53 protein-coding genes and 4 pseudogenes (1 of these 57 running past the window's edge) are annotated in these 57,428 nt (G+C 58.7%); 37 read left to right on the top strand and 20 right to left on the bottom strand.

All coding sequences use genetic code 11. The features are described 5' to 3' along the window. Positions 1–280, top strand: a pseudogene (locus GVK95_RS19115) (DNA-binding protein); the annotation flags it as partial. A gap of 772 nt (positions 281–1,052) precedes the next feature. Here the strand turns inward: GVK95_RS19115 and GVK95_RS19120 are convergent. The 4 genes from GVK95_RS19120 to GVK95_RS19135 all read right to left on the bottom strand — a co-directional run bounded on the left by GVK95_RS19120 (position 1,053) and on the right by GVK95_RS19135 (position 4,236). Next, on the bottom strand, positions 1,053–1,709 hold the full coding sequence (locus GVK95_RS19120) for a DUF542 domain-containing protein (RefSeq protein ID WP_159952297.1): 657 nt from the start codon (positions 1,707–1,709) through the stop codon (positions 1,053–1,055). Between the two features lie 182 nt (positions 1,710–1,891). Continuing rightward, on the bottom strand, positions 1,892–2,815 hold the full coding sequence (locus GVK95_RS19125) for a U32 family peptidase (protein WP_159952298.1): 924 nt from the start codon (positions 2,813–2,815) through the stop codon (positions 1,892–1,894). Then, positions 2,812–3,789 carry a peptidase U32 family protein gene (locus tag GVK95_RS19130; RefSeq protein WP_159952299.1) on the bottom strand — a complete coding sequence of 326 codons (978 nt, stop codon included), beginning with the start codon at positions 3,787–3,789 and terminating at the stop codon, positions 2,812–2,814. Before GVK95_RS19130 ends, GVK95_RS19125 begins: the two co-directional genes overlap by 4 nt. Next, complete coding sequence (locus tag GVK95_RS19135; RefSeq protein WP_244618833.1) at positions 3,790–4,236, bottom strand: SCP2 sterol-binding domain-containing protein; 447 nt, start codon at positions 4,234–4,236, stop codon at positions 3,790–3,792. Between the two features lie 155 nt (positions 4,237–4,391). Between GVK95_RS19135 and GVK95_RS19140 the strand changes: the two genes are divergently transcribed. Together GVK95_RS19140 and GVK95_RS19145 are read left to right on the top strand one after the other, a co-directional pair. Next, positions 4,392–5,897 (top strand): UbiD family decarboxylase, encoded by a 1,506-nt coding sequence (locus tag GVK95_RS19140; RefSeq protein WP_159952301.1) that lies wholly within the window; start codon positions 4,392–4,394, stop codon positions 5,895–5,897. Then, a complete protein-coding gene (locus tag GVK95_RS19145) occupies positions 5,894–6,463 on the top strand; it encodes a UbiX family flavin prenyltransferase (RefSeq protein ID WP_159952302.1) in 570 nt (189 codons plus the stop codon). The genes GVK95_RS19140 and GVK95_RS19145 overlap by 4 nt, the downstream gene beginning before the upstream one ends. Positions 6,464–6,478: 15 nt before the next feature. On the opposite strand, the gene GVK95_RS19150 is transcribed toward GVK95_RS19145, so the two are convergent. The 8 genes from GVK95_RS19150 to GVK95_RS25075 form a co-directional block, all read right to left on the bottom strand. Next, entirely contained in the window at positions 6,479–7,669 is a 1,191-nt protein-coding gene (locus tag GVK95_RS19150; RefSeq protein ID WP_159952303.1) for an NnrS family protein, read from the bottom strand. A gap of 1 nt (position 7,670) precedes the next feature. Next, the gene (locus GVK95_RS19155) at positions 7,671–8,891 is read right to left on the bottom strand and encodes an NnrS family protein (protein ID WP_159952304.1); all 1,221 of its coding nucleotides are present in this window, start codon (positions 8,889–8,891) and stop codon (positions 7,671–7,673) included. Beyond that, on the bottom strand, positions 8,888–9,637 hold the full coding sequence (locus GVK95_RS19160; RefSeq protein WP_159952305.1) for an ATP-binding cassette domain-containing protein: 750 nt from the start codon (positions 9,635–9,637) through the stop codon (positions 8,888–8,890). Before GVK95_RS19160 ends, GVK95_RS19155 begins: the two co-directional genes overlap by 4 nt. Further along, positions 9,634–10,443: an ABC transporter permease subunit gene (locus GVK95_RS19165; RefSeq protein WP_159952306.1), complete on the bottom strand. Its 810-nt coding sequence runs from the start codon at positions 10,441–10,443 to the stop codon at positions 9,634–9,636. Before GVK95_RS19165 ends, GVK95_RS19160 begins: the two co-directional genes overlap by 4 nt. Before the next feature lie 10 nt (positions 10,444–10,453). Then, positions 10,454–11,494, bottom strand: coding sequence for an ABC transporter substrate-binding protein (locus GVK95_RS19170; protein WP_200844329.1), 1,041 nt, complete (start codon positions 11,492–11,494; stop codon positions 10,454–10,456). A gap of 159 nt (positions 11,495–11,653) precedes the next feature. Next, positions 11,654–12,385 (bottom strand): NnrU family protein, encoded by a 732-nt coding sequence (locus GVK95_RS19175; RefSeq protein WP_159952307.1) that lies wholly within the window; start codon positions 12,383–12,385, stop codon positions 11,654–11,656. Continuing rightward, positions 12,382–12,858: a hemerythrin domain-containing protein gene (locus GVK95_RS19180; protein ID WP_159952308.1), complete on the bottom strand. Its 477-nt coding sequence runs from the start codon at positions 12,856–12,858 to the stop codon at positions 12,382–12,384. Before GVK95_RS19180 ends, GVK95_RS19175 begins: the two co-directional genes overlap by 4 nt. Before the next feature lie 9 nt (positions 12,859–12,867). After that, positions 12,868–13,023 (bottom strand): hypothetical protein, encoded by a 156-nt coding sequence (locus GVK95_RS25075; protein ID WP_200844330.1) that lies wholly within the window; start codon positions 13,021–13,023, stop codon positions 12,868–12,870. A gap of 124 nt (positions 13,024–13,147) precedes the next feature. Between GVK95_RS25075 and GVK95_RS19185 the strand changes: the two genes are divergently transcribed. The 6 genes from GVK95_RS19185 (at position 13,148) to GVK95_RS19210 (ending at position 18,738) form a co-directional block, all read left to right on the top strand. Continuing rightward, positions 13,148–13,693, top strand: coding sequence for a cytochrome c oxidase subunit 3 (locus tag GVK95_RS19185; protein WP_244618821.1), 546 nt, complete (start codon positions 13,148–13,150; stop codon positions 13,691–13,693). A gap of 8 nt (positions 13,694–13,701) precedes the next feature. Beyond that, positions 13,702–13,974, top strand: a complete 273-nt coding sequence (locus tag GVK95_RS19190) for a cytochrome C oxidase subunit IV family protein (RefSeq protein WP_159952310.1) — start codon at positions 13,702–13,704, stop codon at positions 13,972–13,974. Between the two features lie 156 nt (positions 13,975–14,130). After that, positions 14,131–14,583 carry a cytochrome c gene (locus tag GVK95_RS19195; protein WP_159952311.1) on the top strand — a complete coding sequence of 151 codons (453 nt, stop codon included), beginning with the start codon at positions 14,131–14,133 and terminating at the stop codon, positions 14,581–14,583. A 28-nt stretch (positions 14,584–14,611) separates the two neighbouring features. Further along, positions 14,612–15,958, top strand: a complete 1,347-nt coding sequence (locus tag GVK95_RS19200) for a nitric-oxide reductase large subunit (protein WP_159952312.1) — start codon at positions 14,612–14,614, stop codon at positions 15,956–15,958. A gap of 64 nt (positions 15,959–16,022) precedes the next feature. Then, entirely contained in the window at positions 16,023–16,826 is an 804-nt protein-coding gene (locus GVK95_RS19205) for a CbbQ/NirQ/NorQ/GpvN family protein (RefSeq protein WP_159952313.1), read from the top strand. A 13-nt stretch (positions 16,827–16,839) separates the two neighbouring features. Beyond that, positions 16,840–18,738 (top strand): nitric oxide reductase activation protein NorD, encoded by a 1,899-nt coding sequence (locus GVK95_RS19210; RefSeq protein ID WP_159952314.1) that lies wholly within the window; start codon positions 16,840–16,842, stop codon positions 18,736–18,738. 71 nt (positions 18,739–18,809) lie between these two features. On the opposite strand, the gene hemN is transcribed toward GVK95_RS19210, so the two are convergent. Continuing rightward, entirely contained in the window at positions 18,810–20,177 is a 1,368-nt protein-coding gene (hemN, locus tag GVK95_RS19215) for an oxygen-independent coproporphyrinogen III oxidase (protein ID WP_159952315.1), read from the bottom strand. A gap of 204 nt (positions 20,178–20,381) precedes the next feature. Between hemN and GVK95_RS19220 the strand changes: the two genes are divergently transcribed. Beyond that, a complete protein-coding gene (locus tag GVK95_RS19220; RefSeq protein WP_159952316.1) occupies positions 20,382–20,663 on the top strand; it encodes a DUF2249 domain-containing protein in 282 nt (93 codons plus the stop codon). A 93-nt stretch (positions 20,664–20,756) separates the two neighbouring features. Beyond that, positions 20,757–21,275, top strand: coding sequence for a DUF2249 domain-containing protein (locus tag GVK95_RS19225; RefSeq protein ID WP_159952317.1), 519 nt, complete (start codon positions 20,757–20,759; stop codon positions 21,273–21,275). Here GVK95_RS19225 and GVK95_RS19230 read toward each other — a convergent pair. Beyond that, entirely contained in the window at positions 21,239–22,513 is a 1,275-nt protein-coding gene (locus GVK95_RS19230; protein ID WP_159952318.1) for an NnrS family protein, read from the bottom strand. The genes GVK95_RS19225 and GVK95_RS19230 overlap by 37 nt on opposite strands. Before the next feature lie 204 nt (positions 22,514–22,717). Between GVK95_RS19230 and nirK the strand changes: the two genes are divergently transcribed. From nirK to GVK95_RS19280, 10 genes and pseudogenes are all read left to right on the top strand, one after another. Further along, on the top strand, positions 22,718–23,857 hold the full coding sequence (nirK, locus tag GVK95_RS19235; protein WP_159952319.1) for a copper-containing nitrite reductase: 1,140 nt from the start codon (positions 22,718–22,720) through the stop codon (positions 23,855–23,857). A 70-nt stretch (positions 23,858–23,927) separates the two neighbouring features. Next, on the top strand, positions 23,928–24,821 hold the full coding sequence (locus GVK95_RS19240; protein WP_159952320.1) for a formylglycine-generating enzyme family protein: 894 nt from the start codon (positions 23,928–23,930) through the stop codon (positions 24,819–24,821). Positions 24,822–24,895: 74 nt separating this feature from the next. Beyond that, positions 24,896–25,597 (top strand): Crp/Fnr family transcriptional regulator, encoded by a 702-nt coding sequence (locus tag GVK95_RS19245; protein ID WP_159952321.1) that lies wholly within the window; start codon positions 24,896–24,898, stop codon positions 25,595–25,597. 122 nt (positions 25,598–25,719) lie between these two features. Then, positions 25,720–26,163 (top strand): pseudoazurin, encoded by a 444-nt coding sequence (locus GVK95_RS19250; RefSeq protein ID WP_159952445.1) that lies wholly within the window; start codon positions 25,720–25,722, stop codon positions 26,161–26,163. A gap of 356 nt (positions 26,164–26,519) precedes the next feature. After that, positions 26,520–26,711 carry a periplasmic nitrate reductase, NapE protein gene (gene napE / locus GVK95_RS19255; protein ID WP_159952322.1) on the top strand — a complete coding sequence of 64 codons (192 nt, stop codon included), beginning with the start codon at positions 26,520–26,522 and terminating at the stop codon, positions 26,709–26,711. 10 nt (positions 26,712–26,721) lie between these two features. Beyond that, positions 26,722–27,219 (top strand): ferredoxin-type protein NapF, encoded by a 498-nt coding sequence (locus GVK95_RS19260; RefSeq protein ID WP_159952323.1) that lies wholly within the window; start codon positions 26,722–26,724, stop codon positions 27,217–27,219. After that, positions 27,212–27,500, top strand: a pseudogene (locus GVK95_RS19265) (chaperone NapD). Before GVK95_RS19260 ends, GVK95_RS19265 begins: the two are co-directional and overlap by 8 nt. Further along, entirely contained in the window at positions 27,475–29,979 is a 2,505-nt protein-coding gene (gene napA / locus GVK95_RS19270; protein WP_159952325.1) for a periplasmic nitrate reductase subunit alpha, read from the top strand. The pseudogene GVK95_RS19265 and the gene napA overlap by 26 nt, the downstream one beginning before the upstream one ends. Next, positions 29,949–30,440 carry a nitrate reductase cytochrome c-type subunit gene (locus GVK95_RS19275; RefSeq protein ID WP_159952326.1) on the top strand — a complete coding sequence of 164 codons (492 nt, stop codon included), beginning with the start codon at positions 29,949–29,951 and terminating at the stop codon, positions 30,438–30,440. Before napA ends, GVK95_RS19275 begins: the two co-directional genes overlap by 31 nt. A 3-nt stretch (positions 30,441–30,443) precedes the next feature. Next, positions 30,444–31,148, top strand: coding sequence for a NapC/NirT family cytochrome c (locus GVK95_RS19280; protein WP_159952327.1), 705 nt, complete (start codon positions 30,444–30,446; stop codon positions 31,146–31,148). A gap of 34 nt (positions 31,149–31,182) precedes the next feature. Here GVK95_RS19280 and mog read toward each other — a convergent pair whose 3' ends face one another. Both mog and GVK95_RS19290 read right to left on the bottom strand, forming a co-directional pair. Next, complete coding sequence (gene mog, locus GVK95_RS19285) at positions 31,183–31,698, bottom strand: molybdopterin adenylyltransferase (RefSeq protein WP_159952328.1); 516 nt, start codon at positions 31,696–31,698, stop codon at positions 31,183–31,185. 17 nt (positions 31,699–31,715) lie between these two features. Then, positions 31,716–34,046 (bottom strand): methyl-accepting chemotaxis protein, encoded by a 2,331-nt coding sequence (locus GVK95_RS19290; protein WP_159952329.1) that lies wholly within the window; start codon positions 34,044–34,046, stop codon positions 31,716–31,718. A 40-nt stretch (positions 34,047–34,086) separates the two neighbouring features. Here GVK95_RS19290 and GVK95_RS19295 point away from each other — a divergent pair, with 40 nt between their 5' ends. The 14 genes from GVK95_RS19295 (at position 34,087) to GVK95_RS19360 (ending at position 51,163) form a co-directional block, all read left to right on the top strand. Beyond that, complete coding sequence (locus GVK95_RS19295; protein WP_200844331.1) at positions 34,087–34,398, top strand: DUF6522 family protein; 312 nt, start codon at positions 34,087–34,089, stop codon at positions 34,396–34,398. Between the two features lie 1,025 nt (positions 34,399–35,423). Next, positions 35,424–36,530, top strand: coding sequence for an ABC transporter substrate-binding protein (locus GVK95_RS19300; protein WP_159952330.1), 1,107 nt, complete (start codon positions 35,424–35,426; stop codon positions 36,528–36,530). After that, complete coding sequence (locus tag GVK95_RS19305; protein WP_159952331.1) at positions 36,527–37,591, top strand: iron ABC transporter permease; 1,065 nt, start codon at positions 36,527–36,529, stop codon at positions 37,589–37,591. The genes GVK95_RS19300 and GVK95_RS19305 overlap by 4 nt, the downstream gene beginning before the upstream one ends. After that, entirely contained in the window at positions 37,588–38,406 is an 819-nt protein-coding gene (locus GVK95_RS19310; protein ID WP_159952332.1) for an ABC transporter ATP-binding protein, read from the top strand. Before GVK95_RS19305 ends, GVK95_RS19310 begins: the two co-directional genes overlap by 4 nt. A gap of 314 nt (positions 38,407–38,720) precedes the next feature. Beyond that, positions 38,721–40,925, top strand: coding sequence for a TonB-dependent receptor (locus tag GVK95_RS19315; RefSeq protein ID WP_159952333.1), 2,205 nt, complete (start codon positions 38,721–38,723; stop codon positions 40,923–40,925). 326 nt (positions 40,926–41,251) lie between these two features. After that, positions 41,252–41,728, top strand: a complete 477-nt coding sequence (locus tag GVK95_RS19320; protein WP_159952334.1) for a hemerythrin domain-containing protein — start codon at positions 41,252–41,254, stop codon at positions 41,726–41,728. A gap of 137 nt (positions 41,729–41,865) precedes the next feature. Further along, positions 41,866–42,159: a hypothetical protein gene (locus GVK95_RS19325; RefSeq protein ID WP_159952335.1), complete on the top strand. Its 294-nt coding sequence runs from the start codon at positions 41,866–41,868 to the stop codon at positions 42,157–42,159. A gap of 337 nt (positions 42,160–42,496) precedes the next feature. Beyond that, complete coding sequence (locus GVK95_RS19330; protein ID WP_159952336.1) at positions 42,497–44,653, top strand: NosR/NirI family protein; 2,157 nt, start codon at positions 42,497–42,499, stop codon at positions 44,651–44,653. A 19-nt stretch (positions 44,654–44,672) separates the two neighbouring features. Beyond that, entirely contained in the window at positions 44,673–46,601 is a 1,929-nt protein-coding gene (nosZ, locus tag GVK95_RS19335) for a TAT-dependent nitrous-oxide reductase (protein WP_200844333.1), read from the top strand. 3 nt (positions 46,602–46,604) lie between these two features. Continuing rightward, complete coding sequence (locus tag GVK95_RS19340; protein WP_159952337.1) at positions 46,605–47,933, top strand: nitrous oxide reductase family maturation protein NosD; 1,329 nt, start codon at positions 46,605–46,607, stop codon at positions 47,931–47,933. After that, the gene (locus tag GVK95_RS19345; RefSeq protein ID WP_159952338.1) at positions 47,899–48,798 is read left to right on the top strand and encodes an ABC transporter ATP-binding protein; all 900 of its coding nucleotides are present in this window, start codon (positions 47,899–47,901) and stop codon (positions 48,796–48,798) included. The genes GVK95_RS19340 and GVK95_RS19345 overlap by 35 nt, the downstream gene beginning before the upstream one ends. Then, a complete protein-coding gene (locus GVK95_RS19350) occupies positions 48,795–49,616 on the top strand; it encodes an ABC transporter permease subunit (protein WP_159952339.1) in 822 nt (273 codons plus the stop codon). The genes GVK95_RS19345 and GVK95_RS19350 overlap by 4 nt, the downstream gene beginning before the upstream one ends. Continuing rightward, the gene (locus GVK95_RS19355; RefSeq protein WP_200844334.1) at positions 49,613–50,230 is read left to right on the top strand and encodes a nitrous oxide reductase accessory protein NosL; all 618 of its coding nucleotides are present in this window, start codon (positions 49,613–49,615) and stop codon (positions 50,228–50,230) included. Before GVK95_RS19350 ends, GVK95_RS19355 begins: the two co-directional genes overlap by 4 nt. 3 nt (positions 50,231–50,233) lie before the next feature. After that, the gene (locus GVK95_RS19360) at positions 50,234–51,163 is read left to right on the top strand and encodes an FAD:protein FMN transferase (RefSeq protein WP_159952340.1); all 930 of its coding nucleotides are present in this window, start codon (positions 50,234–50,236) and stop codon (positions 51,161–51,163) included. A gap of 710 nt (positions 51,164–51,873) precedes the next feature. On the opposite strand, the pseudogene GVK95_RS19365 reads toward GVK95_RS19360, so the two are convergent. The 4 genes and pseudogenes from GVK95_RS19365 to rnk all read right to left on the bottom strand — a co-directional run. Beyond that, a pseudogene (locus GVK95_RS19365) lies at positions 51,874–52,892 on the bottom strand (class II aldolase/adducin family protein); the annotation flags it as partial. Between the two features lie 284 nt (positions 52,893–53,176). Next, positions 53,177–54,070, bottom strand: coding sequence for a DMT family transporter (locus GVK95_RS19370; protein WP_159952341.1), 894 nt, complete (start codon positions 54,068–54,070; stop codon positions 53,177–53,179). Between the two features lie 77 nt (positions 54,071–54,147). Beyond that, entirely contained in the window at positions 54,148–54,687 is a 540-nt protein-coding gene (locus GVK95_RS19375) for a nucleoside-diphosphate kinase (RefSeq protein ID WP_159952342.1), read from the bottom strand. A 146-nt stretch (positions 54,688–54,833) separates the two neighbouring features. Next, entirely contained in the window at positions 54,834–55,286 is a 453-nt protein-coding gene (rnk, locus tag GVK95_RS19380; protein ID WP_159952343.1) for a nucleoside diphosphate kinase regulator, read from the bottom strand. A gap of 410 nt (positions 55,287–55,696) precedes the next feature. Here rnk and GVK95_RS19385 point away from each other — a divergent pair. Both GVK95_RS19385 and GVK95_RS19390 read left to right on the top strand, forming a co-directional pair. After that, positions 55,697–56,496: pseudogene (locus GVK95_RS19385) on the top strand (glutamate dehydrogenase); the annotation flags it as partial. Positions 56,497–56,744: 248 nt separating this feature from the next. After that, positions 56,745–57,428, top strand: the 5' portion of a protein-coding gene (locus GVK95_RS19390; RefSeq protein ID WP_244618824.1) for a pseudouridine synthase. It continues 72 nt past the right edge of the window; the window shows 684 of its 756 coding nt (coding positions 1–684); its start codon is at positions 56,745–56,747; its stop codon lies beyond the right edge, outside the window.

Genomic DNA, 57,428 nt, shown 5'->3' on the forward strand with positions numbered 1-57,428 from the left:
GCGCGTCGTGCTTGGCGCCGGCATGATCGGCGTCTATGGCAAGATCCAGCGCGAGGGCGAGGTGGTGCACCTCGTTGCCCACCGGTTGACCGACCTGTCCGGTGAGCTAGCGAGCGTCGGATCGCGAGACGAGGCCTTTCCTCTGCCGCACGGGCGTGGCGATGAGTTTCATCACGGGTCGCCGATGCCCGACCCACGCGGACTGCCGATAGTTCGCGATATCGTCGATCCTTATGGCCACATCGATCAGATCAGGGTCAAGGCGCGGGACTTCAAATAGCTGGGGACGGGGTGATCGAAGGTTCTAGTCCGTTCAAAGCGTGCGACTGGATTGTTGTCGCTATACTAGATTCGCGAAATCAATATAGATCTGCCCCTCGGATCGTGATCGGTGTTAGACGAGGCATATGACCTCCTTGGCGGGACGCTGGCCTCCGGTTTTCGTTTCGTGAATGGCAGTCTGTCAGTCATAAGCAGAAAATAATACAGCCCGCTTATAGGGTGCGAACAACCACGGTTTTCTCACAGATCGTACTTATACTAGAATTGCGAAAATGATATAAAGGACCTATGGCCAAGCAAATTGATCTCATGTTCCGGACGATGGTCGCTGAACTTCAGCAACGGGCATTCGATGACTGTTGAATTTCAGCAGGATGTGATCCGTTTTTCCACGTTGCGCCGCCCCACCTAACCGGCAGAACCGGCTGCTTCTAAACAAATATTTAGAGTTGAGCCGGGTCACGGCGCAATGAAAAACTGGATCAATCTCACCCGGTAATCAACAACATAAGGCCTTATTTCTCGCACGATTCGATTGTTGTTAAAAACCTGTCCATCACGTACCCGACAAGCTCGACGGCGCAGGCTCCAGACAGGCATTCAAACGTATCACAAGCCCGGTCCCAACGAAAAGAAGCCGAAATCGCGTCGTAGTGCTTCGCACAAGCCGGATGAGATCTCACCGCTGCCCTCCGAGGCATCGCTGCATCAGAAATGTTCGCCTCGGTGATATTTGTTGCTTCCATTGCTTAATCCATCGGTCAGAGGTGTCAGGTCGTGTAACGGGGAAACAGAACTTCATTTTCCAGATGCATGTGCTGAACGAGATCTTCCACGAATTTTTTCAAACCAGCATACAGTACGTTCCAAGAGTTGCAGGCGCCAACCGGCGGAGCGAAGCCGTTGGTCAGATGTTCCAGGTTCACGACGTATAGAGCCTCGACTGCGTGCTCACGCTGCATCTGTGCGACCATGTGAACAATCGATACAGTGTCGCTGCGCGTCATCATCGGGAACAGCACAAGTTCTTCTTTTCGCATGTGCTCCTCCAGATCGCCTTGGATCCGTTGCAACAGGATCGCCAGACCGATCGGCGCTTCCGTATGCCCACCGTGGACCCGCTCAACCTTCTGCGCCAGTGGAATGAGCCATTCCAACTCACTACGGTGAACTGCGTGATATCTTGTCAGAAGGCATTCTATTAGGTCCACGGTGTTTTCCGGCACGTCGCGCCGGGCTAAACATAGAAGTGTTTCCAGATCTCCTACCAGCGCGCCGGCGTCAATCCTCGCCTCTCCCGCTGCAGACTCGATCGTAGAGCCGCCACCACAACAAAAATTGATCCCGTGACGTCGAAAAAGATCGGCCGCGCCAGGAACCTCTGTTGCTACGCTTGCGACGGTTCGGCTAAGCTCGATCTGCGTCATGGTCTCTTCCCCTATTGATGGTCGAAGACTGTCCCCAGCCTGAGTACCTCATGCCCGGCACCGCCGATTTGATCGTTGTTCCGGCGCAAACAATATCTGTGCAATTGGTTCACATGGTTGTCGCGCGCTGTAGAAATGCAATTTGTGCATCGACGGCGGCTTTGCCATGCTGGTCAGGTCACTCAGCGGGCGAAGGATGCGCTTTTTGCTTTGGCAATCCAGGCGGCCCCTTCTTTGGCGTGATGGAAACCGTTTGAGAACGGCGCCGTCGGATAGATGGCTCTAAGCCGATCAAGAGCAGACTGGGAACCGAGACGCCGGTCCAGAGCTTCGCGGAAGGTTTTCGCAACCTCGACCATGTCGCAGTCCTGCGGAGACAGGCGCAGCGATCTGATTCCGGCATCCTGCATTTCCTCCAACTCATGCACCAGGGCCTGACAGGTGTGCGACATAGTCTGCACCCCGTTCAGGACGAGAAAGGATTGTCGATCAAGCGTCTTCAGTGACAGGCCATCAGGTTCCTCACCACAGACGAACTGACAATTGTCCTTTATCTTGCCCTTTGACCGTGCATGGGCGCACCGGGCGGAGATCGCCAAGGGAATGCGTCCGAAGACGAAGACCTCGATCGTCGCGCCGGTCTCGGCTGCTGCAATCTGCGAGACAGAGGCGAATGGCAGTTCCGGCGGCAGGCAGATGCGCTCTGCCCCCCTTTCAGCGAGGAGCCGCGCGGTTGCGCTGTTGTAGACATTGACCAGCGGGCCGACAAGGTGCCGGCGTCCCTTGATGAGGCCGATCGCCGAAAGATCGTTGACCTCAATTGGGTAATCCGAGGTCTCGATTAGTTCGCGGACGAAACGGCTTTCGCGTTCCAGTGTCACCAGCGCGAGAGACGAGAAGACCACGGTCTTTCCGGCACGTTCCAGCCGCTCCACCACTTCGACCAGATGCGGTTCGATGAAATGCTGTCGTTTGGAGCATACGGTTTCGCCAATCACGACACGGTCGACTGGTGCTTCTTCGGCCACACGTAAATAGAAGTCACGCCACTTCGGGCCATCCCAAAGATAGTAGACAGGCCCCATCGTCAGTTCGGTCATCGTCATCTCCAGCGCTTCTCATAGGCGCCTACAGTCGTCTTCTGTCCTTCACTCATGGCCCTAAGGCGCGACAGAAGCGGTCCACGCGCCGCCGGTTCGGTGGACAGGGCCTGCCGGAGCGTCGACACGACCTCCGCGACATAGGCCTTGCCGCGCTGGCGTCCCTCGATCTTCAAGGCTGAGACACCGGCGGCTTTCAAAGCTTCGATCTCCCCCATCACATCGAGCGAGACGGGGTCTTCGAAGGCGTAGCCTTCAGCGTCTCCTATGTTGAAGCGGCCCTTGCACAGCGTGGGATAGCCGGCGGCCTCGGCCGGACCGAACCGGTTGATGGTGAAGGGCCCGAGTTCGGAGATCATCTGCGGGCCTTCCTTGCGGTAACGGACATGGCTCGCGGGCGAGCAGATGCCGTTCATGTTGGGTGACTTGCCGGTGGCGTAAGACGACAGCGAGCAACGCCCTTCGGCCATCACGCAGAGGCCGCCGAAGACAAAGACCTCGATCTCGCACGCCACTTTCCTGCCGATCCGGGCGATGTCGGCGATGGTCAACGTGCGGGGTAGAACGACCCGTCTGGCGTTGAATGCCTCGACGAGGAAATTGATCGCTTCAGGATTGGAAGCGGAGGCCTGAACCGAGACATGCAGCCTCTGCTCGGGATAGTGCTCCCGGACATGCGCCATCAGTCCGAAATCTGCCAGGATCAGGGCATCAGCCCCGAGCTTCACCGCGTCGGATGCTGCCCTGTACCAGATGTCTTCATCGCCGGCCCGCATGAAGGTGTTAAGCGCGACGAAGGTTTGGCAGTTTTTCCTGCGTGCATATGCGATCGCGTCCCGCAATTCCTCGGGACTGAAGTTGAGGCCCGGAAAGTTGCGGGCGTTCGTCTCATCCTGAAAGCCGCAATAGACTGCATCAGCGCCGGCATCGACGGCTTCGCGAAACGCGGCCGGCGTACCGGCAGGACATATCAGTTCCATTCAAGCCATTTCCTTCAGTGCCCGGCGGCGGATTACCGTCGCCAGCTGTTCAAAGAGGGGAGCTGCCAGGCCGCCGATCCGTGAAAGGTCCTTGGGCAGGTCAATGTCGCAGTCATCGAGTGCATTGCGCAGAGCAAGCACCGCCTCCATGTCGCCGCTCACTTGCACATCGCGGGAAAAGAACAGGGCATCCGCATCGCAGCGACCTTCGAGAAGTGCCAGTAGCATGAAGAGCGGTGCCTCAACCCCGGCATCCGCAGTGAATGGGGCGCCCTTGCGCACGAGCGAGAGGCTGGGGTCCGCTGGCTTGACGAGGAAGACCAGCGGCAGATCCGCCGGCGTGAACGAGAAGCTGCAGTTCCGGTACGCGCCCATGCGGTCGAACAGGTCGGGATGTGCGTCGAACAAGTGCCCGAACAGCTTCCGGGCCATGTATTCAACCGGCATGATGGGCAGGACGTCGATCGGCATGGCGAACAGGGGCATGAGGTGCATTCTGGTCGATTTCATTTGTGTCGGGAGGCGCAGACTAGTCGGCCCGACAGCCAGGCAGATTGAGCCAGCGCAAAGACGCCAGCGATTTCACGGGCCATATGCAAACCATGACTTACACCGCCCCCCGCCGTCGCTATGACGGGCTTCAAGCCTTTCTCGAAGAACTCGAACTGCGAGGCCTACTCGTCCGCATCACTCCGCCGGTCAGTCTGATGCACGAGGTGACCGAGATTCACCGCCGGGTGATCAGAGAGGATGGGCCAGCGCTGTTGTTCGAAAATCCTGTTGGCGCTGATGGCTCTCCGGCTTGCATGCCGCTTGTCGCCAATCTCTTCGGCACGCGCGAGCGTATTGAACTGGGCTTCGGCATTGGTGCGGGTGAAATTGGCAGCCTTGCCGCGTTGCTGGCTGATCTGCGCGAGCCGAGACCGCCGACCTCGCTGCGGGATGCCATCAGGAAACTGCCCCTGCTACAGTCGGCCTTGTCGTTGGGATGCCGCCGAGTATCGCGGGCACCGTGCCAGGAGGTCGTGCGGCGAGGAACAGAGATCGATCTTTCTCGACTGCCGATCCAGTGGTGCTGGCCGGGCGAGCCGGCGCCGCTCGTCACCTGGCCGCTCGTCATCACCTCGTCGCCGACCGATCCGACAGATGTGAATGTCGGCGTCTATCGGCTGCAGGTGCTCGGCCGCGATCGCCTGATCACCCGCTGGCTGGCGCATCGAGGTGCTGCTCGGCATCATAGGCAATGGCAGTTGCTGGGGAAAGACATGCCGGTTGCGGTTGTGATCGGCGCAGATCCGCAGACCATTCTGTCTGCGGTCATGCCGCTACCGGAATCGATGAGCGAACTTGCCTTTGCGGGCGTCTTGCGGCGTAGGCGTAGCCGTGTGGTGCGTGCGATCACCCAGCCTCTCGACATTCCGGCCACAGCTGAGATCGTGCTTGAGGGCAGCGTGTCGGTCTCCGAAACTGCCCTTGAAGGCCCCTACGGGGACCACACCGGATACTACAACTCCGTGGAGAGTTTCCCGGTCATGTCACTGAGTGCCATAACCATGCGCAGAGACCCGATCTATCTGTCGACCTTCACCGGCCGGCCGGCCGACGAACCTTCTGTTCTGGGAGAGGCGATGAACGACTTGTTCGTGCCGCTGGTGAAGCGGCAGTTTCCCGAGATTATCGATCTGTGGCTGCCGCCAGAAGCCTGTTCCTATCGTGCAATCGTGGTTTCGCTCGACAAGCGGTATCCCGGCCAGGCCCGTCGCGTCATGCTGGGACTGTGGTCGATGCTGCCACAGTTCAGCTACACCAAACTGATCATCGCCGTCGATCCGGATATCGACGTGCGCAACTGGAGCGACATCGTATGGGCCTTGTCGACGCGTTTCGATGCGTCACGAGACATGGTTACGGTGTCCGACACACCCATTGACTACCTCGACTTCGCCTCGCCGAAAGCGGGGCTGGGCGGCAAGCTCGGTCTCGATGCGACGAACAAGTTTGGGGCCGAAACCGACCGGGAATGGGGGAGGGTGCTGCATATGAGCCCGGAAGTGTCTGCGAAAGTGGACCGTATCTGGACTGAACTCGGCATTGGAGAAGCGCGATGAAGAGGCGCGTCATTCTCGGGATCTCCGGGGCGTCCGGCGCTTCGATTGGCCTTCGGATCGCACAGATCCTGGGCGGGATGGTAGACGTGGAACTGCATCTTGTGTTGACATCGGCGTCTCGACGGACAATTGCCCATGAAGCCGGCCCCCAAGCGCTGGGACGCCTGATCGATATTGCCGATCATTTTCACTCCGACGGCGATATCGGTGCTACCATCGCCAGTGGTTCATTCCGCACAGCTGGCATGATCGTCGCGCCTTGCTCGATGCGCTCGCTCGCGGCCATCGCCTCGGGTTTCACCGATAATCTGCTGACAAGGGCCGCCGACGTCCAGCTTAAGGAGCGGCGGCGTCTGGTGCTTCTCGCCCGTGAAACGCCACTCCATCTCGGCCATCTGCGCAACATGGTCTCCGTGACGGAAATGGGGGCCATCGTCATGCCGCCGGTCGCTGCCTTCTATCGCAATCCGATGTCGGTCGATGAGCTCGTTTCCGATATCGCCGCGCGCGCAGTCGACTTGCTCGGACTTTGCGATACGCCGCTCATTGCCGAATGGCAGGGATAGGTCGGCGTAAGCGTTCTATCCTTTGCGCAGGATGAGTGGTCCATAGAACACCACATATCCGACAAAACCCATAATCCAGGCTAGCCCGGCAATTGGTAGCAAGGTCATTGTCTGGGCCGGCGCAAGTGCCGCCGCGATGCGGGCGAGGGCAGACAAGACGATCGGCGCATAGATCAGCCACGTTGTTGTCCAGGGGGCATGCAGGGCCTGGCCTGTATGGCCACGGGTTGCCCGCGTCATGACCGCGAGCGTCATGATTCCGACGGCCCCGGTGGTCCAGGCATGCACACCTGCGGAGCGCAGACCTGTGTTGTCGAGCAGCGTAGGGGCGCTTGCCAAGAAGAACCCGAGTGGCACGAAGAAATAGGCCAGATGCAGGATGGTAACCAAAGGCTCGCGAAATGTCCGTTGTGGACACCATCTCGCCTGCCGCACGATATGGCTGAGGCCCGTGATCAGCATCAGGACGGAGGCAGGCAATGCGAGCGTCTCCGGCGAAAAGGAGGCTGCGATCCAAGCCGTAAGGGCTACGCCTGTCAAAACCAGAACACCAAGGTCGTAACGCGAAAAGGGGGCGGGTAGAGGTCCCGGATTGGTTGCCTTCAGCCAGTTGCCGGTAAAGGCAGGAACAATGCGCCCGGCGACGATCGTGATCAGGAGAATGGTCGCGCTAAGCGCCAGGCGATCGGCCGTTTCAACTCGGCCATAGCGGTAGATCTCCAGATGGAACAGGACTTGGGCTGCGCTGAGGACGACGAGGACCGCGACGATCTTGTAGTTACGTCGATTGGCTGCGGCGACCAGTTCCCGCAAGATGATGACGGCGAGAACCGGAAGAAAGGCGAGCGTCAGCGCGGTTGGGACAAGTGGTCCGGTCAACTGCGAAATGCTGATGGTGATCCGGCCGACCAGCCACAGGGTAAAAAGAAGAAGCAGAGGCAGGCCGGAAACTCCTGGTCTTCCGGTCCAGTTCGGCACGGCCGTCAGGAGGAAGCCGGCGACCACGGCCGGGATGAAGCCGAAGAGCAATTCATGCTGGTGCCAGGCGACCGGTGGCAGGTGTGTTGGCATGTGCATGAAGCCGAGAAACCATGGCACCCAGACGGCAACGGTCAGCGCCGCGACCAGAGCACTGGCGGGGAAGAACAGGCGGAAACCGCCCGACAGCAGTCGTCGGGACACGGAGAGGTCGAGGAGATTGTTCATGTCAGCACCTTTCCTGGTCGACTGTCGCCGGCGACCAGAGCAGAGGAAGATAGTCCGATGCCCACATCAGGAAGGCGAGGGCGAAGAGCGTCGCCGACAGCCCGTGAGGGCCGAGTGGCAGTGACAGCGCGGGGAAGAATTCCGGCAGGCAGCGCAGGAGAACGGCAATGACGAGTGTCACGATGGCGAGCCGGGTCGTGGTTGAAAACCGCAGAGGCCGCCCGGTGTGAAGAAGTCCGGCGACTGATAGGACCTGCATGACGCCAAGGCCCAGTCCTCCCATCAGAGCGAGATGCAGCCCTCCGAGCCAGGGGAGGGGCAGGCCGGTCAGCGCAAGACCGCAGACCAGCAGACCGCCACCGGCGAAGGCACTCGACAGCCAAAACCCTGCCAGTTCGAATGTCAGGCCCTCGCGACCGACGAAACCTTCCGCGACGCGGTCGAGGAAGGCCGCGCCTGCCGCAATCATCAGATAGCCGCGAACCGGCTCCGAGGTACCCAGGAATTCCGCGAGAATGACCAGCATGGTTAGGCCAGAAGAGAGATTGGCGCGGCCGGGATGCGGGCGATAGGGCGAGGTCTGTTCACTCGGATCAAGCACCAGATTGGTCACGGGCACCGTTATACGAGCAAGAGCAAGGCCGAGAAGACCGAGGAGCGCTAAGCCCGCCGTCCTGATCGCTGCTTCCGCCATGGCAGGGTGTTCAGCCGCCATGGCAATGCGCAGCACTGCCGCCGCTGCGGCGAGGGCCGCAAGAAACAAGATAAAACCGAGGAGATAGGTGGTCCGCACGGCAATCGCCAAGCGTAACGCGTAAACCAGCAAGAAGATGATCCAGCTCTGGTCCAGTAACAGTCCGACGAGCCATGCCTCTTCCGCGCCGAAGAGGCCGATGACGCGCGCCAACGCCCAGAGGCTCGCCAGGAGGAAGAGAGGCCGGCCATGCAGACGGGGGGTGTCTGTCCATTCCGCCAGAGCGGAGGTCAGGAACCCGAGAAGGGCGCCTCCGAAGGACCCGATGAGCATTTCCTGGGCGTGCCAATGGCCGGGCAGGGAGCCTGCCGCGAAGGGCAACTCGAAAGACCAGAGGATAACCCAGAGGAACGGCCAGAGCCCGGCATGTAGGGCTGCAAACGGAAAGAGCAACCGCAGACCTTCGGCCGACATCGCCTCTACGATACCGGCCGGGATCACAAGACGTCTGATTGCCACCACGCTCATGCTATTTTCCTCTCGTCGCATTCCTCGATGACGGAGAAAAACGGGTTCTCGCGCAGCAGGCGCCTTGCCGTTTCAAAGACCAGTTCGTCGCTGCGTTCTCCCGGCGCATGGGGAACTGTCACGCAGTCGAGGACGCCGTGGCCGCGCCGGTCGAGCACTGCAATGCGGTGGCAAATGCGAACGGCCTCCTGGATGTCATGCGTAATGAATAGCCCGCCCGTGCCGCGCCTGGCGACGGTGGTAATCACCAGATCCTGCATGCGTCTGCGCAGTGCGGCGTCAAGCGCGGTGAATGGTTCATCGAAATAGACGAAGTCAGGATCCCCGACGAGCGCGCGGGCAATCGCTGTGCGCTGGCGCATGCCACCGGAGAGCTGGGAGGGAAATTTTTGACAGTCTGCCTCGTCGAGAGACACCCGCCGGCAGGCTGCCGCGATCCTGTCGATTTTCTCGCGGCGACTGAGCGAAATGCCGGAGAGGCCGAGGCCGACATTGGCGGCGACAGTCACCCAGGGCAGGAGGCGGGGTTCCTGGAAGACGAAGGCGCTGCGCCGATAGCCGCGTTCGACCGTGCCATGTCTAGATGCAATAAGCCCTGCCGCGATCTGGGCCAGTGTGCTCTTGCCGCAGCCCGAGGGGCCGACAAGCGCGACCATTTCACCTTTGCGCACCGCAAGGCGGATGTTGTCAAGAATGGCTCTGCCCAGGAAACCGTGTCCGATTGATTTCAACTCAAGGAGATTCATCGATGCACACCCCAGGGACGTGCCGCCTCCCGCCATGCCTCGGCCTCGGCGCGCAACGGTTGGAGAAGGCCATATTCGACCGCAAGGAGTGCAAAGACGGACAGTAGTATCCAGGCGAGTGCCGCCTCCACGTCGAGGCTGGAACGGGCATTCGCCAACTGGCCACCGATCCCGCCGGCATTGGCCAGCAGTTCTGCCATCACGGCCGCCTTGAAAGCGGTGCCGAGGGCCATGACGAGGGCCGGAAACAGCGTGTCGAGCATCTGACGCATGGCAATTCCGACGAGACGGCGCATTGGAGACAGACCCGCCATGCGAGCCATGTCTTCGAGTGCACGATCGCGCGTGAGAATTCCCTCTGCCGCACCTACAAACACCAGAGGCAATGCTGCGACGGCAGCAGTCGCCACGACGGTACCCGCACCGCTGCCGAACCAGATCATTAGGAGTACGATCCAGGCTATGGGCGGGATGCCGATGAGCAAGGTGACCTGAGGCCGCGCTACGCGCATGACGGCTGGGTGATAACCGGCGACGATGCCGCAGAAGGCGCCGATCATCGCGGCCAAGGCAAAGCCCAGAAGCGCCCGGGTCCCTGTCGCTGCCACAAGTATCCAGTTTTTGGGAATGAACATCAGCTGGATCAATGTCGCAAATGTCGCCGCCGGCGTGGGCAGGACGAAGCTGCCATAGATTTCCGCGCCGAATTGCCAGACGGCGGCGAAGACCGCCAGTCCCGCGAGGCCGGCCCAGCCCAACCAGAGGAACTTCAACGTTCGCGCCGCACGATTTGCCAGACCCGCCATCGTCAAAGCCTCAGAGATAGAGTGCTGGATCGGGCATGCGGCCACCCACCATTTCAGGGTGCGTCTCCGCGACGGCCTTTAAAAGCGTCTCGATCGGATCACGGAGGTCGCGAGCGGGGACGGCAACCAGATTGGAATGAGGGATCGATGCCTCCAGCACGGGCCATGGCAGTTCAAGTGCCGACGCGGCCTGGCTGGCTGCCGCCGCCGGGTCGGCATTGACTTCTGATGTCGCCTTGGCGAGTGCCGCCAGGAGTGCCTCTACCCTATCAGGCTGTGCTTTCAGGAAAACGTCGGTGAGGGCCAGGCCCGCCTGGGGCATGACGGGGCTCTTGCCATTCATCTCGCCCCATTCGATCTGCATGTCGATCGCCCTATAAAGGGCCACACCGCCCGTCTTCGCGCGGAAGATTGCGGCCGACACGGCCGGCTCTGGCAATAGGGCGGTTTCGATCCGGCCCGCCAGCAGCATCTGCATCGCCTCGATCGGTGTTCCGGCCCGTTCGATCTCCACTCTTCCCGTCATTCCATGATGTGCGAGAGCGGCATCGAAGATGAGTTCCGGCGTGTCATTTGGAAACGGGACGGTGATGCTGCGGCCATCGAGATCCGAGATGCTGCGGATACCCGGATCACGCGAGACGATGTAGAGAAGTCCGTTCGTCATGATATTGGCAAGCTTGAGGCCGATGCCTCGGGTGTGGAGGTTGGCGGCCGCCGTAGTCGGCATGACGACGGCCTGCATCGACCCGGAGGACAGGCCGGCCCGCATTTCGTCCGGCGTGCGCCAGATCTTGAACTCGACCTTGTTGGCGACATCGCGCAGCAATCCCTTGCCGACAGCATAGGCGAGTGTGATCGACGGACCCGCTGGAGGACCATGGAGGACAAGCTGATCGAGGGAAGCACCAAGGGCTCCACGGTTGAGGAAAGGCAGGGCGAGTGTGGCTGCAATGGTGGTACAAATAGTGCGCCTGGTCACTCCGATGGAGGGCCGCATATCTGTACCCTTGTCGTTTGATCCGAGTTTGATCACGCGGTCGCTCGCCATCGGCTGCCTTCTTCTAATGTGAACTGCTGGATCACCTTTATCGGATGCCGGCATTGCGTTGTTTGACGTGCGTCAAGGATCGGAGCAGTCAGAATTTATTTCGCCGGTTCCGAAATCACGGTCGAGCTTGGCCCGGGAGCACCGCGCTTGTTCCCACGCTCAGTAGGCGAGCGCCGCTATCGGATCGGCCCCGAACAGGAGCGCGTGCCCGCCTGTCAGCAGCCATATGGTTGCCCCACACGTTAGGACAAATGCCGTCAGCATCGGTCCGTCCAAGCGCAGCATCGTCCGTCCCTCGATGAGTGCTGCCAGCGGTATGATAGAAGTCTGAGCCTGGACTAGGTGCCAGTCCAGATCCGGCCGTCGCCGTGCCCGACGATCGAGGATGAACAGACCCACGACGGAAAATATCCCGAGTCCGCCGAAAAGGGTCAGGGAACGGAGGTCGCCATTGACCAAAAGATGTCCAAGAGACCACAGAATGAAGCCCCAGAGCACCGGGTGACGGGTGATGGCGACTATCGCTCCGGCGTGCGCTCCGGGGGGCGCATCGGAGGCTGTGTCGTAGCCAGCAACAGGAGCGTGTCCGGCCCGCAAACTGATAGAGAAGTGATTGGGGCTGATGAGACCAGCAAGGACGAGGAAGAGCGCGAGCGGCGATGTAACGATCGTCACGAGTGCCTGCCAGCCGGATGGGTCCCAGAGCTCGACAAAGTCGCTGCGAAGTGCTGCGTGAACAACCCAGACCATCACGGCGACCGAGACGGCCGAATAGGCGGCCAAATAGGTCCGTGATCCGATCAGGGAGATCAGATTGGATCGCAACATAGGAATGGCCGGAACGGAATGCAGCAGCAGGAAAACAAGCAGCGACAGAATGAGCTCGTTCATTGGGCCGAACCGACCGTCTCGTCTTCGATTGCCAGAAGACAAAAAAGCAGCATCTGCTCCGCAGCGACGTGGCGCCTCAGATATTCCTGGAAGCCACGCACCATATTCGCCACGATATCCAGTCCGAGCCTGGATCGACGGCCAGCAATTGCGGTAAGCGTGAGGGCCAACTCTCGTGCAGCCCGGTGATCCACGCGGTGCTCTGCCTTGATCTGGGCGATCATAAGAGATCCGAAGCACGAGCCAGCATGCCGCTCGAGATCCGGATATAAACTATCTTCTTCTATCCTGTGCGCTGCCGAGATCAGGGGTTCCATCGTCTTTGCGAGGCGCTGTGTTTTTGGCGGGACGCGCCCGACGTCCAGTTCAGCTGCCACGTCCTCGAGCTCCAGGCAGAGCTGGAGGAGGTCACGGTGATGCACCTCAAGTTGTCGCACTTCCGCCGCCGTCAGTCCATGCGTCGATGAGCACATCCTCGCCTCCTACTGTCCGATAAAAAGGATGAAGGCGATCGCCACGGAGGCCCCGATGGCCGTTATCGTTCCAGCGGGCTGGAGAACGCCCATGCGGTGGAGCATGAGTGCGAAAACCATGATTGCCGGGGTGGCCACCAGGAGGCCAATCTGTGCATCGGTCATGTCGGGCATCCTTATATTCCGAGCCGTCACACTGCCTTGCCTTTTGTCAGCCTTCTTTGCGTTCCCGCAAAGAGGAGCGTGGTTGTGGCATCTAAGTCTCGTCGTAAGGACAAGGAGAAAAGACATGGTGTTCGACACGATTGCGCGGAAAGACGCCGATGAGGATCAACTGCTGCTTTGGATCCTGGTGTGGAGCGAACTGATCGCCTTCGGCATCCTGATCGTCGCCTTTCTTGTCCTCTCTGGCCTTCACGCGGAAGCCTTCGATCTCGCGCGCCTACACTTGCGACCGGGACTTGCTGCCACCAACACCGTGATTTTGCTTGTGAGCGGCTATCAGGTTGCGATTGCGGTAAGGCGGCGCGATGCGCTATCCCGCGTCAGGAGGCCCCTGGTGATCGCCGCGCTGCTCGGCTTCGCCTTCGTCGTGGTGAAGCTTTTCGAATACTGGGGTGAGGTCCGCTATGCAGGCAATGCCACCCTCAACATCTTCTTCGAACTCTATTTCCTCATCACCGGATTCCACCTTCTGCATGTGCTTTTCGCAGGCATCGCACTACTTCTGATCGCTTGGCGCCCGGCAAGGGAGAATGTCCTCCTGATCGGCACATTGTGGCATGTGATCGACCTCGTCTGGCTTGTGCTGTTTCCGATCCTCTATCTCGCGTGAGAAACATCATGACCCGAAGAGAACGCGAAGAGCTTCTGGGTGCGCTTGCGGCTCTCCTGACGCTCGCCGTAGGCGGGGCGGTAGTGGCCGCACTTGCCGGAGACACGGTGGTCCCCGTCGCGGCCGTCCTTGCTATGGCTTTTGCCAAGGGACGATTGATCATTCTCGATTTCATGGAGTTTCGTGACAGCCGAAGCCTTCTGCGCGCGGCGTTGATTGCATGGCCCTGCGTGCTCTTGACCGCCGCCTTCGCGCGCTCCCTCGCCGTGGCCGTGTTTTGAACACCTGACCGCTTCCTTCTTTGCCAAAAAGCAAAGAAGTCTTCTGGCTGCGGCTTAGAAAGACGACGTCCCGCAATGCCGGAGAGCGGATCGCCGGATGTCATGGCGGGGATTAATGGCCGGCACAGAGCTGCCGGCAGACGGAAGGACAAAGGCATGGCAGAGCGCCTGACCAAGACCGGAGCGCGCAACGTCTTCTATGGCGGCTCCATATTCTTTTTTGCGATCTTCGTGGGGCTCACCGCCCATAGTCACTATTACATCCGCACGGTCTCGACCGACGAGACGACGCTGACCGCCGGCGTCGCCCGCGGCAAGCATGTCTGGGAAAGGAATGCCTGCATCAATTGTCATACCTTGCTGGGAGAAGGCGCGTACTTCGCACCCGAACTCGGCAATGTCTGGACCCGCTGGGGTGGTCAAGACGATCGCGACAGCGCGCGCGAAACCCTCCGCTCATGGATGGCGGCACAGCCCTCTCGTGTCGAAGGCCGTCGGCAGATGCCGCAATTCAACCTGACCGATGACGAGATCAACGATCTCTCCGATTTCCTCGAATGGACCAGCAAGATCAAGACACAGAACTGGCCGCCGAACGAGGCCGGCTGAGCCCTTCGTGACCTCAAGGAGACATGAGATGAAATACCAAACCCAGAAGGTCGCGATGCTGTATTTCTACGGCGCGCTCGGCCTCTTCCTCGCCCAGGTCCTGTTCGGCGTTGTTGCCGGCACGATCTACGTCCTGCCAAACACGCTCTCCGAACTGTTGCCCTTTAACATCGTTCGGATGATCCACACGAATTCGCTGATCGTGTGGCTGCTGATGGGCTTCATGGGCGCCACTTACTATCTGCTTCCCGAAGAAGCGGAAACCGAGCTTTACAGCCCCAAGCTGGCTGTCGCCCAGTTCTGGATCTTCCTTATCGCGGCAGCGGCGGCAGTCGTGGGTTACCTGTTTCACATCCACGAGGGCCGCGAATTCCTCGAGCAGCCTTTTGTCATCAAGGTCGGCATCGTCATCGTCGCCCTGATGCTGCTGTTCAACGTCACCATGACGGTCCTGAAAGGCCGCAAGACGGTGGTCACCAACATCCTGATCTTCGGTCTCTGGGGCGTGGCGATCTTCTTCCTGTTCGCGTTTTACAATCCGACCAACCTGGCGCTCGACAAGATGTACTGGTGGTATGTCGTGCACCTTTGGGTCGAAGGCGTCTGGGAACTGATCATGGCCTCGGTACTGGCCTTCCTGATGATCAAGCTGAACGGCATCGACCGCGAGGTGGTCGAGAAGTGGCTCTATGTCATCGTCGGCCTCGCACTGTTCTCTGGCATTCTCGGCACAGGTCACCATTATTACTGGATCGGCGCGCCGGGCTACTGGCAGTGGATCGGCTCTCTCTTCTCGACTCTGGAAGTGGCTCCGTTCTTCACCATGGTCATCTTCACCTTCGTCATGACCTGGAAGGCGGGCCGCAAGCATCCGAACAAGGCGGCGCTGCTGTGGTCGATCGGCTGCTCGGTCATGGCGTTCTTCGGTGCCGGCGTCTGGGGCTTCCTGCATACGCTGTCGTCGGTGAACTACTACACACACGGAACGCAGGTGACGGCTGCCCACGGGCATCTCGCCTTCTTCGGCGCCTATGTGATGCTCAACCTTGCCGTCATGGCCTATGCAATTCCGGAACTGCGCGGTCGCCAGCCGTATAACCAGTGGCTGTCGATCGCCAGCTTCTGGATGATGTGCACAGCAATGTCGGTGATGACCTTCGCGCTCACCTTCGCCGGCGTTCTTCAGGTGCATCTCCAGCGCGTGCTGGGCGAAAGCTACATGGACGTCCAGGACCAGCTGGCACTGTTCTACTGGGTCCGCCTCGGCTCCGGCGCAGTTGTTTTGGTCTCGGCGCTGATGTTTGCCTGGGCCGTGCTCGTGCCCGGCAAGGAAAAGGCTCCGGCCTTTGGCGGATATGTCGAGCCTGCCGAATAAAGTGCCTGCTCCGCCGTCTCTGAGCGAGACGGCGGGGTTTTCCGGATTTTTGAGGATCAGAACCATGAACGCCATTCCCCGCAATCTTCATAGCGATATCCCGGCCTATTCGCCGACCGGCAATGAATGCGCGCTGTTCGAAACGGCCTGGACACGGCAATTGCCGTTGCTGTTGAAAGGTCCGACCGGCTGCGGCAAGACCCGATTTGTAAGCCATATGGCTGAGAGGCTCAGCCTGCCGCTGACCACAGTCTCTTGCCACGACGATCTGGCGGCGGCCGACCTGACCGGTCGTTATCTTCTGAAGGGCGGCGATACCGTCTGGGTCGATGGTCCGCTCACTCGCGCCGTCCGGCAAGGCGGCATCTGCTATCTCGACGAGGTGGTCGAAGCGCGCAAGGACGTTGCCGTCGTGTTGCATCCGCTGACCGATGATCGCCGCATACTGCCATTGGAGCGGACCGGCGAGGAACTCGCTGCGCCGGCCTCGTTCATGCTCGTGGTTTCCTATAATCCCGGCTACCAAAGCCTGCTCAAGGCGTTGAAGCCTTCGACGCGCCAGCGCTTCGTCGCGATCGAATTCGACTTCCTTCCCAAGTCACGGGAAATCGAGGTTGTGTCTGCCGAAAGCGGTTTGTCGGTTACTGCCGTCGAACCTCTGGTCGAACTGGCCCGGCGGCTTCGGACGCTCAAGGGGCATGATCTCGAGGAAGGCGTATCGACCCGCCTTCTCGTCTACTGCGCGAGCTTGATCGATGCCGGTCTTTCTCCCCGCGATGCCGTTCGTGCGGCAATGATCGAGCCACTGACCGATGAACCGGATGTGCGCTCGGCTCTTAGCGAACTTGCACAAGCGATCATCCGCTAGAAGTGAGGCTCTTATGCTGGATTTTCTCGAGCTGGAGGAAACCGTCGGGCGCGCTTGGCACAACCTCGCCGGCGATACCCGGACCTGGCCGCGCTATCCGGCGGAGGCGGTCAGGCTAGAGGACATGCTGGTGGTGCTTTCCGTCTGCTTCCGTGGCTTCGGCGGTGAAAGAACGGTTCAACTTTTGCCAGCGCGGGGCAACACTTCGACGCATCGCTTGCGGTTGCGCCAGCGCATGGGGCTTGGGGAGGAAAAGCTTATCCAGCCCGCGCGCGACGAGGCGAGCCTGATGCTGCCGCCGGTGATCGACCTTATGCCGGAACAGGAGCTCAACCGCGACCTCTACCTCTGGCTTGCTGCCTCAATGGCCGTTATGCCGCTTGAACCCGTGGTGCATGTAGATCCACTGCGACGCGACTTTGCCACGCTGGAGCAGGCATCCGCGCTTGTAGAGCGGGTCCTGGAAGCCTTTCCGGGTCTTGCCAGCCGTTATCGCCGGCTTTGCCTCGCCCTGCTGGCCGAACGCCAGAGGGGTAAGCTGCCACGTGTCGAGCAGCAGATGGAAGCGCGCGCGATCGACCTGCTGCGCCAGGGTGCCGACCTTGCGCCGCTGGTGATTCACGGGGATCTGCCGCTCTCGACCCCTCCCGGTTATCTGCCGGTCCTGCCCGTGCCACTGTGGCCGCAGGCTATGTCGCGGGCGGAATCGGACGGGCGACAGGCGCCAGACGAGCCTGTCGGCGCGGGGAGCCGGCAACAACAGGTGGGCGGCCGTCATGTCGCTATGCGCGAAAAGGATTCCGCCGCCAAAGGGGAGCGCAGCCCTTTTATTCTCAACCGGTTTGAAAAAATCCTCGCCATGGCCGAAATGGTCAATGTCGACCGGCCTTCCGACGACAGTGATGATCACGATGCCACAGCTGCGGATGAACTCGACGAAATGGTGCTGGGCGAGCGTCAGGGACGCCCGTCGGCCCGCTTTCGTTTCGATCTCGACCTGCCGCCAGAAGCGCTTCTCCACGCGGCGCTGCAATCCGACCTAACCTATCCGGAATGGGATTATCGCCGAGGCATCTACCTCAAGGATCATTGCCGCGTCGTTGTCGGTCCCGCGCAGACAGAGGGGGATGCGCACGTTCAGAGCGAAGAGATGAAGAGCCTCGTCCGCCGTGTTCGACGCCAGTTCGAGGCGATGCGGCCCAAGCACGAACTGCTGCGAGCGCAGTTCGACGGCGCTGACCTCGATCTGGATGCGGTCGTTCGCAGCCGGACGGAATTCACGGCGAGCGGCGAATGCTCGGATCGCATCCACCTGATGAGCCGGCCTCAGACCCACGACCTCGCCGTGACCTTGCTGGTCGACGTTTCACTTTCGACAGATGCTTGGTTCAACGACCGGCGTGTGCTTGACGTCGAGAAGGAGGCTGTGATGGTGCTGGCTGAGGGGCTTGCCGCCTGCGGCGACAATCACTCCATCCTCACCTTCACCTCCAGGCGGCGGGACTGGGTTCGGATCGAAACCGTGAAGGCCTTCGACGAACCGATGAGTGCAACCGTCCGCCAGCGCATCGCCTCGCTGAAACCCGGATATTACACCCGCATGGGGGCTGCCATCCGCCATGCGACCGCCGCACTGGCCGAACAGCCGAACCGAAAGCACCTGCTGCTCGTGCTGACCGACGGCAAGCCCAATGACGTCGATCACTACGAGGGACGCTTTGCCCTTGAGGATACAAGGCGCGCGATCACCGAGGCGCGGCGACGCGGCGTGCACCTCTTCGGCGTTACCGTAGATCAGGACGCCAAGACCTATGTGCCGGCCATCTTCGGGCATCATGGCTTCGCTGTCGTTCCCGACATTCGTCGGCTTCCGGCGGCATTGCCCGCGATCTACCGCGCGCTCGTCCGCTGATTCGCGAACGCGCAAGAAGGAGCCCGGCTCGTACGGACCGAGCCGGGCTCTTTCATATTCGCTGACGGGGCTCAGGCGGCGGCGGCGTGTGTGCGTCCGCTTTCGCCCAGATAGGCATCGAAGCAGGACGCGACAGTCCGGATCAGGAAGCGGTGCTTCGTGTCGACCGTCAGATTATTGCCATTCAGCGATACGATACCGTCGGCGAGCAAGGTCTCCAACATTGCATTGGTTTTTCTCAGGGCCTCGACGGGGTGGCCGAACCGTTGGGCGATGTCTCCAAGGTCAACCTCGAAATCGCACATCAGCCGTTCAATGACCGAGGCCCGCATCCGGTCTTCGCCGGTTAATCTGTAGCCTTTCGAGGTTGCAAGCTCGCCCGACGATATACGCTGCGCATAGCGCCCGATCGCTACGTCGTTCTGAACATAGCCCTCGGACATGCGCCCGATCGCGGATGCCCCGAGTCCGATAAGGGTTTGCGAGCCGTCGGTGGTGTATCCTTGAAAGTTGCGGTGCAGCTCGCCACGATCGGCGGCGATCGAAAGCGCGTCGCCGGGCAGCGCGAAGTGATCGAGGCCGATCCGGCGGTAACCGGCAGCAACCAGCGTCTCTGCGATTGCTTCCGCCTGGGCGTGGCGCTGTCGGCCGTCTCCCAGAGCATTTTCATCGATCAGGCGCTGATGTTTCTTGAACGTCGGGACATGCGCATAACCGAACACGGCAAATCGCTCCGGTCTCATGGCGGCGGCGATGCGGGCCGTTTCGGCAGCCGAGTTGACGGTCTGGTGCGGCAGGCCGTAGATCAAATCAAAATTGATGCTGTCCGCTCCGGCGTTGCGAAGACCGGCCAAGGCATCGGCGGTCTGCTCGACGGTCTGGATACGGTTGATCGCCTTCTGCACCTTCAGATCGAAGCTTTGTACACCGAGGCTGGCGCGCGTCAGTCCTGCTTGTCCGAGCGCATCCGTCATTTCCGGCGTCAGGGTCCGAGGGTCGATTTCGACGGCCAGTTCGACTGTCCGGTCAAGTTGGAACGCGCGATCGAGCGATTGCTTCAGGTCGAGAAACTCTTCTGGCTTCATGATCGTCGGCGTACCGCCGCCGAAGTGAATGGTGTCGACCTTTTGCCGCCGACCAATTGCCTCTGAGACCAACCGCACTTCCCGCTTCAGCACGGTGAGATAGTCGAGGATCGGCGCATCCTTCTGGCTGATGGTCGTATGACAGCCGCAATACCAGCACATCGAGCGACAGAAGGGCACATGGAGATAGAGCGACGCCGGCTCCGTCTCAGAAATCTTTCCGAGCAGATCCCGGTAACTGCCGGGGCCGATGACGCTTGAGAAGCGTGGAGCCGTGGGATAGCTGGTGTAGCGGGGCAGGCGGGTCTCGCCGTAACGGCTGACGATGCCGCCAGTTGTAGTGTCGCTGGTCATGGTGTCGCTCCAATTGATCTGACCTTGACAATAGTCACGACGCGCGATGCCTCTTTGTCGAAAGGCAAGCATCATTTCGTTGACAGACGCACGCTCATCTTTGTCGCAGCACAACGATGCGCAATGGCAATGCGGTCTAGATATTTGAGCCACTGCCCGTTTGGTGGTGACAGGTGCCAACTCAATCTACAGGACCAAGTATCCATGACATTGCTCGACGAGCAGACGATCTCGCTTGACGTTCGAACCATTCCGCGGCCAGCACGACATCCGCAGATTTTCGGAATGTTGAATTCGCTCCAGCCAGGCCAAGCCGTGACGCTGATTGTCGATCACGACCCGGTTCCATTACACTACCATTTGGAAACCCATTTCGACGGGCTGTTCAGGTGGGACTATCTTGAACGTGGCCCGGAAATCTGGCGTGTGCAGATCACGCGGGAGAAACATGAAGGGTGTAATTGCAATTGCGGTGGCGGTCATTGATGTAGAGTGGAGCGGCTGCCCCGGCAGCCGCTCCATCCGCGATTAAATCGATCGGCATTTTGTTGTGTGCCCGGTCCAGGGAGAGGTGATCTTATGCAGCCGCGCTTCAAGGAACTCGATGTTCGGCCGATGTTGATGAATGGTGGAGAACCGTTTCCGTCCATTATGCAGGCGGTCGAACTGTTGGAGCCGGGTGAGGGCTTGCGGCTCATGGCGACGTTTCGACCGACGCCTCTGCTGAGCGTGATGGCCAGGCGCGGCTTTTCGGCGGATGTGAGGCAAATCGATGACGGTAACTGGGAGGTTCTGTTTTCTCCTGTGGAGAAGCCTGTTCCGCAGGTCTCGGTCTCGGCCGGCGCGGAAGAGGCAGCAGGATGGCCGGATCCCCTGTGGCGGATTGACCTCACCGGCCTTGAGCCTCCGGGTCCGATGGAGAAAGTCCTCTCACGTATCGACCTCATGGATTCTGGCGAGGTCCTGTTCGCCATTTTTTCGACCGAGCCCGTCTTCCTAATGCCCGAACTTGAAAAACTCGGGCATCAGTGGGTTGGCAATTACGACGATTCAGGCAACACCTACCGCATGTTCATCCGTATCGGCGGTGGTGCCTGACGGTTGGACTGGCGCCGAACACGTGTCAGAAGTGGCGCTGCGTTGATCAGGAAGAGCGTAAACCCCGCAATCCACAGGAGCCCTGCCGCAACAATCAGCAGGAAATAAGACTCGGGCAACAGATCGGCCGCCACCCGAATGAGGCCTGCAAGCAGCAGGCAGGGGCTCGACAATAGGAGCGCTACAGCTCCTCGCTCGGATCGGCCAATATGCAAGCGGATAGAGCGGTTCATGATAGCCAGGATCATGCCTGCTACAGCACCAATTCCAAGCAGATGAAGCCCCGCATGGTCCGGCATGACCCCCAGGCTCGCGGCAGCAACACCGAAAAGTCCAAGCGGAATAAAGACGTAGGATAGCTGCAACGCCAGGATCAAGGGTGCGCCGAGAACGAAGCGGCTGAACCAACCCTTTATACGGATTAACTGACATGTCGTGGCTATGCAGGTGGCAATGGTTGTCATTGCACCGTGCGGCGCTGCGGTCCAGATCATCAAAGCGACCGCCGTTGACAACAAGACCGCTCGATCGATTTTCCGGTTGGCGGGTTCAAGTCGCTTTTTACCGCTTTGTGCCAGCCAACTGTTGGTGAAACTCGGTACCAATTTTGCACTGGTCGACGTGATCAGCAGGACATAGATCGACAAGCTTGCGCGTACCCAGAATGTGGTATCGGTGGTCGTCGCGGCGGAAGCATGAAAACCGGCATTGAACGCCGAGAGTAGCATGAGCGCTGCTAGGGGCTTCAGATCAAGCACACGCCGAGACTTCCGAAACTCCCTGGCACAGAAAAAGGCGAAGATGGGGAGAAAGAGCCAGTCGACCGAAAGGCATAGTAACATCGGCAGGTGATCGACCGAGAGCAAGGCGATCCGCCCCGCCAGCCACAGAAGCGCGAGACCCGCCAGCGGCCTGCCTGCCAGAGGGAAGCCACCTGTCCAGTTAGGGATTGTGGTCATCAGATAGCCGACGAGAGCGGCAGTAGCGAAGCCGAACAGCAATTCGTGCGCATGCCAGTTTGACTGACCGTAGCGATGGGCAAAGTCAAAGTCTTGCGTCAACAGCGCCAGCCACAAGATCATCGCGATGATCGCCCACACACCGGCCCCCAGGAAAAATGGACGAAATCCATAGGATAGAAGAACAGGGCCGTCCTGCTGAAGTCCCCTCGGCGTACCATGACCTCTCAGTTGAGATGTTATCTCCCGTGGTATTTTTTCATAGGTGTTCTTGTCCAAACGCATTTTTCCTTCGCAAGACTTTCTGGCCAGATACGATTGATCCAGATCAAACTATTTGGTCCTATTATTGAGCTGGTGGCAGAATGCCGCATTCGATCTCCTGTTGAAGTTGTTCCACATCAAATAAAAATCTGCACCTCCATTTAAAACAGAAAGCAACGGAGCGCTTCCTGCTCTGCTCTTCTAAAAGGAGTGAATGACATGACCGATAGCTTCAGTTTCACCAGGCGAACAATACTGGCGGGTGCTTCTTTCGCCGGTGCCCTTGCGCCGATGATGGCGACGACGACGGCGCGGGCGGAAGGCGGTGACATCAAGACCGATGCGTCGGCAGTTGCCGGCGATATCGCCAAGCTGGAGCGTATCAAGGTCGACCTCGTCCGTCCCCCATTCGTCCATGCGCATGCCCAGAAAGCCGAAGGCGCGCCGAAGGTGGTGGAATTCACCCTGACGATCGAAGAGAAGAAGATCGTCGTCGACGACCAGGGCACGGAAGTGCACGCCATGACGTTCAACGGCTCTGTGCCCGGTCCAATGATGGTCGTGCATCAGGGCGACTATGTCGAGCTGACCCTGATTAACCCGGAAAGCAACAGCCTGCAGCACAACATCGATTTCCATTCAGCCACAGGTGCGCTGGGCGGTGGTGCGCTGACCCTCGTCAACCCGGGTGAAAAAGCAGTGCTGCGCTTCAAGGCGACGAAGGCAGGCGTCTTCGTCTATCACTGCGCACCTCCCGGAATGGTTCCGTGGCACGTCACATCGGGTATGAACGGTGCGATCATGGTTCTGCCGCGCGAGGGACTGACCGACCACAAGGGCAACGACCTCGTCTACGACAAGATTTATTATGTCGGCGAGCAGGATTTCTATGTCCCGAAAGACCAGGACGGAAACTTCAAGAAATACGAAAGTGCGGGAGACGCCTATACGGACGTCCTGGATGTCATGAAGACACTCACGCCGAGCCATATTGTCTTCAACGGCGCGGTCGGCGCTCTCACCGGCGACAATGCGATGACGGCGGAAGTGGGTGATCGCGTTCTGATCGTACATTCGCAGGCAAATCGCGACACTCGCCCGCACCTGATCGGTGGCCATGGCGACTTTGTCTGGGCGACGGGAAAGTTCGCCAACCCGCCGGAACTCGACCAGGAAACGTGGTTCATACCAGGCGGTGCGGCGGGGGCTGCTTACTATACCTTCCAGCAGCCGGGCATCTACGCCTATGTCAACCACAACCTGATTGAAGCTTTCGAGCTCGGTGCTGCCGGCCACTTCAAGGTCACCGGCGATTGGAATGATGATCTGATGACCGCGCTGGTCAAACCTGAAAGCTGATCTGTCGGAAATAGAGGGTGCCCGCCGTCGGGCACCTTCAAGATTTGTCTCTTTGACAACGAGCATCGTCATGTCAATTTCGATCCCCACATCTGGCCACTGGCTGTCCATGGGTTCGGTCGCGCTGCCGATCGTTCTCATCGGCGCTCTCTCGCTCGCCTTGGCGACGCAGTCCGGCGTCGTGCGGTTCAGCACTGCGAGCCTTCCCTCGCCGCCGACAATTTTGATCGCTGCGGGTTCTTTTTCCTACCGCCAGCCAGGTGAGTTCTATCGCTCCGGTTACGCCGTCGATGGTCCAAAAGCAGCCGAGGCAATGCTGCGGCCGGTGACCATCATGAAGTACCAGGTCAGCACGATGGGCTACGACACCTGCGTAGCCGAAGCGGCGTGCCCCGCGCGGGAATCGGTGACGCCGTCGCTGGCCCATATGCCGGCGACAGGCGTCAGTCATGACGATGCGACAGCCTATGCACGGTGGTTTTCGGAAAAGACTGGTGTTACCTGGCGCCTGCCGAGCGACAAGGAACTCGCTTTCGCTGCTGGTAATAGGTTTCCGGATGATGCGCTGGGGATAGATCCTTCTGGCAACAACCCGGCACTCCGCTGGCTCGCCGACTACGAGCGGGAGGCTGCTCGCAAGGGATCGCGAGAGCCGGAGCCGCTTGCATACGGCAGTTTCGGTGAAAGTGAGCATGGTCTCTCCGACTTTGCCGGCAATGTCTGGGAGTGGACCTCGACATGCAATCGTCGCGTCGATCTGTCGATCGAAGGACAGGCGGTAACTTCCGAAAGCTGCGGGGTCTACATTGCTGCGGGAAAACACCGCGCGCCGTTAAGCTCTTTTATCCGTGATCCGAAGAGTGGCGGCTGCTCCGTCGGGGTTCCTCCAGACCATGTCGGTTTTCGTCTGGTCAAAGATACCCGTTGGTACGCGCCTGTGCTCTATGCTCTTCACCTCGGGTGATGTAGCTTGCTGCCGCCTCACCGATATCCATCCTTCGGTTGATGCGATCAGCAGGTGGGTAAAGGAAGTATGTTGTGAAACTCGATCGGACGGTCATCAAGTCGCTGCTGTTGTTTGATCGCATGACAGACGACGAGTTGGATCGCCTCTTGTTACCAGCCCAGTCCCGCCGCGTGCCGATCGGAGAGACTGTTTTCGAGCAGGGGCAACCCGCGGAGAGTTTTTTCCTGCTGCTCCATGGGCGCCTCAAGGTTACACAGGTGACCGCCGATGGTCAGCAGATCATCGTTCGGGTCGTTCATCCGGGGGACCTGTTCGGTTTCGCCAAGGCGTTGCAACGGCCGGACTACCCTGGAACGGCAATCGCGGCGGTTGACAGCGTGACACTATGCTGGCCGACTGATCTTTGGCCCAACTTCGTCGAACACAATCCGCGTCTTGCCGTGAGTGCGATGGAAACCATCGGGCAAAGGCTCGAAGAAGCGCATGTTCGTATTCGCGAAATGTCCACGCAGGAAGTTGAAAAACGTGTCGCCCACACGGTTCTGCGGCTGGTCAAGAAGGCGGGCCGTCCTGAGCCGGAGGGTCTGCGGATCGATTTCCCGATTTCCCGGCAGGACATTGCCGAGATGACCGGGACAACACTCCATACAGTTTCGCGCATTCTCAGCGCATGGGAAGGCAAGGGGCTGATCAAGGGCGGGCGGCAGAAGCTCCTGGTGTGCAACGTGACTGCGCTTGAACAGCTGGCTTTGGCGGCACCGGAACGCAAATGAGCGAAGTTACAGTGTGTATGGACTTCTCTTTAAAAATTGATCTTGCGCAAAGAAGGGATCGACTCGACGTCCTATGTTTCCAGCAACGGAACATTTTTGTTCCCGGAATTGGAGACAAAAAAATGAACCGCCACCTAGTTCAATTCGTTGCCGCTGCTGTGTTCGCGGCTATTCCCGGCCTTGTAGCTGCTGCAGATTTCGAGATGCACATGCTCAACAAGGGTGCCGAGGGCGCCATGGTCTTCGAACCGGCAGGGCTGAAGATCGCACCTGGCGACAGCGTGACCTTCATTCCGACTGACAAAGGACACAATGCGGAAGTGATCAAAGGCATGTTCCCGGACGGTGCAGTCGAATTCAAAGGCAAGATGAACGAACAGATCAAGGTGACGTTCGAAGTGCCCGGACTTTATGGCGTGAAATGCGCGCCGCATGTCGGCATGGGAATGGTCTCCGCAGTTCTCGTCGGAGATGCGCCCGCAACCAATCTTGTTGCTTTCAACGCTGCGAAGCTACCGAAAAAGGCGAGAGAACGGATGGATGCCGCCGTCGTAGCTGCGAAATAGAAACGCCTTGTCTGAGTGCAGAAAAGCCGCCGCGGTCATCGATGCTGCGGCGTTTTTTTTGGCTAAGAGAGTTTTCCTGGAGGCATTCGACCGACTTTTGTGAACCAATGGGCGAGGGTGATCTGAGGTGTATGTGAGACACATGTTGCCCGTATTCCGTCCTAAGAACGCTACGAGCTGCGTTGGCGGTGGAGCGGGGGTTGCGCAAGGAACTAAACCGCAAAAGGCGTATCCGCCCCTTGCCTTTTGTGGAGAAAAGTCTGACACTTGAAAAACGAAAATTGCCTCAGACACGCCTCCCGTGTGCATTTGATTTGACTTGGTTTCCGCTGAAATCGAATTCAAGGTCGACTGGCATGACAGAATTTTCGACGGAAGATCTCTCCGCGCACGCACGCAAATCGAGACGAAGGTCCGAGTTGGTGATGTTCCTCGTCCTGGCTTTCGGGATCTGGCCGGTGGTCGCCATCGGCTTTGTCGCTGGCTATGGCTTCTTGGTTTGGATGTACCAGATCATCTTCGGTCCACCAGGCCCCCTCGGTCACTAGGGAGGTTGAAATGGCTGGGAGGAGTGCCATTTCGAGACGTCGTTTCCTGGGAGGGTCGTCCGCTGAGGAGCACTGTCGCATCGTGCCTCCAGGCGCGAGCGCCGAGAGTATTGACAACTGCTCGGGCTGCGGGGAATGCGTCAAGGTCTGCCCCACGGCCATCATAAGACTGGTAGCTGGACGCCCTTCTCTCGACTTTTCAGCAGGTGAATGTCTGCTGTGCGGTGAATGCGCAGACACCTGCCCCGAGCCCGTGTTTGCCGAGGCGGCACGCTTCACCCATGTCGTGGCCATCGCTTCGCACTGTCTCGCCCGCAACGCGGTTTCATGCCAGTCGTGTCGGGACACATGCCTGCCCTCTGCCATTCACTTTCACCCTCAAGTGGGTGGCCCTTTCATGCCCGAAATTGATGCGTCGGCCTGCAATGGCTGTGGCGCCTGCATCGCCATTTGCCCCGTCTCGGCAATCAGAGTTTGGCACCCGAACTTGGAGCGCACCGATGCATGACTTGTCCATCCAACATTACATATCAAGTGCCGTTGTGCTGACTAGACGACTGGGCATGCAAGACGTTGCCGACATGATCGCTACGATCGAGGGCGTTGAAATCCATGCGGCTGAAGCCGGCAAGATCGTTGTTGTGATCGAAGGTTGCAGCAGCGGCGCGCTTGGCGAACGATTGGCTGAGATCTCGGCGCTGGACGGCGTCCTGGCGGCCAATATGGTTTTTGAGCACATGGAAACACGGGGAGACGACAGGCCATGACCGACACATTGACGCGGCGTGAGCTTTTGAAGGCCCATGCGGCGGGCATCGCAGCGGCGGCTGCGGGCATTGCCCTGCCCGCCGCTGCCCAGACGGTACCGGGTGGCGTTAGTGCGCTGGAGATCAAATGGTCAAAGGCGCCATGTCGTTTCTGCGGTACAGGCTGCGGCGTCATGGTCGGCGTCAAGGAGGGCCAGGTCGTGGCCACTCACGGTGACATGCAGGCCGAGGTCAATCGCGGCCTCAACTGCATCAAGGGCTATTTTCTCTCCAAGATCATGTACGGCAAGGACCGCCTGACAACGCCTCTGCTACGCAAGCGCAATGGCAACTTTGCCAAGGACGGAGACTTCGAACCGGTCTCTTGGGATGAAGCCTTCGACGTCATGGCGACCCAGGCAAAGAAAGTGCTGAAGGACAAGGGACCGACCGCACTTGGAATGTTCGGTTCAGGCCAATGGACCATTTTCGAGGGTTATGCCGCAACCAAGTTGATGCGGGCCGGATTCCGCTCCAACAATCTCGATCCCAATGCCCGCCATTGTATGGCATCGGCAGCCTACGCCTTCATGCGCACCTTTGGCATGGACGAACCGATGGGTTGTTATGACGACTTTGAGCATGCCGATGCGTTCGTGCTCTGGGGATCGAACATGGCCGAGATGCACCCGATCCTCTGGACACGGCTTGCCGATCGAAGGCTCGGTCACGAACATGTCAGGGTGGCCGTGCTGTCGACTTTTACCCATCGCAGTATGGATCTCGCCGACGTTCCGATCATTTTCAAGCCCGGTACGGACCTCGCTATCCTCAACTATATCGCCAATCACATCATCACGACCGGTCGCGTGAACGAAGCATTTGTCAACGCGCATACGACCTTCATGACCGGCGTTACCGATATCGGCTATGGATTGCGACCGGAACACCCGCTTGAGACAGCTGCCGCAAATTCCGCCGAACCGGCGAAGATGGAACCAAGCAGCTTCGAGGCCTTCAAGGCGTTGGTGGCCGAATACACGCTTGAAAAAACAGTAGAACTCACGGGCGCAGATCCAGGCTTTCTGAAGCAGCTGGCAGAGCTCTATGCCGACCCCAACCGCAAGGTCATGTCACTCTGGACCATGGGGTTCAATCAGCATGTGCGCGGCGTCTGGGCCAATCAGATGGTATATAATCTGCATCTTCTGACCGGCAAGATCTCCGAACCGGGCAATAGCCCCTTCTCGCTGACGGGCCAGCCTTCGGCTTGCGGCACGGCGCGCGAAGTCGGCACCTTCGCCCACCGGCTGCCTGCGGACATGACGGTAACGAACCCGGAGCATCGTAAACATGCGGAAGAGATCTGGCAACTTCCCCTTGGCCTGCTGCCGGACAAACCCGGATATCATGCCGTACAGCAGGACCGTATGCTGAAGGACGGCAAGCTCAGTTTTTACTGGGTTCAGGTCAACAACAACATTCAGGCCGCGCCAAATACCAGCAACGAGACTTACCAGGGCTACCGAAATCCCGAGAATTTCATCGTGGTCTCGGATGCCTATCCAACCATAACAGCAATGAGTGCCGATCTGATCCTGCCGGCAGCCATGTGGGTGGAAAAGGAAGGCGCTTACGGCAATGCCGAACGCCGTACCCATGTCTGGCATCAGCTCGTAGATGCGCCCGGCGACGCCCGTTCCGATCTTTGGCAGCTGGTCGAATTTTCCAAGCGCTTCACCACGGACGAGGTATGGCCTGTTGACCTGCTCGATGCCAATCCAACCTATCGCGGCAAGAGCCTTTTTGACGTGCTGTTCAAGAACGGCAAAGTCGATCGCTTTCCCCTGAACGAGGCCGCTACGGACTATGAGAACCATGAGGCAAAAGCATTCGGCTTCTATATTCAGAAAGGACTGTTTGAGGAATATGCTGCCTTCGGACGAGGCCATGGGCATGACCTTGCCCCCTATGACCGTTACCATCAAGAACGAGGGCTGCGATGGCCGGTGGTCAACGGCCAGGAAACCCGGTGGCGCTATCGCGAAGGCTATGATCCCTATGTGAAGCCTGGCGAGGGCGTTAGATTCTATGGCAGACCAGATGGCCGTGCTGTAATCCTGGGTGTGCCCTATGAACCGCCTGCCGAAAGTCCGGACGAGGACTTCGATTTCTGGCTGGTTACCGGCCGCGTTCTAGAGCATTGGCATTCCGGGTCGATGACCATGCGCGTTCCTGAACTCTACAGGGCCTTTCCGGGTGCGCGCTGCTTCATGAATGCCGACGATGCGCGAAAGCGCGGCATCAACCAGGGAGCTGAAATCAGGATTGTCTCGCGACGCGGCGAGATGCGCAGTCGCGTCGAGACGCGCGGACGCAATCGAATGCCGCCGGGCGTGATCTTTGTCCCCTGGTTCGATGCCAGCCAGTTGATCAACAAGGTTACGCTCGACGCGACCGATCCCATCTCCAAACAGACGGATTTCAAGAAATGCGCGGTCAAAGTCGTTCCAATCGCCTGATCCGGTCGCATGGTCGGATATTGCTTGCCACCGGCATATTGCTCATTGCCGGCACCGTCACTCTGGCGCAGATGGTTCCAGATCTGTCGGGCCCACCCGATCAGATGGGCGAAGTCAGAGCGGAGCCGGTACCAAAATGGGTCGTCGACGATGTTCGCAAGATGCGCGCCTATCCCGACCAGCCACCGGTCATCCCTCATTCTATCGAGGGTTATCAATTGTCGATCAACAGCAACAGGTGCCTTTCCTGCCACAAACGGGAATTCACCGAGGCTTCCGGGGCTCCGATGATCAGCGTGACACATTACATGACACGGGAGGGGCAGATGATTGCCGACGTTTCACCGCGACGCTATTTTTGTTCAGCCTGCCATGTCCCTCAGGCCGACACTCGGCCCCTGATCGAAAACACCTTCCGTGACATGAGCGAAATGGGCGTCAAGCATCTTGGGGACCAATAGGCAATGAACAGGATTAAACGCATAGCCGCCTGGGTCTGGACAATCCTCACCACACCTGCAGCCACGCTGAGCCTGGCCTTCCTGACGCTTGGTGGTTTTGTCGGCGGCATCATGTTTTGGGGTGCGTTCAACACCGCGCTCGAGCTCACCAATACGGAATCCTTTTGCATCTCGTGCCACGAGATGAAAAACAATGTCTATGAAGAGTTGTCACGAACAGTCCACTTCTCCAATCGTTCCGGTGTTCGAGCCTCCTGTCCCGACTGCCACGTTCCACATCAATGGACGGACAAGATCGCCCGCAAGATGCAGGCCTCCAAGGAGGTCTGGGGCAAGGTCTTTGGCACGATCAATACCCGCCAGAAATTCCTCGATCACCGTCTGGAGCTTGCCCAGCACGAATGGTCCCGCTTGAAGTCGAATGACAGCCTGGAGTGCCGCAATTGCCATTCCGCCGGTGCGATGGACTTTTCCAAACAGACTGTGCGGGCAGCGGAAATTCACGGACGTTATCTGATCAGCGGCAGGGCAACCTGTATCGATTGCCACAAGGGCATAGCACACGAATTGCCGAACATGCGCGGTATCGACCCTGGCTGGAAGGTACCGCCCGAAATGGAAGGAACACCCTTGCCACAAGCCAATGCGGTGGACGAACTGAAGAGGGTGATCGCCGAGGCTCATTACATGGTTGAAACCGATTGGTGAAATGCGACATCTCGGGCGTGCACGGATAACAAGGCTAGGGAGCGGGCCGTGTAGTTTTCACTTTGTCGGGATTGGTCTCGACGCGGCCTGCGCCAATCAAATCGAGACAGTAGGGAACGGCAGGAAATACGGCATCAAGGCTGAGTGAGATCGATGCTGGATTGCCGGGCAGATTGATGATCAGGCACCGGCCACGGATACCAGCTGTTTGTCGTGATAAAATGGCCGTTGCCGTCTGTCTGAGACTGGCAAAGCGCAAGAGTTCGCCGAAGCCTGGCAGTTCCTTGACAAGGACTTCACGCATCGCTTCGGGCGTCTCGTCACGCTCGGCGGGGCCCGTACCGCCACTGGTCAATATCAGATCGCAGTGATCTGTAAGCGCGATCAGTTCGTCTCGGACCGGTATTAAACCATCAGGAATGATCCGCCTGGTGATGGCGAAGGGCGAGGAAATAGCTTCACTTAACCAGGCTTCAATCGCTGGTCCACTTCTATCCGGATAGTCGCCCCTGCTGGCACGGTCCGATATGGTGACGATTGCGATCTGCACGTTCTGCCTCCTCGATCTCACGCGGCGAGACCTCTTGCCTGCCGATGCACGAAGTCACCGACATTGGTTTGGAAGCAATCCAGATGCTCTCCCAGCTTGCAGGTTTCTTCTGCCAAAAACTGCGTTGCCGCGTTAGCCTGCTCTACCATGGTGGCATTCTGCTGAGTGATCTGATCCAGTTGCCCCACCGTTGAGGTTATCTCTGCAAGTGCAACGGATTGCTCCTTTGACGACTGCACGATGCCGCTGACCTGCTGATTGATAATATGCACATGGCTTTCTATGCCGGCGAGCGCTGCGCCGGTATGGCCGACTAGTGCGACGCCGCTCGACACATCCTTCGAAGCTCGCTCGACAAGCAGCTTGATTTCACGCGCAGCAGCGGCGGAGCGTTGTGCCAATTCGCGGACCTCCTGTGCCACGACGGCGAAACCCTTACCCGCATCACCCGCCCGCGCTGCCTCGACACCGGCGTTGAGCGCCAGGAGATTGGTCTGGAAAGCAATCTCGTCGATCACCCCGATGATCTGGCCGATCTGATCAGACGAACTGGCTATGTCACGCATAGCCTCGACCGTATCGGCCACGATACGTGCAGCTTCAGTCGTATCGGCATTGGCGACGCTGACAGACACTCTTGCTTCCTCGGCGCCTTGCGCAGACATCTTCACTGCAGTGGCAACCTCTTCCAGGGCCGCCGCAGCCTCCTCCAGGGCCGCCGCCTGTCCGGCGGTGCGGCGCGCAAGATCGTTGGCACCACGCTTGAGATCAGCGCAACCGGTGTTGATCGAGCGAGCATTGGCTCTCGCCATTGCTACCAGGGATTCAAGCGTCTGGACCGACTGGTTGTAGGCCTCACGCAGCGGATCCAAGGTGGGCGCCAAAGGCTGATCGATACGATAGTAGAGCTGTCCCGCAGCAAGCGCACGCAACCCACGATCCAGGGCTCCCAAGGCGTCTTCGATCTCACGCGTGCGGGTGGCTCTCTCCTGTGCTACGAGTTCAACCTCAACCTGACGCGCTTCATTGCGACGAAGGTCCTCAGCGCGCTCAGATGCTGCCCTTTCGCTGGCAGCTTCGATGGCGTGGCGAACGGCCCGCGCCATGGCCCCAATTTCATCCCCGCTGTCACTGACGACTTCAGTGGCATCGGCCTCTCCCCTGGCGAGTTGTTCAATCGCGGCGGTCAGATTTTTGATAGGTCGCACGACACCCAGGCCGATAGCAATCGACAACGCTAGTCCGGCGGAAAGCACGACCAGTAAGACCACACCGACTGCGGCGAGTGATTGCGTTTCATTGCTCAGCAACGCCTCTGCGTGATCGCTCAGCGCCTCAAGGACTTTGATTTCCAGCAACCGCATGTCATTGATCCGCCTGCTTGCAGCATCATGCCATTCTGACGATTTCCAATTCGAAAGGTCAGCCTGTTGGCCCGAGGAAAGCAAAGCCAACCGCATCTCAGTGAGTTTCCCAGGAGCATCTGGCTGAACGCTCCCAAGCTCGCTGATGTAGGCAGGGCTGGAAGCTCTGAATTGTTGAAGTAGGTTCGTTTGAGCGCCGTAGAGATACGCAAGTCTGAGGACCTGCGCAGCACTGATCCTCCCCAACGAAATAGCCCCATTTCCAAGGGCACGCTCCTGCCCCGCGAGTTCCTTGACTTGAGAAAACTGGTTGAAGGCGGCGATTTCTTTCGTCAATTCAGCATCTGAATCGCCCACCGCAAGCCGGCCGGGAATAGCCAGTAACTTCGACACGAACTGTGTGTAAAACTGGCTGCTTTGCTCCGCGGTCAACTTGCGCTCATCCACCTCTCGACGAAAAGCGGGTAACGCACTCAATGCTCTAGTTATTTCCTCAACTGCCAGCAAGGATCGCACAAGCCCGTCTTGTTCGACTAGAGAGGCTACCCGGTCGAAGTCGGCCCGTATCTTGTTCAGCGCATCGGCGCCAGTGAGACCTTTACCCCCGATAAATTCCGCGCTCAGGCCTCGCTCGGTCTGTAGGAGATGAACGGCGTCTCCAACCGACGCGATATAGTCGCTCACGCCGACCAGTCGCGCAGCCTCGCGATACCGGTCGAGACCGCTATCAATTTTGCCGTAGGCGAGACCGAGGACAAGTAGGACAGGCACGGTGACGGCGAGAAGGATCCTCTTGGTAATAGATACATCGGACAAACGCATGAACAACCGCTCCTGGGTATCGGCCTCATGCCATGTCGTCGGGAATTCATTTCCACAATCCCGCCAAAGCAACAGATTGATGAGAAAACATCTTTGTCGCATCTCAAATAGAAATGTCTTTGTTCCTGCCGTAGACTGGTATCTCCCATCAATCAGGGTCATGTTCCCCTTCACGAACTTTCGTTTCTGAGAGGCAGTATCCATGAAGATCGAACGTGACATCCAAGGCGACTTCGTTGTCGAGCCGGACGATCTGGCAAATCGCTTCGGTCTGAGTGGTGCCGACCTCCGCCTGAAATTGAAGCGAGGACTGGTTAAAAGCAGGGTTGAAACCGGGCAAGCAGAGGACGCGGGCAATTTCCGCCTCACTGTCCGTATCGGGAATCGAATCTGGTTGGCAATCCTTGATGCAGACGGACGGATGGTTCGTGAAACAGGGCCTTTGCACGGCAAGGCGATCACGCGCGCGCATTATGGACTGAGGCAAAACAGCTCTGGCGCCGGCGAGGGATAGTTACTTGATCGTCCGGCACGAGTGGTTGTGAAATCAGAGCGACGGTCGCGGTTTCTTTCCCCGAACTGCTTTATTGGGCGTGAGCCACTGTCTGTGTTGCCAACTTGTCTCATGGTGTGTGGTAAAATCCCATGCAAAGATCCTCCCATTGGATAGTTTCGAAAGGAGTGGACGAACCCATAACGCATGCGCATCTGATTGCCGCTGCGGGACCGCCACGAATTTTGACAGTCTTCCGTCCGTTGACGAGAGTGCGACAGGCAAGCTGACCAAGAACGAGCAAGCAGCCGCAGTGAAAACCACGTGGTTTTTCACGTCCAACCCGGAAAACGCTTCCTTAATTGATCTGGCGCAACCGTCGACATCGGTCAGTGCGATAGCAATCTGTTGGCAAAGGAGATGCGGTTGTGAGACGGATTGGCGGCAGATGGCTGGTAGCTTTGCGCATGCTTTGCGCTATTGCTGTACTGTTCGTCGGGTTCGCACATAAGCCACCGGAAGATCTGCGGACCGCAATTTCAGTCTTGGATCTTTCTGCGTTTGCCCTGCCAGACGGGGAGGTGCCTGTACTTTGCTTGAGTGTAGGGCATCAACCCGACCAGGATCATCGCTATAGCGGCAATTGCGAGGCATGCCGTCTCGGCACAGCCATTCTTGTGCCTCATCCTACCGATTCCGTTGGGCGCCGAATGATGGTCACCAGCGCGCTGTCATTTGTCCTTCGCCCCATTACGGTCGAGCGGCAAGTCGTCAGCCCCAACACTGCTCCACGAGCTCCTCCCCGTTCCCTGATCGTGTGAAGCCCCGCGGCGCCTTGGTGCCTGCAGACATCATTGGCAAAGGCACGGCTACGTTTGCAGCACAGATGTGGCGCAGCGCCCAATAGCTGGAACAATACCATGCCCGATATATCGACCTTGAATGTGGCGACGCCCGCGCCGCTACCCCAACGGCGCGCTCGTCCATTGGCGTCCACCGCCGTCCGCCCGCCGCAGCGCCCCCTATAGACCGGAAAGAGACATTCTATGTACAAGACACTCAGACTTCTAACCGCATTTCTTGGCGTGACGCTTGCCGGTCATGCCATGGCGGACATCAAAGTCACCGACGTCAAGGGTCGTGAGGTGAGCCTTGACGCGCCCGCCAAGCGCATTGTGCTTGGTTTCTACTACGAAGATTTCATTGCCGTGGCAGGCCCAGGCGCGATGGAAAGAGTGGTCGCTCTGTCCCTATCAACCTGGAAAGACTGGCGTCCGAACCAATTCGCCGCCTATGCCAAGGCCATCCCGATGATCGCCTCCATCCCCGATATCGGAGATACTGAGAACGGCACTTTTTCGATCGAAAAAGCGATCGCAGCCAAGCCTGATCTTATCATTCTTGCGGCCTGGTCGTTCGACGCACTTGGCGAGAGCGTAAAGCAGTTTGACACAGCGGGTATTCCCGTACTCACCTTGGACTACAACGCACAGACCGTTGAGAAACATGTCCAGTCCACGCTTCTGCTCGGCAAAGTCCTCGGATCAGAGACGCGCGCTCAGGCATTGGCCGCTCGCTATAAGTCCGCGATGGAGGACATCGACCGGCGCATTGCACAAGCAGGGCCGACAACAAAGAAAGTCTATGTCGAGCTTGCCCAGAAGGGGCCGTCGGAGGTCGGAAACAGCTATGGCAACGGCATGTGGGGAACCCTTATCGAAAAGCTCGGGGGCACCAATATAGCCAAAGGGCAAGTTGAAAACTGGGGTCCGCTGAGCCCGGAATATGTACTTGCACAACAACCAGACTTGATCTTCCTCGCCGGTTCCGAATGGCTGAACAAACCGCAGGCGGTTACGATTGGTTTCGGGGCAGATCTCCAAGTCGCTCGCGATCGGATGCAAGCCTATATAAATCGCCCAGGCTGGGAGACACTGCCTGCAGTCAAGGCAGGCAATGTGCATGCGATCTATCACGGTGGTGCCCGCACCCTCTCGGACTACGTCTACGCCCAGTACATCGCAAAGCAACTCTATCCCGATGCGTTTGTGGATATCGATCCATCATCTGAGATCCGCGATTACTATAAAACCTGGTTGCCGATCGAGGCCGACGGCGTTTTCGTGCTTCCCTATCAGGCCAATGGACAATGAGTGTCCTCGTTCCCACACTTCAACACCTGCGCGGCGACTATCGCCGCGCGACCCTTGACCGATTGATTGCGCTCGCCACCGCGTCCACGGCACTTGTCATCCTCTGCCTCACAGATCTGGTCACCGGCCCATCGGGTATGTCATTGGCTGAGGTCTGGTCTGCTCTACGTGCCGGCCCATGGGGTGAGGATCTGGTTGCTTCAACGATCCTATGGCAATTGCGCATGCCCCAGACGGTCATGGGCGTGCTCGTTGGCTCTTGCCTCGGCCTGGCGGGGCTGCAGATGCAGACAATCCTTTCCAACCCGCTTGCAAGCCCGTTCACGCTCGGCTTCTCAGCGGCAGCAGGATTTGGGGCGGCCCTTGCCATGATGTTTGGAGGTTTGATTCCCCTGCCTACATTTGTCGTCGTGCCGGCCTCCGCGTTTCTCATGACACTGATTGCATGCGCACTCGTCTATTTTGTCGCGCTGCTGCGTGGTTCGACACCGGAGATTCTTGTTCTGGCCGGTATCGCGGTGCTTTTCTTCTTTCAGTCTATGCAGTCCCTGCTGCAGTTCTTGGCCTCACCTGAAGTTCTGCAGCAGATCGTCTTCTGGCTGTTCGGCAGTCTATTGAAAGCAAGCTGGACTTCGGTCACCGTCATCGCGACCATTTTTGCCCTTTGCGTGCCGCTTGTCATCCGCGACAGCTGGAACCTCACTCTTCTGCGTCTCGGCGACGTGAATGCCTCAAGTCTCGGGCTGTCGGTCGATGCTCTGCGCAAGCGCAGCTTCCTCCTCGTTGCCCTGTTGACCGCAGGCGCTGTTTCCTTTGTCGGGACCATTGGCTTCGTCGGGCTCATCGCACCCCATGTGGCGCGCGCTGCCGTCGGTGAAGATCATCGTTTTGCTCTGCCGCTTTCTGCCGTCATCGGCGCTGTAATCCTGATTGGCGCCTCCGTGTTCGGCAAGTTCATATCGCCAGCCGCAGTCATCCCTGTCGGCATTATCACCGCGGTCGCCGGCGTGCCCATGTTGTTTGTAGTGATTGCCCGTCGGGGCAGTGGAGATATTTCATGACGAACCCTCTTTGCCTGAACAAGGTCAGCGTCCACCTCGGAAAGACAAGGATTATCAATGAGATTTCCCTCTCACTTGCCGCCGGTCAAGTGGTTGCCGTGGTTGGACCCAACGGTGCGGGAAAATCCACGCTTTTGGGGGCGGTAGCCGGAGCGGTAGCCCATACCGGTCGAATCCAGTGGCTAGGCGGGAAAGTGGATCGACGCAAGATAGGCTTCATGCCACAACATTGCACAGTCAAAGCCCAGCTCTCGGTGCTGCAAACACTTATTCTGGCGCGCCACGAACAATTGGGCTGGCATGTCGGTGCCCACGATATCGAAGCGGCCGGACGGATGCTACAGGAGTTCGGGCTTGAACAGCTGGCCGATCGCCATATCAACACTCTGTCCGGCGGCCAGCAACAACTGGTGCTTCTGGCGCAACGACTTATGCGCCAGCCCCGCCTGTTGATCTTGGACGAAGCCACATGCGCACTCGATCTTCGTCACCAGATGATTGTTCTGGAACGGCTTGGCGCCTATGTGGCAAGGACGGGCGCTCTGGTCCTGATGGCGATCCACGACCTCAATCTGGCCGCGCGCCACACTGCCTGCCTGCTTTTGCTGGAGAAAGGCAGCCTCGCTGGACAGGGGAGCGCATCCGAGGTCCTGACCCGCGCCACACTCCGTAATGTCTACGGTATAGAGGTCGATATCGTCCAGCACGGAAGGAGTGCGCCGTTCATCATTCCAGTATCGCCGACATCCGAGCGCCAGGCATGGATTACGCCGGCCACCGGCTTCCGGGCGCAGGTGGAAAGCAACGTCGCCTGAGCGAACGAACGGGTGATTCCAATCGCGTTCGTCTTTGTTGCGGCGCAAAGAAGCCCCTGCGTGGGTGACCTATGTCATTTGCATGCGCGCAATTCACTATACGTCTCGTTCTGTGAGGCTTCTTAGCCCTCTTAACCCCCTCTGTCGGTGGTCGCGCGTGTCTCGGAGATGAGGAACTCTCCATCCAATGAACGCTGCGACCTAACCACCAACGTATTTGGGGGAAAGGAACCCGTATGTTTTCGAGATGGGGTTGTAGTATGCGGCGGACAAGACTCCGCTTAGGTTCGGATTTTCGAACGGGACTTGAGAGAATGCTGGCGGCCACGTTGTTGGTGTCATCGACGGCAATCGGCGGAGCACTTGCACAGTCGGCCGCGCCCGGGGCAGGCACTGTGCTAGACACCATCGTCGTGAAGGCAAAGCGCGATGGATCGCCTGCGGCCATTGCGGAACGGCTCCGTGCGGTGCCAGGTGGGGTCTCGCTGGTGTTGACCCAAGACTATTCGTCGCTTGTCGCCCCAACTCTGTCGGATGCCCTAGCCTCCGCGCCAGGTGTCATCGTTCAGAATTTCTTCGGCGCCAACGATCAGCCACGTGTGCAGATCAGAGGTTCGGGTCTTCAACAGAATCCTGTTGAGCGCGGCATACTGATGCTACGCGACGGACTTCCGATCAATCGGGCCGACGGATCCTATATAGTCGGCTTTGCCAATCCGGGAGCCGCCGATGCGATTGAAGTCTATCGCGGTTACGTGGCGAACCGGCTGGGTGCCACCGTGCTGGGTGGGGCGATCAATTTCATGTCTGCCAATGCGTCGGCAGCGCCCGGCACCGAACTGACGGTCGGTGGTGGCAGTTTCGGTCAGCTCGGCACCTCGGGACAAACCGCCTATGAGGGGGATCGTTTTGATGCGACACTCCATTTCGACGTCACGCGCCGCGATGGTTTTCGCGACTACAATGGATCCGAGCGGATCGAGGTCGGCGGCAGCATAGCTTCGGAACTGTCTGACTTCGTCACGACAAGGCTGTTTTTCGGGTATACGGATCTCGGCTTCGACGTAGCCGGGCCGATCAACAAGGGTGCGCTTGAAGCAGACCCGTCCCAAGTCTCTAACGGCCCCCTGGTCACACCTGCGGGTGTAATTAATCCCGGGCCGAACGTCGCACGAGACAAACCCCGACGGGATGCCAGCCAGTATTTGATTGGTTCTCGCACGACGATCGATCTCGGTGAGCATCAGTTCGACCTGGGCCTCGGCTACACGTATACTGACGACACATTCCGCTTCCCTGTCTCTTCAGGCATTCGCGACACTAGCGGTGGAGATCTGACTGGAATGATGCGGTATGCCTATTCACCGGACACCGATCGTCTGTTGCCGCTGTTTGAAACGACGGCCCAATATACAATCGGCTCGGCCGAACGGCGCTATTATCTTAACCAGTCGGGACTGCAAGGCGCACTTTTTGGCGAGAACGATCTTGATGCCTCGACGCTCTCGCTCCATTCCGGTTTCAACATTCCGCTCGCCGACAACTGGAGCATTTCACCGGCGCTTTCCTATGCGCATGCGACCCGCAGCAGCGATGACACCTATTCATCCGCGACAAGACCGACAATCGCCTACAATCCGGCAAACCCGACGATCCGTCTGCTGAACGGGACAGTGCCGACAGGGAGCACGGCTTACGATAGCAGCTATGATGCCTGGAGTCCGAGCCTCGGAGTAACGTTCGAGCCAACACCGGATCAGATCCTGTTTGCCGCCGTGAGCCGGAGTTTCGAACCTCCGACCCATGATGACCTGCTCGCCACGGTTAACGGCACGCCGAATAGCAGTCCGGGACGTCCGACGCCCGGAAATCCATCGCTGGCAGCAGCAGCATTCTCGACCCCGGATCTTGAGGCGCAAACCGCAACGACAGCCGAGCTTGGCTGGCGCGGAAACCTGGGTGGCTTGAGTTGGGACGCGACCACCTATTACGCATGGGTCGACAATGAGTTACTCAGCCTGCGAGATGCGACTGGTGCCTCGCTTGGCGCGATCAATGCGGACCAGACGCGGCATTTCGGAATTGAGCTCGGCCTTACCGCCGAGCTGTATGACGGGTTGATGGGACGTCTGGCCTACACCTATCAGGATTTCAGGTTTCACGATGATGTATTACGGGGAAACAATCGACTGGCAGGCGCGCCTCGACACGTTTTCAATGCCGCATTCTCCCATCAGGCGACAGAAGACTGGTCGTTTGGCACAAGCGTAAAATGGGTCCCGGACAGAACCCCTGTCGACAACATGAACTCCCTGTGGGCAGACCCGTATGCCGTGATAGACCTCAAGACCGAATACCGCATCAACGATCATCTGTCGGTGTTTGGCGAAGTCACAAATGTGTTCAACGAAACATATGCTTCATCCACTCTTATTGTCGACCAGGCAACGCCGAACCAGGCGGCCTTTCTACCTGGCGACGGTCGTGGCTTCTATCTCGGCGTGAAAAGCCAGTTCTGAACTCTTCAGAGTGCTCTCCCTTCACTCCCGCGTCGCGCACCGAAGCTGCGCGACGCGGGGATGGTTGCCGGGGCGCATTCGAAGTCCACGTGCCGCCAGGATTGTGACGGTGGTGCGAAGGCATCCATCGCCACGACGACGACATGCAGTGAACGCCATCTTTTGGATCACGGCATTTAATAGCCTCGTGCCGCTTTATTGTCCTTCGCAAAGAGAAGCAAGGCGAGCGAGACTAGATTGGGTAGGGTGAAAGGATGACGTGGAGGTGATCTGCTCTCGTCGTGGGACCGCAAGACCGCCGGCAGATCAGTGAGCGGGAGGTAGGAATGAAAGAGTCTAGTGGACTGCAGCCGCAAAACATCGAAAAACTGAGGAGAAATCATATCGACCTTCTGAAACTTTGCTCTCAGCTCGAAGCAATCGCCGACGGTTTGCCCGCGCGTATTGATGAGCGTCTTTGCGTTAATGTCTCCGGAACATTGGTTTCTTCGCTTGAGCGGGCACAGGCTCTTGAGGAATTGATCCTGTTCCCTCTCTTGGGCCAGAAGCCCGGCGGTTCCAACAGGGCGGTTTCGATTGAACATCTGGTGGCTGAACACCGACATGACCGGTTGGCTGCGGTCGAAGTTGTGCATGCACTCCAAACCTTGGCTGCTGGCGGCTGCGAGATATCACCTGATGGAACCGGATACATGTTGAGAGGTTTTTTCGAATGCGTGCGTCGCCACGTTGCGGCGGAGCAAACAGGTCTTGCTATGCTTGTCGATGAAGGACGGCGACCCGCAGTGAACAAAATCAAATAGGGGCGACAACGGCAGACTACCTTGCAAAGACCATGACGGTTAAAATCTGGAAGGATCGAATTTTCGCTCGCGGCAAGACATGACTTGCACAGGCGTTGCTGCATCCTGAATTTCTATGTCGCCGGATCGGCACACTGGTGCTGATCGCCCTTCACGACCTCAACCTTGCCGCCGGCACAGTCCTCACTGACGATATCGTGACACCCGATGCGCTGCGGACTGTCTACCGCGTCGACGTGCAATTTCTGACCTGCCATGCCGCAACGCAGGTGATCGTTCCACTGTCGGGAGCCGAGGTTGCACAGGTGCGTGAGACCGGATGGTGCGTTCGTCAGCGCGCCTTGCCTTTCCTCCCCTCCATGGCCGCCATTCCGGAGCACGCCAGCACCAGCGGCAAGGCAGCAGAAAGGCGGATGCCAACGGTCGTCTGAACAGGCCACCAGCAGTGAGAGCCACGACAAATTAGAAAGCGACGGCGCCTGGGCTTTCGGTGCGGCTCAGCCTTCTCACCATGATGAGTGCAAAGGCAGTGGGTAAGGCCCATCAGCAAACCCAGTTCGTACCCGAACAGGCGCGACAGGACTGTGCGGCTTTGGCTGAATTCCGGCCGGACGAGGGCGAGAACACCCCCAGGTCGAGCAGCATCCCGCCAATCCGCCACACAGGCCACGGATTTTGCTTGGATAAACTGTGATTGGTTGATCTAGCGCAAGGATCCCCTTCGACGAAGGTTCCAATGCTTCGGTGACGATTTGCAGGAATGTTGGAATGAAAATCTACCGTCTGGTCCTTTTGCTGTGTGCCACACTTTGCCTTGCGGTTTCGGCCAGCGCGGCGACGGTGTTGCACCAGTATCTGCCTGCGGCAACCGCCTCGGATCTCGTTCCGGGCGCAGAGGCGTTCGGTCCCGTGCGCGAGGATATCGCCGTTGCACCGGTACTGAAGGACGGGCAAACCGTCGCTTGGGTATTCGTCACATCGGATTTCGTCGGCACGACGGGCTACTCCGGAAAGCCAATTCACACGCTTGTGGCGGTGGACATGGACGCGAAAATCATCGGCGTCCAGTTGATAAAGCACTCGGAGCCCATCGTTCTGATTGGCATTCCGGAAGCGAAGGTCAAGGCTCTGGTCGCCGGCTACGCCGGCCTCGATCTGGTCGCTGAAGCAAATTCCGGCGGCACGGCCCATGAGGTTGATATCATCTCCGGCGCGACGGTGACGGTTATGGTGATCGACGATTCCATCGTCCGTTCAGGACTGAAGGTCGCTCGTGCGCTCGGTCTTGGCGGCTTGACGACGAAAGCGCAGGATGCTGGACCGCGCTTTGTAATTGCCCCCGATGCCGCACCTCCCGTCGACTGGGTCGAGGCCGAGGGCGATGGCACTCTCCGACGGCTGTCGCTGGACGTGGCCCAGGTCAATAGCGCTTTCGCTGGGCATCCCGATGCGCGCGCCGGTGAGCGCGCGCTGACGGAACCGCAGGAAACGACTTACATTGACATGCATGCTGCCCTGGTTTCCGTGCCAGCCATCGGCAAGGCATTGCTCGGCTCCGCCGAAGAGACCAATCTCAATGCCTGGCTGGGGCAGGGCGAAAGCGCTATCGCCTTGGTAGGACGCGGGCTCTATTCGTTCAAGGGCTCGGGCTACGTGCGCGGCGGCATCTTCGATCGCATCGTCCTAATCCAGGATGATGTCTCCGTCCGCTTTCGTGACCGCGACCATCGTCGTCTCGGCAGTATCGCCCTTCCTGGAACGCCAAACTTCACCGAAATGGATCTCTTCCGCATACCCGCAAATGTTGGCTTCGATCCGAGCAAGCCGTTCCGCATCCAGCTTCTGGCGCATCGCGAGGTAGGCCCAATCGAAAAGGTCTTCCATACTTTCGATCTCGGCTACCAGCTACCGCAGAAATATCTGAAGGCTGTCGCGGCACCGGTGAAAAATGTCGAGACCGTCGTTGACCGGGATGAGGGAACGGCGCAGGCGAATTTGTGGAAACGCATCTGGGCCGACAAGACACTGGAGATTGCGGTCCTTGGCTCCATGCTGTTCGTGCTGACCGGTGTCTTCTTCTTCCAGACCTACGCGGTCCAAAACGCCAGAGGATTTTACATCTTCCGCATTCTTTTCCTGACGGTGACGCTCGTCTTCCTTGGGTGGTATGCCAACGCCCAGCTGTCAGTGGTCAATCTGATGGCGCTGTTCGGCAGCCTCGTCACCGGCTTCAGCTGGCAGGCCTTTCTGCTCGATCCGATGACTTTCATTCTCTGGTTCTCAGTTGCGGCAGCTCTACTGTTCTGGGGACGTGGTGCCTATTGTGGCTGGCTTTGCCCATTCGGCGCCCTGCAGGAACTGACCAACCAGATCGCCCGCAAGCTGCGCATCCCACAATGGACACTCCCCTGGGGGCTGCATGAGCGGTTGTGGCCGCTCAAATACATGATTTTCCTAGGTCTGTTCGGGGTCTCATTGATGAGTGTCGAACAAGCCGAGCATCTGGCCGAGATAGAACCGTTCAAGACCGCGATCATACTGAAGTTCATCCGCGCCTGGCCGTTCGTGGCTTACGTGGCAGCACTTCTTGTTGCCGGGCTTTTCGTTGAACGCTTCTACTGCCGCTATCTATGCCCTCTGGGAGCAGCACTCGCGATCCCGGCGCGCATGCGCATGTTCGATTGGCTCAAGCGCTACCATGAGTGTGGAAGTCCCTGCCAGACCTGCGCCAATCAATGTCCGGTACAGGCGATCCACCGAACCGGCGAGATCAACCCGAACGAGTGCATCAACTGCCTGCACTGTCAGGTGCTCTACCAGTCCGAAAGCGTCTGCCCCGTCGTGATCAAGAAGATGAAGTCGCGGGCAAAAATCGCGGCAAGCCCTGGGATTAGTCCGGTTCACCAATCTGCAGCACAAGTCTAAGCAAAAAAGGAAGTCGATTATGGAAATGAATGACAAAAAGGGTCTGAGCCGGCGGGAGCTGTTCAGTGCCACGGCAGGTACAGCCGTCCTAGCCAGTACGGTGGGCACTGCTGCGCTCGGCCTAGGCGCTACGACCTTGGCAACTTCGGCCCGCGCTGCGACAGGAGGCGAAGGTTCTGTCGCACCCGGCAAGCTAGACGACTATTATGGATTCTGGTCATCGGGCCAGACCGGTGAGATGCGCATCCTCGGCATTCCCTCCATGCGCGAGTTGATGCGCGTACCGGTGTTCAACCGCTGCTCTGCCACCGGCTGGGGGCAGACAAATGAATCGATCCAGATCCATCAGCGCACGATGTCGGAGAAGACGAAGAAGCAACTTGCCGCCAATGGCAAGCAGATCCACGACAACGGTGACCTGCACCACGTCCACATGTCCTTTACCGAGGGTAAGTATGACGGCCGCTTCCTGTTCATGAACGACAAGGCGAACACGCGCGTCGCCCGCGTACGCTGCGACGTGATGAAGACCGACGCAATTCTGGAAATCCCGAATGCCAAGGGTATCCACGGCTTGCGTCCGCAAAAATGGCCGCGCTCCAATTACGTCTTCTGCAATGGCGAAGACGAGGCGCCGCTGGTCAACGACGGTTCGACCATGACCGACGTGTCGACCTATGTAAACATCTTCACTGCAGTCGATGCCGACAAGTGGGACGTGGCTTGGCAGGTCAAGGTATCGGGGAACCTCGACAATTGCGACGCCGACTACGAAGGCAAATGGGCGTTCTCGACCAGCTATAATTCGGAAATGGGCATGAACCTCGAGGAAATGACCAAGTCTGAGATGGACCATGTCGTCGTCTTCAACCTCGCCGAAATCGAGAAGGCAATCGCCGCCGGCCGCTTCGAGGAGATCAATGGCGTCAAGGTCGTAGATGGCCGCAAGGAAGCGAAGTCCCTCTTCACCCGTTACATCCCGATCGCCAATAATCCGCACGGCTGCAACATGGCGCCGGACAAGAAGCACTTGTGCATTGGCGGCAAGCTTTCGCCAACTGTCACCGTTCTTGACGTGACGAAGTTCGACGCGTTGTTCTACGACAATGCCGAGCCACGCAGCGCAGTTGTGGCAGAGCCAGAACTCGGCCTTGGACCGCTACACACAGCTTTCGACGGACGCGGCAATGCCTACACATCGCTCTTCCTCGACAGCCAGGTGGTGAAGTGGAATATCGACGAGGCCATCCGTGCGTACGCCGGCGAGAAGGTCGATCCGATCAAGGATAAGATCGATGTCCAATACCAGCCCGGTCATTTGAAGATCGTGATGGGCGAGACGCTTGATGCGGCAAACGACTGGTTGGTGTGCCTTTGCAAATTCTCCAAAGACCGCTTCCTGAATGTCGGACCGCTGAAGCCGGAAAACGACCAGCTCATTGACATCTCCGGCGACAAGATGAGGCTGGTGCATGATGGCCCGACTTTTGCCGAGCCTCACGATGCCATCGCCGTCGCGCCCTCGATCTTGCCAAACATCCGTTCAATCTGGGAGCGCAAGGATCCGATGTGGGCCGAAACGCGTAAGCGGGCCGAGGCCGACGACGTCAATATCGATGAGTGGACGGATGCGGTTGTCCGCGATGGCAACAAGGTACGCGTCTACATGACCTCTGTAGCTCCTGCGTTCAGTCTGGAAAGCTTTTCCGTGAAGGAGGGTGACGAGGTTACTGTCATCGTCACCAATCTCGACGAGATCGATGATCTCACTCACGGCTTCACAATGGGCAATCATGGTGTCGCGATGGAGATTGGTCCACAGCAGACGAGTTCGGTCACCTTCGTCGCGGCGAATCCGGGTGTCTATTGGTACTATTGCCAATGGTTTTGCCATGCGCTGCATATGGAAATGCGAGGACGCATGTTTGTCGAGCCGAAGGACGCCTGATCCATGCGGTTCTCTGTTCTCCTGATCGGGCTTGTTCTCACCTCGCCGCTTGCGGCTGAGGAGCGTTCGATCGCACCGGGAACAGGCAGCCTTGCAGTCGCCATCGCCGGGGCAGCCCCCGGCGATGTGCTGAGATTGAAAGACGGAACCTATACAGGTCCCGTTGTCATCGACCGGGCGCTTTCCGTCATCGGCCCGCGAGGGGCGGTGGTGGACGGGCAAGGGTCAGGCAGCGTGGTTACAATCAGCGCGACCGACGTGACTTTGACAGGGTTCACTGTCACCGGCTCGGGCCGCATCAACCAGGACCTTGATGCGGGTGTGAAGATCCTGGAAGGGGCCGATCGGGTACGTGTGGAAAAATTGCTCGTCGCCGGCAATATGCATGGCATCGATGTACATGGAGGTCGCGACGCCGCCGTCATCGGCAACGAGATCATCGGCACGGACAGCCCGCGGATGAACGAGCGGGGAAACGGCATCTATGTCTGGAACAGCCCCGGCACACTGCTGGAAGGCAACTCCATTCGCTACGGTCGCGACGGCATATTCTCCAATGCCAGTTCGAACAGCATCTATCGCGGCAATATCATGCGCGACCTGCGCTTTGCCGTGCACTTCATGTATACGCGAAATACCGAGGTTTCCGGCAACATCTCGATCGGCAATCATCTTGGCTTTGCCATCATGTTTTCCGACCGGGCCAGGATCATCGACAATCTCAGCCTCGGCGACCGCGAACACGGGCTAATGCTGAACTATGCCAACAATGCCGATGTCACCGGCAATCTGGTGCGCGGCGGCACGAAGAAATGCCTGTTCATCTACAACGCCCACAAGAATCTCATCTGGGAAAACCGGTTCGAGGGTTGCGGTATTGGCCTTCACTTTACCGCGGGCTCGGAGAAGAACGTGCTGACCGGCAACGCGTTCATCGCCAATCGCGAGCAGGTCAAGTATGTCGGCACCCGGAACATGGAATGGAGCCATGAGGGCAGGGGCAATTTCTGGTCTGATCATCCGGCTTTCGACCTCGACGGCAACGGAAGAGCCGACAGCTTCTACCGGCCAAACGATGTTATGGATCAAATCCTGTGGTCACAACCTGCGGCCAGCCTGTTGATCGGTTCGCCGGCCGTGCAGCTCGTGCGCTGGAGCCAGCGGGATTTTCCGGCCACGCTTCCAGGCGGCGTCCGCGATAGTTCCCCCTTGATGCGCCCCCTAACCATAGCGGTTCCCTCTAGAATTCTCGGGTACGAAGCCGAGGCTGCCGGTCGTTGGGCCGAAGGAAATTACGATGACACCGACGCTGACGATCTCTCGACTCACTAAGCGCTTCCAGTCCGTCGATGCGCTGAGGGATGTCTCGCTGACATTGCAGCCAGGGATGCGCGCAGCCTTGCTCGGCCATAACGGTGCGGGCAAATCGACGATGATGAAGATCATCCTTGGCCTCATTCCGTTCGACAGCGGAGACGTTTCGGTCTGCGGCGAGGCGCCGGGGTCGCCGGCTGCGCGCACGCAGGTTGCCTATCTGCCGGAGAATGTCGCCTTTCACCCGGCGCTCACCGGCGACGAGCAGGTCCGCCATTATCTGGCGCTGCGCGGAGAAAACCCGCGCGAAGCAACAGCACTTCTGGCGCGTGTCGGTCTCGCGCACGCTGCGCGGCGGCGGATCGGCACCTATTCCAAAGGCATGCGTCAGCGCGTCGGTCTCGCACAGACACTCATCGGTCGCCCTCGTCTCCTCGTGCTCGACGAGCCTACCTCGGGTCTCGACCCGGTTTCGCGGCGGGATTTCTACGACCTGCTCGATGGACTGGCCGCCGACGGAACCGCTATCCTTCTCTCCTCTCACGTGCTGACCGAGGTGGAAGCGCGCACGGACAGCATCCTGATCCTGTCCGGTGGTGCTCTGGTAGCGGAAGGTACCCTTGCCGAACTCAGAACCCGCGCTGCTCTCCCGATCGTCCTTCTTGTTCGCCCGGCGGACGGTCATGAACTCACGCTGGCAGCGGCATTTCCGGAAGCATCCGTCGGTGCCGATGGCCTGCTGCATCTGTGCTGCGCGCAAGCGGAGAAACTACCACTTCTCGCACGTATCACTGCACGGGGCGCAGAGGTCGCAGATCTGGATGTCGTCCCGCCGAGCCTCGAAGATATTTATAGCCATTTCAGCCGGAGAGACGGGCAATGAGCAGAATCATCGCCACCGCGATCTCGGAATTCAGCATTGCCTTCCGCAATCGCTGGGTCTCGATTGCTACCGGCATGATGGTGCTGTTTGCACTTGTGCTTGCTGCGGCCGGATCCGCCCCGACGGGCGATGTCGGCGTGGACCGGCTGTCCGTGACCGTCGCCTCCCTCACTTCGTTGGCCGTCTATCTCGTGCCGCTCCTTGCGTTGCTGATGAGTTTTGACGCCGTGGCGGGCGAGGTAGAGCGCGGGACACTTCCGCTACTCCTCACCTATCCTGTCTCTCGCCTGCAGATCCTGCTCGGCAAGCTCCTGGCGCATCTGGCAATCCTCGCGCTTGCGGTGACCCTGGGTTATGGCGCAGCAACGCTTGTAGCCGTCTGGTCCGATCAGGACGCGATCCAGGGAATGGGCTCGCTGTGGCGGTTGATCTGGTCCTCGGTTCTGCTCGGCGCTACCTTTCTCGGCGCCGGCTATGCGCTTTCGTCGTTGGCGAGGCGCCCGTCCGGTGCCGCGGGTCTTGCGATCGCGCTCTGGCTGGTTGCTGTGGTGCTTTACGATCTGGCGCTTCTGGCGCTGATCGTTACCGATAGCGGCGGCGCCTTCACGACGCAGGCATTGCCTTTCGCCTTGCTCGCAAATCCGGCCGATGCCTTTCGCGTCTTCAACCTCTCGGCAGGCGAGGCTGTCGCAGCCGCCGGCGGAATTGGCGGGGCGGCAGGTGCCATTCCCCTCTGGCAATCGGCCGCCTCGCTTGTCCTCTGGCCACTCGTCGCCATTGCGATTGCAGTTGCCGCGTTCCGAAAGGTGACCCCATGACAAAAGCTATGAGAAACCCGATGATACCGTCGCTGGGTGCAGGCCTTCGCTCCTTGTTGTTTGTTGTCTCGCTCGCACTTCTGCCTGCCTGCCAGCGTGACGAAGTCCAGAACGTCACGCCGCAAGACATGACGGCGGAAACTCTCGGCCATTACTGCCAGATGAACCTGCTGGAGCATCCGGGTCCGAAAGCGCAGGTGTTTCTCGAAGGCAATCCTGCGCCACTCTTCTTCAGCCAGGTGCGCGATGCAATCGCCTATATGCGCGGTCCCGAGCAGATGGCGCCGATCGTTGCTGTTTACGTCAACGACATGGGAGCCGAGGGCGCGACCTGGGATCGGCCCGGCGACGGCAACTGGTTCGCGGTCGACAAGGTCGTCTACGTTGTCGGTTCGACCCGTATGGGTGGGATGGGTGCTCCGGAGACAGTGCCGTTTTCCAGCAGGGAGAAAGCCGAGGCCTTCGCCTTGGCTGATGGTGGACGATTGCTGACATTGGCTGAAATTACCGACAACATGGTTCTGGCGCCGGTCGAAACCGAGCCGGAGCAAGACGGTTTTGACGCGGATTTTCAAAGTCGCCTACGTGCCCTGCCCAACCAAGCTGGAGGATAATCCATGCCTATAACCCGTCGCCGTCTTATCAGTATCTCTGCTGCCCTTGCCATCCTTCCTGCAACCGCGCGTGCCGCGACGCATTCAATCCGCCACTGGACAGGGCAAGCACTTGGCGCGCGCGCCTCGGTCCGGCTCGACCATCCAGAGGGCGAAGCCATCGCCGGCCGGGTCATGGCAGAAATCAACCGGCTGGAAGACATTCTTAGCCTGTATCGCCCGGACAGCGCTCTGGTCACCCTCAATCGAGACGGCCGGCTTGCCAATCCGCCCTTCGAACTGCTGGAATGCCTGTCGCTGGCCAGTGCGATACACAAGGCGAGCAGCGGGCGCTTCGATCCTACAATACAACCGCTCTGGGCTCTCTGGGCCGAAGCTGCCGCCCGGGGTGAGCGACCCAATGCTCGAGCGATAGAAGTTGCAAGACGCAATGTCGGCTGGCCCATGGTTCGGCTGGATACGTCTGTGATCACAATGAACCCGGGCATGGCAATGACGCTCAACGGAATTGGTCAAGGCTACGTAGGAGACCGTGTGGCTGCGTTGCTGGAGGCTGAAGGCTTGACCGACATTCTGATCGACACAGGCGAGTGGCGCGCGCTCGGCGGTCGCCCCGGCGGCGGTGAATGGCCGGTCCGGCTGGAATCGGGCGAGCGACTGGGCCTGCGTCAACGCGCGCTCGCTACGTCAGCCCCGTTCGGCACGACCTTCGACCAGACCGGCAAGGACGGGCACATCCTCGATCCCGCAACGGGCATGCCCACACCTGCGCCATGGCATATGGTATCGATCTCCGCTTCCTCTGCAGCGGTTGCCGATGCGCTCGCAACAGCTGCCTGCCTTATGCCCGACATAAGGTCGATGGAATCGCTAATTGAGGGGTTCTCTGATGCGCGGTTGGAGGCCAGGGTGTTGATTTTCACTGAGAAGTGACCCAGCGATGGAGTGAACCCCTCGGGCTGGACCACGGGAAACGGAAAGACTGACACACTGTGCGGGCCTCAATCGGAGAAGGCTCGTGAAGTCCCGAGGTCCATATCGACGCCGTTCAAATTGTAGCATACTCAGCACTCTTGGCGTCTCGACCACCCAGTTGAGCGTGGGCCGCGCGTCAAGCATCGCCTGTTGAATTTCAGCAGGATTTGATCCGTTTTTCCACGTTGCCCGCCCCACCTAGACCGGCGTAACCATCCGCTTATAAACACATATTTAGAGTTGTGCCGGGTCACGGCGCAATGAAAAACTGGATCAATCTCCCCGGTACTCAACAATAGCAGTTCTCGTTTATCTAACGCACACCTGAAAGGGCCGCGAATTGCGACTTGACTACTACAATGGAGTGGTCGTTTTCGACGTCTGCGGAGTTTGCTGCTCGAAACAGGTGGGACAGGGGCTGAACTCTCGGTCCGAAAGAGCGCAGCTTTCGGCCAAGTGCTGGTTGCGATCCCATGCAGAGCAATGGATCATTGCCTCTCTAGGCCGCTGATCTTGGTTTGGTGTCGGCACGGCCATAAGCTTGGCTCATACTACGCGTTTCGCTTTGCCACGAGCCAGCCAGGTGTTCTGTTTAATGTCCGCCACTCTTCCGCTACGGCCCCATATATTCAGCAGTCTGCCGGCGGAGCCGAGCATAGTTTATCGGTTCAGCTTGCTGCCACCTTCAACTTGGCTTGCTCGAGGGACCAGTACTCCATATCAAGAAGGTCGGCTTCTCCGATCGGTGTAAACCGGCCGTAGGCCTCGGCGGCATTGATGGCGCGCGTCGCCTGTTCGCACAGATCACCGCCAATTTTCGCGGCTTTGTCCGTGCCTCCAAGCGCATACATGCCTCTGTGTCGAACGACGATCACACGTGGATCGCTATCGAGAATCTGCTTGGGTTCGGTTTGCTGTGCAGCGTTCCGCGCGAAATACGATCTGTAGCGGTCAGCGTATGCATCGAGCGCCTTGATGATGGTGTCTTCGTCCGCATCCGTGTCGATGATCATCGGCCAAGGTTTGATCCTGATGACGTGATCGGGTGTGACGGTACCTCGCAGTGCAAGTTCATCGAGCGTTTCTTTCGCAGCATAATCTCGGATCGAGACCATGGAGCGATAGTCCAGAGAAAGCTTTTTCTCGAAAGGCGATGGCGGGCGTTTGAGAGCGCTTTCAAGCTTTTTTCTGAGTGCAAGATCCTCTTGACCATCACTGGTCTGGATACCGGTTAGTGTGACGCCCGCACGGGCCAGCTCTTCCTCTGCCATCGTCACGAATTCAATCATCAGTTCATAGGAGGTGCGGGCATTGTTTGCGAAGGTGAAAAGCCCGTGGCTCTGGAGCCATAGCCCTTCGCATCCCGGATTGTCCCTGTAGAAAAGGTCGCCTGCAATGGAGAGGTCGAAGCCCGGCATGACATAAGGGACATATGCTACGCGGTTACCGTAGATACGCTTGACTGTCTTGCGCATGTCCGGCTGGTTGGCCAGTGCAAGTATAGCCGTCGCATGTGTGTGATCGACAAAAGTGAAGGATAGGAACACGTGCAGCAGCGCCTCGACGGACGGACGGACGGATTGGGTGCATCTGCTGAGATCAGGTTCCGGCGCAGCAGCGCAACCATGTCGGGATCGGAAGGTTTTGGCCCGTCGCGCACCTCGAGCAGCGGCGCGAGCTGAACGGCGGTAGACCGTTCTCCAGCCGAGGTGGTCCGCGGTTCGGATCCCTTCAAAGCGAAGCACACTCGATCCATCCGGACTAGGTTCCTGATCTATATATCATAAAGGACATTGTCATACACAAGGTAGGCAGCAATGCCTTTGTGGCCGACCCGGAACACGGAGAACATCACTGCGTATTCAGATAGATTGTCAGCCAACCGGGATGACCAAAGCTATTGAGGAAGAGAAATCTAAACTACTCTTTATCCGGCTTGATTAGGCCAGATCTGTGCGATGCTGAAGGCTCTCACAGCGTCGTTTTCTGTCGCTCCACCATCACCGCCCGATAGTTGGAAAACAAGATAATCCCACCTCCGAGGAAGACCCAAAGATCGATGGCTTCGGCGTAAGCGTAATAGCCGACAATGGCAGCCATTGGCACGCGCAGGAAGTCGATTGGCATGACGACGGATGCGTCGAGACGTTTGAGTGCCTGGGCCTGACAGTAATGGGCGGCAAGCGCGCCGAGTCCAGCGACCAACATCCAGGGGATGTCGGTGAAGCTCACTGGACGCCAGTCCGTTAGCGACGCAAGGAAGCCGAGCGGCAGCTGGATGAAGATCATCCAGACGACGATTGCGCCGGCCGAAACCTCCCGCGTCAGCTGCTTGACTAAGATCAGTGACAGACCGTAGCCGGCGGCGGCAATCAGCACGAGCCCTGCGGCCGGATCTACCATGCCGATGCCCGGCCGGACGATGACGAGGACGCCGATGAAGCCGCCGATGGTGGCAAGTATCCGCAACCTCGTCAGCTGTTCCTTTAAGAACAGGAAGGCGAAAAAGGCAACCCAGATCGGCATGGTAAATTCCAGAGCGAACACTGAAGCGAGTGGCAGCATCACGACGCCGATCGTCCATAGGTATTGGGCAAAGAAATGCACGACATTTCGCGCCAAATGTAGCCCAATCAGCTTGCCTTTCCGCAGTTCGGGCAGCAGCGCACGGCCGAGCGTAAGGATGACGAAGAGGCCCACGAGCGCGCGGAAGAACAGCACCTGCTGGATGGACAGTGTGCTGGCAAGCTCGCGCGAGCCGACTGACATGCCGATGAAAGAGATCATGCTGAGGCCCATCCACAGGAGCCCTTGCGTGAACGTATTATGCGGCAACTCTTGTGCTGGGGGGGAATTGTTCGACATGCTGGAGCCTTCTTCATGTTCTTGCCCAGACGCGCGCTGCGTCGAGAGCGCGTCTGTGTCAAAGGTTCGGGTGCAGATCAGGCCGCTGACGGGCCCGGATCATCAGTAGCATCCGGTGCGGCGGGAACCTTGAGGCGCGCTTGATCCATCCCGCTGGACACTATGCGCAGCAGTGGCTTCTGCCTTAGGGGATTGGCTGCTTGTTTAAGCGCCCGGCGTTCGCGCAATGAAGCCTCCGGCTGATATTCCACTCTCTCGAGTAGAATCCGGTCTTCCAGTCCGTTTGCATTGGTGAACACCATATCTTGGCCTTCCTTAAGACCGAGAAGACCCAGACCGCGCGTAGTCGTGATGGGCAGGAACATGCCAATCGGCGCGGTGACCTGACCGGTCGAGAGCACGCGGGTATCCCTCGCGCTGCCATTGACACGGAAGCTAACTCTACTGTTGATGCTGGCGATCCCGTCTGGCAGATCCTCGCGAAAAACGACGACTGCCTTGGCGATTTTATGGCAAATGATCGGAAGAAGCAGTTGGTATCGACCGCGCGGGTCGTCAGCCATCGCCTCCAAAATGGAGCAATCTTTCGTGGTGAGGATGAAGTGATCGTCTGACATCGCAGTTCTCCTTTGCTCCAGCGGGAGCACGCATATGAAATATGAACTGGAGATCCCCTGCCCACACGAGACGGGGGCAGGGGGCGACTATCCTGCGATGAGGCAACCTCCATAGAGTGAGCGGCGGCAAGGTAGCGGACATCGCATTATGATGCGGACCGCACTTCCACGGTGCCTTTGGAGGCGGGAAAACCTGCAGCCAGCGCCTCCACCCTCTCTACTGTGAGGCGATGGACTCGCCCATCTCGAGATGTCCAGTCGATGGACTGACCCGTGGAAAGGCCGATCAGGGCGGCGCCGATAGGCGTAAGAACGGATACTTTGCCGGCCGCGATATTGGCTTCGCCGGGGAAAACGAGCATGACTAGGCGTTCATCGCCGAGGTCGCTTACAAAGTGGAGCGTCGAGCCCATGCGCACGACATCAGAGCCGATCTTGTTGTCTGGAACAATGCGGGCGCGGTCGAGCTCGACCAGGAGTTCTTCGGACACCTCCGGATTGCGCGCCATGTGTGCCTCGGCAAGGCGTGAGAGCCTCTCGTGGTCGGAATGGGTAACGACGATGGCCGGCTTGCGATGCGATTTCTTTTCGGTAGCCATTGCTGGTTTCCTATATATGTACGCAGCCACGCACAAAGCGCGCTGCATTCGATTAGATAGAATTGGAAAGACTGTCGCCTCTTTCGGCTGCTTCAACCGACTTGCGGAAAGCTACCTATGCCCCTCGACCGGGGTGAGACACGACCGGGCCGGGGGTCATATGCCTGCGATAAGGCATACTCGCTTGAGACTATTGTGGAGGGGCTCGATCAACATCTCTTGAAGATGTGCCCGTTAATCGCGGAAGTCAAGCAGGGTAGGTGAAGCTGTTAGGTGATTGACGGTTTGATTAAAGCTAATCCACTCAAGCCTGTTTCATAACCATCATAAAATCCACGCTACCAATCGGCTCCCCAAACCCATTTCGTTTTGCATATGTTTTGAGGTGCCAGCCAATTCGCCGCCCGATATTCAAGCGCCTCACCAATCGTTACGAGGCGGAGTGTTAACCGGCAAGGCGCTGTTTTATGGCGGCTCAAGAGAGCGGAGGGAAGTGACCGGATATGGTGCAACCTATTTTGTCGCGCGGATGCTTTCGACGAAAGGCCACAGCTTTGAAAGCAAACGCGTGCTGGTCTCTGGATCCGGCAACGTCGCAAGCTAGAACATGGAAAGTCGTGGAATTCGGGGGGGAAGATTGCCGCTTGCTCGGCTTCCGGCGTCTGTATCCTCGATGAGAATGGCGTCTATCTCGACCTCTTTAAAGGAGATCAAGCAACAACGCCGCGGTCGGATATCAGAATATGTTGGTTTATTGGGCGCTGGTAGCAACTGAATCGAATGGGGGGCAATCTGGGAAGTAGCGCGCGATATCGCAGTACCTTCAGTGGCTCAGAACCAGTTGACGGGAAGCGATGCCAAGGCCCTGATCAGGAACAAGGTCATCGCAGTCGGCGAAGGCGCCAGCATGCCGACCACACCGCAAGCAGTGCGGCGTTTTCAGGAGGCAGGGGTCTTGTTTGTACCGGGCAAACCCGCCAATGCAGGTTGCCTCGCAACGTCGGCGTTGGAAATGCAGCGGAATGCGTCGCGGGATAGCTGGACCTTCGAGCAGACAGAAAAGCGCTTGGCGACGACAATGCAGAATATCCATGATACATGCGCTACGATAGCCGAAGAATACGGCGCGGCGGGCGACTTTGTGCTCGGCGCCAACATCTGTGGCTTCGTCAGAGTGGCCGAGGCGATGGATGCGCTCGGCATGATCTGACGACCTCGTGGTGACACCTGTCGGCGCTGATGCGCGTTGACAGGTTTGACTTTTGCGATCTACCGGCGCAAAGACGCGGTATGGCAACGTTTGTGATTCAACTCCCCAGAGAGCCTCAGCGCTCGAAAAACGGCTCCTGGCCCGAACGCAGGTAAATCCTGGTTTGCGTTCGGGGAACCAGGATCATGTCGTTCCCTAAACGATAGCGGTGGCTGACGCCTCTCGCTAAATCTTCCGGCTTTAACATCTTGAGCAGAAAACCCATAGCACCCCGCGGTAAGCGGGTGACGCTTCCGCGAGCGCTGTCCAAACTTGGCCACTGTTCGCGAACTCAGGCCGAACGGTTGATTGCCGAGGGCCGGGTGGCGCTTAATGGCCGTCGCGCCATGGATCCATCGGTATGGGTGGATATTGTATCGGACCAAATGGCAGTCGATGGACAGCCTGTTTCGGAACCGACGAAGCTCTACATCATGATGAACAAACCACGCGGTCTGATTACGACGCGTGATGATCCCGCTGGCCGTGCGACGGTATTCGACTGCCTCAGGCTTAAGGACATGGGGTTCGTTTCACCGGTCGGTCGCCTGGACAAAGCCAGCGAAGGCTTGCTGTTGTTTACCAATGACACAGTCCTCTCGCAGCGGCTTCTTGACCCTGTCACGAATGTACCCAAGATCTACCACGTCCAAGTCGGGGGAGAAATTGGCACTCCGGAACTGGAACAGATGATTTTCGGCATTCCCAGCGACGGTGAGCTCCTCCGCGCCACCTCCGTTGACCTTTTGCGTCGCGGCAGCAAGAACTCATGGATTGAGGTCGAACTGCGCGAGGGTCGGTACCGGCAAATCCGCAGAATGCTGGAAGGTGTTGGACTGGACTGTCTGCGCCTGGTCAGGATAGCGGTCGACACGCTGCGATTGGGTGATTTA

This window comes from Rhizobium sp. 18065 (assembly GCF_902706095.1).
Taxonomy (GTDB): Bacteria; Pseudomonadota; Alphaproteobacteria; order Rhizobiales; family Rhizobiaceae; genus Allorhizobium.

Bases quoted from the DNA above. Each gene is read 5' to 3' on its own strand.
- GVK95_RS19180 (WP_159952308.1), bottom strand. From the start codon at position 12,858: ATGTGCTCATCGACGCATGGACTGACGGCGGCGGAAGTGCGACAACTT.
- GVK95_RS19330 (WP_159952336.1), top strand. From the start codon at position 42,497: ATGAAAATCTACCGTCTGGTCCTTTTGCTGTGTGCCACACTTTGCCTT.
- GVK95_RS19305 (WP_159952331.1), top strand. From the start codon at position 36,527: ATGAGTGTCCTCGTTCCCACACTTCAACACCTGCGCGGCGACTATCGC.
- GVK95_RS19375 (WP_159952342.1), bottom strand. From the start codon at position 54,687: ATGTCAGACGATCACTTCATCCTCACCACGAAAGATTGCTCCATTTTG.
- GVK95_RS19290 (WP_159952329.1), bottom strand. From the start codon at position 34,046: ATGACCCTGATTGATGGGAGATACCAGTCTACGGCAGGAACAAAGACA.
- GVK95_RS19120 (WP_159952297.1), bottom strand. From the start codon at position 1,709: ATGACGCAGATCGAGCTTAGCCGAACCGTCGCAAGCGTAGCAACAGAG.
- GVK95_RS19280 (WP_159952327.1), top strand. From the start codon at position 30,444: ATGAACAGGATTAAACGCATAGCCGCCTGGGTCTGGACAATCCTCACC.
- GVK95_RS19320 (WP_159952334.1), top strand. From the start codon at position 41,252: ATGAAAGAGTCTAGTGGACTGCAGCCGCAAAACATCGAAAAACTGAGG.
- GVK95_RS19355 (WP_200844334.1), top strand. From the start codon at position 49,613: ATGACAAAAGCTATGAGAAACCCGATGATACCGTCGCTGGGTGCAGGC.
- GVK95_RS19275 (WP_159952326.1), top strand. From the start codon at position 29,949: ATGCGCGGTCAAAGTCGTTCCAATCGCCTGATCCGGTCGCATGGTCGG.
- GVK95_RS19185 (WP_244618821.1), top strand. From the start codon at position 13,148: ATGGTGTTCGACACGATTGCGCGGAAAGACGCCGATGAGGATCAACTG.
- GVK95_RS19350 (WP_159952339.1), top strand. From the start codon at position 48,795: ATGAGCAGAATCATCGCCACCGCGATCTCGGAATTCAGCATTGCCTTC.
- GVK95_RS19135 (WP_244618833.1), bottom strand. From the start codon at position 4,236: ATGCCGGTTGAATACATGGCCCGGAAGCTGTTCGGGCACTTGTTCGAC.
- GVK95_RS19225 (WP_159952317.1), top strand. From the start codon at position 20,757: ATGCAGCCGCGCTTCAAGGAACTCGATGTTCGGCCGATGTTGATGAAT.
- GVK95_RS19295 (WP_200844331.1), top strand. From the start codon at position 34,087: ATGAAGATCGAACGTGACATCCAAGGCGACTTCGTTGTCGAGCCGGAC.
- GVK95_RS19165 (WP_159952306.1), bottom strand. From the start codon at position 10,443: ATGGCGGGTCTGGCAAATCGTGCGGCGCGAACGTTGAAGTTCCTCTGG.
- GVK95_RS19175 (WP_159952307.1), bottom strand. From the start codon at position 12,385: ATGAACGAGCTCATTCTGTCGCTGCTTGTTTTCCTGCTGCTGCATTCC.
- GVK95_RS19160 (WP_159952305.1), bottom strand. From the start codon at position 9,637: ATGAATCTCCTTGAGTTGAAATCAATCGGACACGGTTTCCTGGGCAGA.
- GVK95_RS19150 (WP_159952303.1), bottom strand. From the start codon at position 7,669: ATGAACAATCTCCTCGACCTCTCCGTGTCCCGACGACTGCTGTCGGGC.
- napA (WP_159952325.1), top strand. From the start codon at position 27,475: ATGACCGACACATTGACGCGGCGTGAGCTTTTGAAGGCCCATGCGGCG.
- GVK95_RS19210 (WP_159952314.1), top strand. From the start codon at position 16,840: ATGCTGGATTTTCTCGAGCTGGAGGAAACCGTCGGGCGCGCTTGGCAC.
- GVK95_RS19125 (WP_159952298.1), bottom strand. From the start codon at position 2,815: ATGACGATGACCGAACTGACGATGGGGCCTGTCTACTATCTTTGGGAT.
- GVK95_RS19300 (WP_159952330.1), top strand. From the start codon at position 35,424: ATGTACAAGACACTCAGACTTCTAACCGCATTTCTTGGCGTGACGCTT.
- GVK95_RS19360 (WP_159952340.1), top strand. From the start codon at position 50,234: ATGCCTATAACCCGTCGCCGTCTTATCAGTATCTCTGCTGCCCTTGCC.
- GVK95_RS25075 (WP_200844330.1), bottom strand. From the start codon at position 13,023: ATGACCGATGCACAGATTGGCCTCCTGGTGGCCACCCCGGCAATCATG.
- GVK95_RS19315 (WP_159952333.1), top strand. From the start codon at position 38,721: ATGCTGGCGGCCACGTTGTTGGTGTCATCGACGGCAATCGGCGGAGCA.
- GVK95_RS19310 (WP_159952332.1), top strand. From the start codon at position 37,588: ATGACGAACCCTCTTTGCCTGAACAAGGTCAGCGTCCACCTCGGAAAG.
- GVK95_RS19250 (WP_159952445.1), top strand. From the start codon at position 25,720: ATGAACCGCCACCTAGTTCAATTCGTTGCCGCTGCTGTGTTCGCGGCT.
- GVK95_RS19145 (WP_159952302.1), top strand. From the start codon at position 5,894: ATGAAGAGGCGCGTCATTCTCGGGATCTCCGGGGCGTCCGGCGCTTCG.
- GVK95_RS19345 (WP_159952338.1), top strand. From the start codon at position 47,899: ATGACACCGACGCTGACGATCTCTCGACTCACTAAGCGCTTCCAGTCC.
- GVK95_RS19205 (WP_159952313.1), top strand. From the start codon at position 16,023: ATGAACGCCATTCCCCGCAATCTTCATAGCGATATCCCGGCCTATTCG.
- nirK (WP_159952319.1), top strand. From the start codon at position 22,718: ATGACCGATAGCTTCAGTTTCACCAGGCGAACAATACTGGCGGGTGCT.
- GVK95_RS19140 (WP_159952301.1), top strand. From the start codon at position 4,392: ATGACTTACACCGCCCCCCGCCGTCGCTATGACGGGCTTCAAGCCTTT.
- GVK95_RS19220 (WP_159952316.1), top strand. From the start codon at position 20,382: ATGACATTGCTCGACGAGCAGACGATCTCGCTTGACGTTCGAACCATT.
- hemN (WP_159952315.1), bottom strand. From the start codon at position 20,177: ATGACCAGCGACACTACAACTGGCGGCATCGTCAGCCGTTACGGCGAG.
- napE (WP_159952322.1), top strand. From the start codon at position 26,520: ATGACAGAATTTTCGACGGAAGATCTCTCCGCGCACGCACGCAAATCG.
- GVK95_RS19155 (WP_159952304.1), bottom strand. From the start codon at position 8,891: ATGAGCGTGGTGGCAATCAGACGTCTTGTGATCCCGGCCGGTATCGTA.
- GVK95_RS19240 (WP_159952320.1), top strand. From the start codon at position 23,928: ATGTCAATTTCGATCCCCACATCTGGCCACTGGCTGTCCATGGGTTCG.
- rnk (WP_159952343.1), bottom strand. From the start codon at position 55,286: ATGGCTACCGAAAAGAAATCGCATCGCAAGCCGGCCATCGTCGTTACC.
- GVK95_RS19170 (WP_200844329.1), bottom strand. From the start codon at position 11,494: ATGGCGAGCGACCGCGTGATCAAACTCGGATCAAACGACAAGGGTACA.
- GVK95_RS19130 (WP_159952299.1), bottom strand. From the start codon at position 3,789: ATGGAACTGATATGTCCTGCCGGTACGCCGGCCGCGTTTCGCGAAGCC.
- GVK95_RS19200 (WP_159952312.1), top strand. From the start codon at position 14,612: ATGAAATACCAAACCCAGAAGGTCGCGATGCTGTATTTCTACGGCGCG.
- nosZ (WP_200844333.1), top strand. From the start codon at position 44,673: ATGGAAATGAATGACAAAAAGGGTCTGAGCCGGCGGGAGCTGTTCAGT.
- GVK95_RS19340 (WP_159952337.1), top strand. From the start codon at position 46,605: ATGCGGTTCTCTGTTCTCCTGATCGGGCTTGTTCTCACCTCGCCGCTT.
- GVK95_RS19190 (WP_159952310.1), top strand. From the start codon at position 13,702: ATGACCCGAAGAGAACGCGAAGAGCTTCTGGGTGCGCTTGCGGCTCTC.
- GVK95_RS19370 (WP_159952341.1), bottom strand. From the start codon at position 54,070: ATGTCGAACAATTCCCCCCCAGCACAAGAGTTGCCGCATAATACGTTC.
- GVK95_RS19195 (WP_159952311.1), top strand. From the start codon at position 14,131: ATGGCAGAGCGCCTGACCAAGACCGGAGCGCGCAACGTCTTCTATGGC.
- GVK95_RS19260 (WP_159952323.1), top strand. From the start codon at position 26,722: ATGGCTGGGAGGAGTGCCATTTCGAGACGTCGTTTCCTGGGAGGGTCG.